This window comes from Lacipirellulaceae bacterium, assembly GCA_040218535.1.
GTDB lineage: Bacteria > Planctomycetota > Planctomycetia > Pirellulales > Lacipirellulaceae > Adhaeretor.
In genome coordinates this window covers 287,128-344,798 of the sequence record JAVJRG010000010.1, presented here as the reverse complement: position 1 = coordinate 344,798, position 57,671 = coordinate 287,128, and the positions used below count along the sequence as shown (strand labels likewise).

Here is a 57,671-nt window from a genome sequence, read left to right as displayed (position 1 = left end):
ATTGCTCCGGAAATCCTGGGGCAAAAAGAACAAACCGAGGTTCGTTTGAGGTTCGATACTGTTCCGAATCATGACTCAATCTCATACTTGTTCTCAAGCAATAGCGTGACGCTAAACTACGGATCCTTCGACAACCAAAAGGCTTACTTCGGCCAGCAACGTCCGAGTTCGGTTCCTTTCCCAGAGGCACTCCCACATATACCGACTCAGTATGTAGGGCTAACAAATCAGCAGCTGAGCGATCAGTTTGGTCTTCGCATCGCCGGAGAGTTTGCTCCTGAGAATACGACTGAAATGCCAATGATTGGTGGGTTGGTTGGACTGCCCGGAGCTTAAGACGGCGCATTGCTAAATCTACAATCCCGCTTCGCTCAGCCTTCGCAGGTGGGAATGCTGTCTTACCTGCGTGCTGTCAACGGGTCGATCAGTTCTGCGAAATTCTCTCTTTTCGTGAGAATTCACGGAACGCCCTCGAAAGCAGCGGGTTAGAATTCGGGTGGTCACACACATAGCCACGGCCAACTCCCCTTTCCTGCTTCTTCGGAGCAAAATCATGCATCGTATCACCGTCGCTGTCGTAGCCGGTCTGTCAATTCTGGTCCTCACTGTCGACAACTCGCTTGCCCAGCCTGAAAGACGCGGCGGATTTGAACGCTCGTCAGGTGACGCTGACGTGGCGGGTCGTGAGGTGCAAGGCCGGCGTGGGGGGCCTGGCAGTTTCCGCGATCGGGGGCGACCACAGAATCTGCTGTTCGAGGCAATTGATCTCAACAACGACGGTGAGATATCCGCCGTCGAACTTCGGAAAGCAGCAGCTGCACTGAAGAAGCTTGACGCCGATAAAGACGGCAAGATCACCCTTGCGGAAGCGACTCCGCCGCGTGGTCCTGGAAGTCCTGGCGAAGAGGGGCCGGGCGGTGAGCGACGCGGCGGTGGCCCCGAGGCATTTGTCGCTCGACTCATGGAGAACGATGCGAATGGTGACAAGAAGCTCACGCCTAACGAAGTTCCCGAACAACTGATGCCCATGCTGCAGGGTGGCGACACCAACGGCGACAAAGCCATCGACGAAGAGGAACTACTAGCCATTGCCGAAGCTCAAGGTGGACGCCGGGGGCGTGGATTCCGCGGTGGTCCTGGTGGGGAGCGCGGCGGTCCGCAGATGGTCGAGCAAATGATGCAGCGGACCGACGCCAACGGCGACGGGCAGTTGACCCCGGACGAAGTTCCCGAGCGAATGCGCCAGATGCTCCAAGGCAAAGACACTAACGGCGACGGTGCGATCAGTGCTGAAGAACTTAGCGCAGCCATGCAAGACATGCGTGGACGCCGTCGCGGTCCTGGGGGCGAACGCGGGGCTGGTGGGCGAGAGCGGCCTGAGGGACGAGCTCGGGGCGAATAGGCCTCGCTAGCTATCGAGAAACGAGGATTGCATCCGAAGCGACTTGGATTGCTGCCCGAAAAGCCAGCAATCCAAGTTGTAAACCTTTGTGATTAAGCGACTTGCGTCACGTGCGCGAATCCGTCGCTCGACAATCCTGTGATCGGTGAATATCATTGCACCTCGACTGAATTGAACGAATTCAGCCCAGTTCACCTCACCCCGGAGCCTTTTGGCTCGTATGAGTTCTACCACGGTTGGCTTCTCCGCCGCATCCTCCGATGCTCAGCGGATTGACGCCGCCCTTCAAACGGCCAGACAAACGCTGCTGGCTGCTCGCAATTCACGCGGTGTGTTCGAAGGCCGCCTCTCGAGTTCACCGTTGGCTACGGCAACGGCTGTCAGTGCGCTTGCGCTCGCAGAACAGCACGTAGATGACGACCAGCGCCTGGAAGGGAAGACCGATCAGGGCTGGCTAACTGGCGTGATGATGCGGAACGAGTTGAGCGAACTACTCACGCAAAGTCTTAGTTATCTGGCGAAGCACCAGAACGAGGATGGTGGCTGGGGCGATACGGACGAGGGACCCTCGAATATTTCCGCCACGATGCTTGTCGAGGCAGCGTTCCAGTTGACTGGTGTTCCTGCGAAATATTCGGACTTAATGGAACGGGCCGAACAGTACATCAAGAAGCAGGGAGGCATTCGTGGCTTGCGCGAGCGTTACGGTCGCGATAAGACGTTTGCCGTGCCGATCCTTACCAACTGTGCGTTAGCCGGACTGATTCCCTGGAAGAAAGTCCCGCAATTGCCCTTCGAGTTTGCCGCTCTGCCCCAAAGCTGGTACCACAAACTCGGCTTGCCGGTGGTGAGCTATGCGATTCCTGCCTTGGTAGCAATTGGCCAAGCCCGGCATCATCACCGACCTTCATGGAATCCTCTTGCTCGATGGATACGTAACCGCACGAAGCAGAAAACGCTGGAAGTCTTAGAGAAAATGCAGCCTCGTAGCGGCGGCTTCTTGGAGGCGACCCCATTGACTAGCTTCGTGGTGATGAGTCTCGCCAGCATTGGGCAGGCAGATTCCGAAGTGGTCCGGATGGGAGTCGAGTTTCTGCTCTCTTCGATCCGCAGCGATGGCAGTTGGCCGATCGATACCAATCTGGCCACATGGAACACGTCCCAAGCGATTAGTGCGCTCGGCTGGGAGTTCGACACCAATGTCGACGACGGCGATCTTTACCACGACTCTCACGACGCGGCTCCCAGCGACGCGGAGTTGGCCACGCTCGATTGGTTGTTCGATTGCCAACTGAAAGAGAGGCATCCCTACACGGGCGCAGCCCCCGGCGGCTGGGCCTGGACAGATTTGTCTGGCGGTGTGCCCGATGCGGATGACACTTCGGCTGCCTTGTTGGCATTGGCGGCCTTTCATCAGAAGCACCCCGAAGTTCGTCGGGCAGAGATACAAAAAGCAGCGTCCGCGGGCGTCGACTGGTTACTTGACCTGCAGAATACCGACGGCGGGATGCCTACCTTCTGCCGCGGTTGGGGTAAGTTGCCTTTCGACCGTAGCAGCACGGATATTACTGCTCACGCGGTTCGAGCTTTCGTTAGCTGGCAACCGTTGCTTCAAACCAGCGTTAGGATTGAGCGAGTCGAGGCTGCTTTGAAGTCGGCAACGGCTTTTCTGATCAATCAGCAGCAGGAAGACGGTCGTTGGAACCCTTTGTGGTTTGGCAACCAACTGCAGCCCGACGAATCGAACCCCGTCTACGGCACCTCTAAAGCACTCATAGCCCTAGAATCGCTCAAGCTCGACGCTTGCGGTTTCGCCGGCGAGGGCGTGGACTTGAAGGCGGCATACCTCAAAGGCGTCAATTGGCTTGCGAAGGTCCAGCACGCCTGTGGCGGATGGGGCGTAGCGGATGTCGAGCAGAAGCGTGTTACCAAGTCGCACCCTAAGGAAGATGGCCAAGCAGTTTGTAGCGTCGAGGAAACCGCTTTAGCAGTCGAGGCTTTGCTGCCTTGGGCTGAGCAGGACGCGAAAATCGCTCAGAGTGTGCAGCAGGGCGTCCAGTGGCTGTGCGATGCAGTGGAGTCAGGACGGCACACGGAACCTGCGACCATCGGTTTCTATTTCGCCAAGCTTTGGTACCATGAAGAGTTGTACCCGCAGATATTCGCAACGCAAGCACTACGTCGAGCTCGGCAGTTGTTGGACAAGGCAGCAACATCCGCATTAGTTGCCGCTGTCTAGTTGACTACAAAGTTGTGAAGTGCTGATGGTGCCCAGCGGCGAAATCAACAAAGCTAGAAGTCACTTGCGCTCGGAAAGCTAATAGCCCGTGTCGACTGAAACTGTGCCATCGGATGCGTCATCGGCAGTCGACGCTGCACCACGCAAGAAGCGTCGTCGCACGAGCCATCTCAAAGACGTTCCACCTACGCTAGAACTTCGCGAGCAGCTCCGCGAGGTCTGCCAGCAGACGGCTGCGAAGCTCGAGAAGAGTACGCCGCTCACCAAAGATGAGATGGAGCAGATTGCCCGCGAGCTGCTCAAGGATCAAGGTCAGCCCGAAGGCTATCTTGGTTGGACGATGGTGATGCTCTCTAGCGAATTCTGGCGGGACCAAGTCGCCGCAGTGCCGCCGTCTCGTCGTCTGTTTCTCCTTCCGCACTGCCTCAAGCATGCTGAAGGTTGCCCCGCGGATTACGACGAGTTTGGTCTCGCTTGCAAAACGTGTGGCGCGTGTAGCATTGCAGACTTTCGTACTCAGGCTGAAGATTTGGGCTACAAAGTTCTGGTGGCCGAAGGTTCGCCGATCGTAATGAAGATCATCGTCAGCGGTTATGTTGATGCGATTGTTGGTGTCGCCTGTTTGAATGTGCTTGAGAAAGCGATCGATAAGGTATTGCTGGCCGGCATTCCCTGCATGGCAGTGCCGCTACTCTCCAGCGACTGCCGAAACACGTCGGTTGATGAGCCATGGGTGACCGAACTAATTGGACTTCAGAAAGAATCTTCAACGGCACAGACGAACACTTACTTGCACTTGTTGCGCGCTGCGAGCGGAATGTTCGAGCAGGACGCATTGAAGACGCTCGTGCCACGAGTTCGTAGTGGACCCTCATTGGCAGAGATGAACGGCGAGGGCGTCGGAGGGCTCGATCCGGTGGCAGCGACTGAGGCCATTGCGCAAGACTTTCTCGCCCGTGGTGGCAAGTATGCTCGGCCCTTTATCACTCTAGCCGCCTACGATGCTTTGACCGGAGGTAGGGCGACAACCGCCGAGGGAGCTGAGGCGGTCGCGGAAATTCCCAAGTTCGTTAAGAGCGTCGCACTTTCAATCGAAACCTTCCACAAGGCTTCGCTTGTTCATGACGATATTCAGGACAACGACGCCCACCGCTACGGTGAACCAACACTGCACCGCCAATATGGCGACGCTACTGCGATCAACGTGGGCGATTATCTGATCGGGCTTGGCTACCGGCTTGTCAGTCGTGAAGCAGCGGACCTCGGTGGGGAGAAGTGTGCCGATCTGCTCGACCGACTAGCGGATGCACACCTCAGGCTAAGTGAAGGGCAAGGCGCCGAACTTCTGTGGCGTGACAATTCCAAGAAACAGCTCACACCGTTGGACGCCTTGAAGATCTATGCCTTAAAGACCGCCCCGGCGTTCGAAGCGGCATTGCTGTGCGGGGTTCGCTGTGCACAACCGCTGGACAATCTGGAACAACCACTCAAGCAGTTGGCAAAGCACTTGGGCGTGGCGTTCCAGATCTTGAACGACTTGAAGGATTGGCGTGGTGACGACGACAACAAATTGGCTGCCGGGTTGGACGCCCTAGGAGGGCGGCCAACTTTATTGTGGGCGTTGGCCTGCGAAACTCTGAGTCCAGAAAAACAAACCGAGCTGACGCGATACGCAGAAGACGCTTCACTTGAGGAGCGTACCCGAGTCCAGGAAATCCGCCGACTTTATTCCGAAGCCGGTGTTTTCGAGAAAGCCAACCAGCTTGTCGATAAGTATCAGGTTCGAGCCGAACAATTGGCTGACGAGATTGAGCCGGAACCATTACGGCGGTTGCTCTATTACTTGATCGACACGGTCTTGGAACGCCCCGCTGACCCGGAACCAACGATCGTCCAGCCTACGATGATTGTCTCGTAGTGCCCTTCCTACTTTCGTCGAGTTCAAGAAGAAATGGCAGCCGACTTCGCCTCACTGGTAGAACTGTTTTACGATTCTCCTGATGCACTGGGAGAGTTCAGCCCAAGTACCGGCGAAGAGATGCCGGCTCCGTTTCCGTCGTTGCTCGACCATGACGACCATATGACGGTAACGGTCGAAGCATGGCACAATAGCCTGGTTGACGTGCGTGTCCTACGTGAGCACCGCGACGGCAATATCTACGCAAGAGAAATCCTCCTGGCACGCCAGCGCGATGGCGGGATCGTTCAGTACGGTATCATGCGAATCGATCTGGCAGGGCTCCCTGAGATCGTTCGTATGGAAATCGAATCGCAAGCCTTGCCGCTAGGCCGGATTCTTATTCGCCATCACGTCTTGCGCGAGGTTGAGCTCTGTGCACTTTGGAAAGTGAAACCGTCGGCGACATTGCGGTTAAAGCTCCAGAATCCCGAGCTATCGACCGTTTACGGGCGTTCGGCACGCATCCTGGTCGATGGCATCCCTGCCGTTGAACTTCTGGAGATTGTGACACAGTGAGTTTCGACTCCCAATACGACTGCCTTGTCATGGGTGGTGGGCCGGCTGGTTCAACTGCCGCAACCTTGATTGCCCAAGCTGGGTTCAAAACACTCCTCGTGGAGCGAGAGAAATTTCCACGACCCCACGTGGGCGAATCTCTCATGCCGGAGACGTATTGGACCTTTGAACGGTTAGGAATGCTGGAAAAGCTCAAGCGTTCAGGCTACGCCAAGAAAGTGGGCGTCCAGTTCGTCAATAACACCGGCAAAGAGTCGGCCCCCTTCTTCTTTCGATCACATGATGATCACGAATCAAGCGAAACCTGGCATGTCGATCGTGCTGAATTCGACCAAATGCTTTTTGAGAACGCCGCGGAGAACGGTGCCGAAGTCCAGCAAGAGGTCCGAGTCGTAGAAGTTCTGCTCGAAGAAACCTCCTCGGGCAATAAGCGTGCCGTCGGTGCCAAGCTTCAGTTTAAGGATCTGGACGGCAGCTTGAAGTCCCAAGAGGTCAAAGCCAAGGTAGTTGTCGATGCCACCGGACAGCAGGCAATTCTCGGTTCTCGTATCGGCGGTCGAACGATCAATCCAAAGCTGAAGAAGGCATCGCTCTGGAAGCACTATCGCGGCGGCGAGCGGGATGAGTCGGGTGGCGGAGTGAAAACAATCATCTTGCAGAATGAAGACCAGACTGCTTGGTTCTGGTACATTCCGCAGGCCAACGACATCGTCAGCGTTGGAGTGGTCGGTGATCGAGAGTACCTTCTCAAAGGACGTGGCGATTTCGAGAAAACATGGCAGGAGGAATTGGCGAAGTGCCCCGGCGTCGTAGAACGGCTACGCGATGCTGAGCCTACCGACGAACTGGTTGCCGCGAAGGAATTTTCTTACACCACAGAGCAGTCTGCGGGCGATGGCTGGGTCTTGGTAGGAGATGCCTGGGGGTTTATTGATCCTGTGTACTCCTCAGGCGTTTACTTTGCGTTGAAATCTGCCGAACAAGCCGCCGATTGTGTCATCGAAGCATTGCAAACGGGCGATATATCAGGGGAAGCTCTGGGGCGTTGGGTTGGGCAATTCAATCAGCAGACCGCATTGATTCGCAAGTTGGTCTACGCCTTCTACTCACCTGAATTTCGCGTCGGGAAGTTCATCGCTGAGCATCCTCAACATCAGGAAGAGCTGGTTGATCTATTAATCGGTCGAGTCTTTGATGGGCGTGAAGGCAAGATCTTCGACGACCTCGAGCCCTGGCTGGCAGCACAACGCGCTTAAGGTTTGCGGTTCTCTTTTGAAACTGAGCTAGCTAAAATCAAGCCTTCGTCGACTGACCGACTCTCTACCCAGGCTTGCTATGCTTCGTTTCATCTGGCCATTAGTCCTCCTGCTGATTGTTCTGCATCAAGACGATTGGAACTGGGAGGACGGCACCCTTGTGTTTGGTTTTATCCCAAAGGGGCTCTTCTACCACGCCTGCATCTCGGTCGCGGCTGCGACGACTTGGCTGCTCGTGGTACTTTTTTGTTGGCCAAAGCAGCTCGATGAAGAGAACGGTAACGAGGGGGGGAGCCCCTCATGAACTTGCCTTTGTTGATAGCGGCAGAAGCTGCCAAGACTCCGCCCTCAGGGCTGACACAATTCTGGATCATTCTCGGTTATCTCTGCCTGCTTGTGGGCCTTGGCTTCTTTGCCAGTCGCATGTTCACGGGCACGAAGAGTGACTACCAGTTGGCAAGCCACTCGATTGGGCCGTTCTTGCTGCTGATGAGCATCTTCGGCACAACGATGACCGCCTTCGCTCTACTTGGTTCGACGGGCGAAGCGTTTAAGGAAGGCGTCGGCGTGTACGGAATGTTGGCTTCCTCCAGCGGCATTATCCATTCGCTTTGCTTCTTCGTGGTCGGCATTCGGCTCTGGTCGTTTGGGAAGAGATATGGTTACGCGACTCAAATTCAGTTTTTCCGTGACCGACTGGATAGCGACTTAATTGGATTGCTCCTATTTCCGATCCTTGTTTCCTTGGTGATTCCTTATTTGCTGATCGGCGTCATGGGCAGTGGAACGGTGATTCAGACAATGACCGCCGGTGCTTTTCCTGATGTTGAGGCTTTCAAGACCGATTCTCCGGCAACCAGTTTTGGCGTGCCGAAGTACCTCGGCTCTCTAGTCGTCTGCTGTGTCGTGCTTAGTTATGTGTTTTTCGGCGGGATGCGCGGCACTGCCTGGGCGAATGCGTTTCAAACGATCGTGTTTATGGTGCTTGGAGTAGTCACGTTTTGTGTGATTGCTAATCGGCTCGGTGGCGAGGAGTCGCTGCTGGCGAACCTCCGCAAGCTGGGCGAAGCGATTCCGCCCGAGAAGGCCACGCGGATGGAAATGTCGAAGACCAAGTTCTTTAGCTATCTCTTGATTCCGCTCTCTGTAGGGATGTTCCCGCACTTATTCCAGCATTGGTTGACTGCCAAGAGCGCCAAGAGTTTCCGCCTTTCAGTCGTCGCGCATCCGCTGTTCATCATGATCGTTTGGGTGCCTTGCGTGCTGATTGGTGTCTGGGCGACCACGGACTTGATTCCTGCCAATGTGCCGATCCCCAAGAATCCCAATGCGGTGCTCACGGTACTGGTGAAGAGCCTCACCTCGCCTCTGCTTGGCGGATTATTAACCGCTGGGATTTTAGCGGCGATCATGTCTTCGCTCGACAGTCAGTTTCTTTGCATTGGCACCATGTTCACTAACGACATTGCGACCCACTATGGAGGCAAAGGCCGCTTCACCGACCGTCAGGAAGTGATGCTCACTCGCGGGTTTATCATCGCCATTGTTGCATTGACCTACTGGTTCAGCCTCTACGAAGCGAAAAGCGTCTTTACGCTGGGCGTGTGGTGCTTCAGCGGATTTGCAAGCCTGTTTCCCCTCGTCCTGGCGGCTGTCTACTGGCGTGGGCTAACCAAACCGGGGGCGTACGCTTGCGTTATCGCCACCATCGCGGCTTGGTTTTACCTGTTCCGCGAGTCAGGCTATGGAAAGAACCGCAGCTACGCGATCGATCTGTTTGGCTATGAAGTGATGCCAGTGGCAGGCATCTTCCTAGCCTCCGCAGCAGCCCTCGTGGGCGTTTCGCTGATTACGTCGCCGCCGAAAGAAGAGACGCTGCGGAAGTTCTTCGCCGAACGAGCTTAGGCTGCTGTGTGACAAGGACGTTTGTTGTCGCGTTTCGGCATCATCGTGTTTGGTTTCTCACACTAATCAGGCAAGGGCCCGCTCCTTGCTTGCCTGTTTCGACCGCTTTCTGCGGGAAAACTGTGAACTGGCATGGGCCTTGCGGTAAACCCTGCCAGTACCGACCGCGACGGGTAGCATTCGTACCCTTTCGCGGCGACTTTATCTTTCTCCTGTGAGGACCGCCCATGTCGACCCCATCGAACAATCAATCGCTACTTGAAAACTGGACACAGAAAACTTTCGACACGGTTGAAGAGGGCGTGTTGGTCGCTCGGCACAAGCTGGAAGAAACAGGTTTGTTTTCCGACGAAGCATTGGCGGAAATAATCGACTCGCATCCCCCCGAACATCTTGGTGTCAGCACGATGGGCGTTGACCCGAACGTCTTTGATTGGCGTGAGGGACATCGTGATGGTGAGTCTGGGGCAGAGTTGGTAGAACTCCTCAAGAGCGGCCAGCTCTGGGTGAACATTCGTCGGCTGTTGGATTTCCATCCTGAGCACGCTGCAGCCATTCATTCGATGTACGACGAGATCGAACAGAACAAGTCAGGCTTCAAAGCGGAGAATCGCACAGCGAATCTCTTGCTTTCCTCGCCAACGGCTTGGGTTCCCTACCACGTCGATATGCCAGTAAACATGCTCTGGCATATCCGTGGTTCGAAGCGTGTTTGGGTCTATCCTCCGTTTGATACGCGATTTGCCTCCATCGAAGTGCTAGAGAAGGTTTGCTCAGGCGAATGGTCTGAGGATGTCCCTTACAGTACGGACTACGATCGCTACGCTTTGGTTTTCGATGCCAAGCCTGGCGAACTGATCACGTGGCCTCAACTGACGCCGCATCGTGTGAGGAACTTGGAGGGGTTGAACGTTTCGCTCTCGACTGAGCATAAGAATGCCCGTGCCCGTCGTCGATTGAACGTTCACAACGCGAACTATCACCTTCGCAAGAGCTTTGGCGTGACGCCGAGGAGTATCGAAGTCGACGGACCGATCGCCCACAGCAAGCAGTGGTTAGCGCGTGCCTTCCGCTACGCGGACAAATTCGCTGGCAAAGAAAAGGAACAATTCGTTTATCCGAAGAGCTTCGTGGTCGATGCGAACGCTCCGCACGGGTACCGGATTCTCGAAGGTCAAGAGCATGCTGTGGTTGCTCCTCACGAAGAGTTGGAGCCAGTGGCCAGCTGAGATGACGCTCGGCGTTTGGTTTTCTCAAGTTTCTCGCAGGGAACGCCCTGAAAGCGTTCCCTGCGGTCTTTTCAGCCGGTCGGACTTTAAGCGATGCTGCCGCCTCCACAGCCAATATCTCTTCTCTACAAGAGCTTGCAAAAGTTTGTCACGCTTGACATTACTTGGTTGATGACCCTGGAGGCGAAGGATCTCAGAGCCAAGCGAACGCCTGGCGACGTTGCTCTGCGACGACTCTCGGAACAAGACGTTCGCTCGCATAGCCTGTTGCCCGACTACCAACTTGCCGCAGAAGATGCTGACCGTCTGCGGAGGGCCAGTCATGAATGCTTAGCTGCATTCGTCGATAATCAGCTCGCCGCTTATGCTTGGTATGCTTTTGAAGGAGTGGCCGCGAAACTCAACCGCGGAGCGGATGATGCTTCAGGCGTAGCGCTGACTTATCCAAGAAGCATGGTTTTTCTCTATAAAGGCTTCACCCACCCGAAATTTCAAGCTCGTGGACTCATTGGGTTGATTCAGCAGCATGCTTTGCGAACATTCAACAGCCGAGGAATCAATACGCTGCTTTCGACGGCGGAATGGAATGACAAAAAGGAATTAGAGAATCACCAACGCGTTGGCTTTCGGCCTGTTGGGCGAATCTTTGTTGCGGGAGCAGCCGGCGAAACCGTCCTGAAGGTCACCGCAGACGCCAAAGCAATTGATGTTCGTGCAGGGAAGAGCATTTCGGAGCTTCGGGCTAGAAGTTCGAAGCGTTGCGACCCTATTGCTCAAACCCGTTCGGATGGTCGCGATGCCACTCCCAGGCGGACTGCACAATCGGCTTGATGCCGACATACTTGGGCTCCCAGTCGAGGGTCTTACGAGCGAGACGTGCGTCGGCGACAAGCCTGTCAGGGTCCCCTGGGCGGCGATCGACCGTTGTAGCGGGGATCTCATGTCCTGTTACTTCGCGGCAGGCGTCGATCACTTCCTTCACGCTGGCTCCTTCTCCAGTGCCCAGGTTCAAGCAAAGCCCTTTACCAGGTTCTAGCCGCTGGAGCGCGGCGATGTGTGCGGTCGCCAGATCGTCCACGTGAATGTAATCGCGGATGCAAGTCCCGTCGGGCGTGTCGTAGTCGTCGCCGAAGATCTTGATCTCCTCGCGTTTCCCCAGGGCAACATCGAGGACCAGTGGAATCAAATGCGTCTCGGGCGAATGATCTTCACCAATCGATCCATCATCGGCAGCACCCGAGGCATTGAAGTAGCGGAGCGCGGCATAGCCGAAACCGTAAGCGGCTGCGTAGTCCTTCAGGGCGTGCTCGATGACGAGTTTGGTAAAACCGTAAGGGTTGATTGGCGCTTGTTTTTCAGCCTCGGTGATTGGGACAATCTCAGGGATTCCGTAAGTCGCACATGTGCTGGAGAAGACGATTTTCTTGACGTTGGTCGCCCGCATTGCTTCTAGCAGTGAGAGCGTCCCAACAACATTGTTCTGGTAATACTTCGCGGGGTCGGAAACTGACTCGCCGACATAAGCAAAGGCCGCGAAGTGCATGACGGCATCGATCTGGTGGTCGCGAAAAGCAGCCGCTAGCTGGGCACCATTCATGAGGTCGCCTTCGATGAAGCGGTCCGCAGGGACCGCTTGACGATGGCCGTAGCTGAGATTGTCGTAGACCCAAGCCTCGTGCCCTGCCAGGCGAAGCATTCTGGCTGCGTGCGATCCTACATATCCTGCGCCGCCGGTTAAAAGCACATTCATACTTAGATTGATCTCTTTCGTTGGATAGTCTCAGGCTTGTCGAGTGCGTAGTATAGCAAATTACGTTTCGCAGCTAGGCCTGCACAATTCAGAGATGAATTTGATGAAATATCAGCGGTTTTGGGAGTTACCTGGTGCAGACAATCTGTCCAATTTTGCCGTTGTATGACACTTACACTAGAACGCGAACTCACATTCCACTGCCACCCAGAGCATTCCTGTTAGAATGAGAGTTTGTAGCTGCGCTCGCCTTGAGATCGCAGCTTCCTAGCAGACGACTCCAATCTAAGCGTTTGCCTATCTCCTAAAGCTACCGATGAATTCTGTTTCCCACAGGCTTGCTATCCTACTTGCTCTCTTCAGTGGTCTCGACTTGTCGAGGACCCAGGCGGAGAGTGACTCGAGCGAAGGTTTTCCGCGAGAGGTCAGCTTCAACGAACATATCCGACCCATCTTCGCGAAGCACTGCGTTGCCTGCCACGGTGGTGTGAAGGAGGCGAGCGGCGTCTCTTTCATCTATCGAGAATCAGCAATCGGTGAAGGAGACTCCGGCGAACGTGCCATCGTCCCTGGCGACGTCGATTCCTCGTACTTGATCGAGCGCGTTTCCGATCCCGACCCTGACTTCCGCATGCCACCCGCGGAACACGGACCGGCACTCGCGCCGCACGACGTCGCTCTATTGAAGCGGTGGATTGAGCAAGGAGCCAAATGGCAGGAACATTGGGCTTTCGTATTACCAGAAACCACAGAGCCACCGAGAGTCAGCGACAAGAATTGGCCGAGAAACGCCATGGACCATTTCATCCTTGCCCGTCTGGACGAGGAAGGGTTGAAGCCCGCCGGGGAGGGAAACCGTGCCTCATGGTTGCGACGCGCGACTCTCGACCTGACAGGGCTTCCGCCAACTGCGGAGGAGTACGAGTCGTTTAAGAGTGACGATTCAGTCGATGCTTACGAGAAGGTGGTCGATCGACTGCTCGCCTCGTCCGCTTATGGCGAGCGTTGGGCTTCGATGTGGCTCGACCTGGCCCGGTACGCTGACACGATGGGGTATGAGAAGGACCCGCACCGCAACATCTGGCCTTATCGCGATTGGCTCATTCGTGCTTTCAACGACGACATGCCGTTCGACGAGTTTACAATTAAACAACTCGCCGGCGATTTACTCTCCGAGGCGACGCTTGAAGATCGCATCGCCACCGCGTTCCATCGCAATACGCAAACGAATACCGAAGGGGGCACCGACGACGAGGAATTTCGCACCGCGGCAGTGATTGATCGGGTGAATACCACGTGGCAGGTCTGGGGAGCCACAACTTTCCGCTGCGTGCAATGTCACTCGCATCCGTACGATCCGATTCGCCATGACGAGTACTACAAGTTCCTGTCATTGTTCAACACGAGCCGCGACATGGATCAGCCAGATGAGTTCCCTGTCGCAAACGTACCCGCGAAGCAAGAGGACTGGCAGCGTGCTGACGAACTCGATGCCAAAGCTGCCGGATTACGCGAGGCGATTTTCCAGCAGACTGACGCGATTGCTCAAGACGCCAATGTTTGGAATCCGGCTGAAATCAGCAAAGCCGATTCGACAGGTCAGACGCAACTAAAGATAGCAACGGATTCGTCCCAAAAGATCAGCGAGGTGATAGCCGAGGGCACGATCACCGCGAACTCTACATACACAATTGATACGAAGCTGCCCGAAGGGATCCGCGAACTGACCGCTCTGAGAATCGACGCGTTGCCGAAAGACTTAGAAGCTGCGATCCGCACCCCTGAGATGGGATTCGTGCTGAGCATCCTCCGGGTGCATTTGATTGACGAGAACGGAAAGGAGATCAGCGAAGTCAAATTCGCCGATGCTTTCTGCGACGAGCCGCACCCGAAGTTCGACCCAAAGAAAAGCCTCGAACACAACGGCGAAGGTTGGGCGGACCACACGAAGATTTCATTCCCACGCTACGGAGTGTTTGTTACCAGCCAACCTGTGCCCGTTCCTCCGGGCAGCGGACTTCGTCTTTCGATGCGTTTTAGTATGTCCGCAACTGGGGCGATCGCGCTCTGTATCCAGCGGGGACAGTTTTCCGTCTCGGACAGCAAGCGTTGGACGGAGCTGCTTTCTGACGACGGGTTTCGAGAACTCCAAAGCGAACTCGCGGAGGTGAAGAAGCAGCGCAATGCCATTGAAGGCATCAAGTTGCCAGTCATGGCGGAGCTTCCCGATGAGCTGCAGCGGCGCAGCTTCGTATTCACCCGTGGTAATTGGCTCGACAAGGGCGAAGAGGTTGAGTCCGACATTCCGGCCTTATTCGGTAGCTTGCCCGAGGAATCAGCAGACCGCTTGGCGATGGCACGCTGGCTTGTTTCCAAAGAGAATCCGCTGACCGCTCGTGTCATGGTCAACCGACTATGGGAGCAACTGTTTGGGATGGGAATTGTTGAGACGGTCGAAGACTTCGGCACCTCCGGTACCCTGCCCTCTCATCCCGAGTTGCTTGATCACCTCGCGCTAAGATTCCAGAACGACCATCAGTGGAGTGTGAAGAAACTGCTGCGCAGCATCGTTCTCTCAGCAACCTACCGCCAATCGAGCCACGCCACCCCAGAGAAAGTCGAGCGAGACCGCCAGAACCGCTTGCTCGCCCGCGGTCCGCGGCAACGTCTCACGGCAGAGATGGTGCGTGATCAGGCGTTGCTTTTCTCTGGCAAGCTCTCCCGCAAAATGTACGGTAAGCCAGTGATGCCGCCGCAACCGGACGGCATTTGGCGATCAGTTTATAGCGGTGCCAAGTGGGAAGTCTCCGAAGGAGAGAACCGCTACCGCCGTGCGATTTATACCTATTGGAAACGAACCAGCGGCTATCCCAGCTTTATCACCTTCGACATGCCCAGCCGCGAGGTTTGCTCGCTGCGACGCATAACAACCAACACTCCGCTGCAAGCCTTAGTGACGCTGAACGACGAAGCGTTTGTCGAGTTGGCTCAAGAGTTTGCGAAACGGATAACCGAAATCGAGCAGTCACCCCAGGATAGCATTGCCGCGGGTTACGCCCTAGCCGTTGGGCAAGAGATTGGAGCGGACAAGCTTGGTCGACTGGTTGAACTTTATGAAACGGCTCTCGCGAAATTCGATGACGATCCCGACGCTGCCAGGCAACTGGCGGAAACACGCGAAGAATTCGCGATGACGATCGTCGCCAACGCGATGTTGAATTTGGATGAGGTCCTATCTCGATGAATCATCAGGAACATTTGGCCAAGCTGACGGTCGAACAAGCCACGCGACGGCACTTCCTCAGAGATTGTGTTGCCGGTTTGGGTGGTTTTGGTCTGGCAGGTCTTTTGGCAGAAAACTCGCTCGGCTCTGCTTCTCCCATCCAGCGAAATCCAGCAAAGCCGTTGGCGCCACTCGATCCGCATTTCAAACCGCGTGCGAAGCGAGTGATTTTCCTGCATATGGCGGGAGCTCCGAGCCAGTTGGACCTTTTCGAGCACAAGCCGGAGTTGGCCCGACTCGATGGGGAGGATTGCCCCGCTTCGTTGATGGAGGGGCAGCGGTTTGCGTTCATCCGCGGCGTGCCGAAGCTGCTTGGACCTCAGTTTAAGTTTGCCCAGCATGGCGAATCGGGCACTTGGCTGTCGGACCGCTTGCCGCACTTCGCGAAAGTAGTCGACAAGGTCTGCTTTGTGAGAAACATGCAGACCGACCAATTCAATCACGGCCCGGCACAGTTGTTGATCCACACTGGGAACCAGAATCTGGGTTACGGTTCGATTGGCTCCTGGGTCACTTATGGCCTGGGGTCGGAAAACCAAAACCTTCCCGGCTACGTGGTGCTGCTCTCCGGCGGTAAGTTTCCCAGCGCGGGCAAAAGCACTTGGGGATCAGGCTTCTTGCCCTCGGTCTATCAGGGCGTGCAATGCCGTTCGCAGGGCGACCCGGTGTTGTTCTTGTCGAACCCCAAGGGCATCGACACTGACTTGCGTGGCAGTATCGTTGATGCGATTAATGATGTGAATCGACAGACTTATCAGGAGTTCAACGACCCTGAAACCGTCACACGGATTGCGCAGTACGAAATGGCGTATCGCATGCAAATGAGCGCTACCGATGCGATGGACTTGAACGACGAGCCACAGCACATCAAAGATCTCTACGGCTCCGAGCCGGGCAAGGAGAGCTTCGCCAACAATTGCCTTTTGGCGCGTCGTTTAGTGGAACGCGGCGTGAGATACGTGCAACTGTTTGATTGGGGTTGGGACGCTCACGGGGCTGCCGAGAGCGAAGCGATTAATCACGGCTTCAAACGCAAGTGTAAGGACATCGATCAGCCCATGTCTGCCCTGCTTCTCGATCTCGAACAACGGGGCCTGCTCGAAGATACACTCGTTGTCTGGTCGGGTGAGTTCGGTCGGACACCGATGCGTGAAAACCGTGGTGGAGCGGAAATGAAGTTCGTGGGCCGTGACCATCATCCGAATGCCTTTACGCTCTGGATGGCAGGTGGAGGAGTCAAGCCCGGATTTAGCTACGGCGAGACAGACCCGGTTGGGTATGCGACGGTCGGCGAGTCGGTCCATGTCCGTGACATGCACGCGACGCTGATGCACCTCTTGGGCATCAACCACGAAAAGCTCATTTTCCCGTCGCAGGGTCTCGACCAGAAACTCACGGGTGTGATCAAAGCTCGCGTGGTCAATGAGATCGTCGCGTAAGGTTTCTGTCAACGAATTGAACGAATCGCACAAATGGTTGTTGCGTTGATCCTCTTCAAGTAGCTACAACTTGTCGTGCCTCGTTGAGTTGTCAGCATCTGACAGGCGTCTGATGCGTTAGGGCTATTCGTGAGATTCGTGCAATTCGTTGACAAAGATTCCTTATGGCCTCGCCCAAAAAGCCTGCCCCTATCGAAGTTGTGGCTCACGGTGAGTTCCTGGAATGGCTCGAATCAACCGGCGGCACGCTCTTGGTGACGACCTATAATTCGGGGAAACTTGCATCGTTTTCTGTCGGCAAGGGCGGCCTGCACGTCAAAGTCTGGAAGTTTCCGCGGCCAATGGGCATGGCCATTCGTGGTAACAAGATCGCGTTGGCTGCACGTGAGTACCTGCGTGTTTTTTCTAAAGCTGAGTCGAATCTATTCACTCTCGAAACGAAATACGCAACGGGCAGACTCGACATGCACGACGTGGCATTCGGACGCCGTGGGATCTATTTCATGAACACGAAGTTCAACTGTTTGGCACGTCCCAGTTCGCGAGTTAATTTTTTGCGAAGCTGGCAACCTAGTTTCATTGAGGAGATGCGCCCGAAGGATTGCTGCCATCTCAACGGACTGGGAATGTGCGAAGGCCGACCCACGATGGTGACCGCGTTTGGGGAAACGAGCGAGCCAAAAGGCTGGCGCAGTCTTGACCGTTTAACCAGCGGTGTGGTGATCGATGTCGCGAAGAATGAGACCGTGGTCAGCGGCCTCTGCATGCCTCACTCACCACGTTGGCATGACAGTCAGTGGTGGCTTTGCAACTCAGGCATCGGTGGCTTGGAAAAGTTCGACCCATTGACCGGCACCCGCACGACCGTTAGCGAATTGCCTGGCTTCACCCGTGGGCTTTCTTTTGTTGGGAAGGTGGCGCTCGTGGGATTGTCGAAGATCCGCGAGAAGCACATTCTTGATACGCCACTGCTGCGCAAAGCTGAGTCCACGGTCCAAGCTGGCGTGGCTGCCGTGGAAGCCGATACGGGACGATTGATCGGCAGGCTCGAATTCACCAAGGGGGGGAGCGAAGTCTATGAAGTCACCTTCGTGCCAGGGGTGAAGCGAGTCGAGTTTCACGATGAGTCTGAGTAAATCCAGAATAGCCCTGAACTCAAGGGTGGCTGGGGACGAGCGTAGCGAGCCCCCAGCCACCCAATACAATGTTCTTACACGTTTGGCTTCCAACTAGTGATCACCGCCAGCACAATGAGCCCTCGCAGGCTCCAAGCAATCGTGCGGATCCAATTCGTGCTGACCAGTCGCTCGTAGACGTCTTGGTCGAAGCCTTCCAGCAGCTTCGTATGCAATGGCACTTGCAAGAAAGCTGTCGAAGCCCAATTCACGACGACAAGCCCCGCACCAGTCCAGAGAAGCCAGCTGGGCACGCCAGCAGGTCGAAACCAGAGTAATAGTCCGGCAGAGATCAGCTCGGCGAACATCAAAGGGGCGACGACCCAGGTGGTGGCCCGTTGGTGGATTTGTTCATAGGCCCCGAATCCGGCCTCGCCGACGCGATCGAAGAGCGGATAGTGGACGATCTGCACGAACCAGATCAAGCCTACCATCGCCCAGGTCGAGGCTAGCTGCGTAAGCACCAGGAATCGGATCATTCAGTCGTCCTATCAACTGCCTCTGCTCGGCAGTGGAACTGGTAGGCACGCCACAGAATCACTGTGAAGGGCACCCACCAAATGAGATCATTCGTGAGGATCGTCCAGCCCATCGTGGCGGGAAAACGACCACTGCTCACAGCCCCAATGAAACCGATCGGACCAAAAATCTTGCCCAAGAGTCCGACGAGGACAATCGGCCAATGGCGATAGGGCCTAAGCCCGGCGATTGCGTAGCCGATTCCGTAAACGCCGACAATCATTCCAATGCATTGCCAAAGTTCCAGATAGTTCGGCAACGGATCGAAACCTGCCCAGCGAAAGATGGACTCCGGCATGAAGATCGCCCAAGCTCCCCACGCTAGATTGTAGGCTCCAGCGAGATAGAGAGTCCATCGCATCCAGGGCTGGCCGGTTTCTTCAGTCATGCCGTTTCAAGATTGTTGCGGTAGGTTTTGGCCACGGATTGCACGGATGACACGGATAAATCACAGAAGGCAACGAGGGTAATTAAGAAACCCAAGATAGAGTTTGAGAAATAGTAGCCATCGCGCGTTTTAGCAGTGTGATCCTTGCTCGAGTAATCATGAGGTCGATCCGTGTCATCCGTGCAATCCGTGGCCAAATTCAGGATTGACTCATATTCGAATTTGGGACTATCGCGGGATCAAACTTCCCAAACCGCCATCAACTCCAAGAACTTGTCCGGTGACCCAACTGTTCTTTGGATCAACAAGCCACGCCAACGCGGAAGCGATATCTTCAGGCTCGCCCAACCGACCTAAAGCGTGCATTCCTTCACTGTGCTTGGCGGTGGCTTCACTCTCCCAAAGTTTACGTGTCATCTCCGATTTCACCAGGCCGGGTGAGACGGCGTTCACTCGTATACCGCGATTGCCATAAGTGGCAGCAGCCGAACGGACTAGTCCCGCGATTCCCGCCTTCGCTGCTGCGATCGCTTCATGATTCGGTAATCCAATCTGGGCAGCGGCAGAAGAAACAAGGGCGATCGAGCCACCTTCGCTACGCATCGCTTTTGCAGCGGCTCGGACCGCGGCGAACGAGCTGAAGAGATTTGTCGTCAGGACGTCGTTCCATTCCTCGTCACTGGTGGTGTGAGCAGGCTTCAGTAGCACAGAACCAATGCAGTTGACTACGCCATCAACCCGACCATGTTCCTTCTTCGCCAATTCGATGGCGGCTGTAATGCTCTCGCCATCGCTCGCTTCGACATTGCTGGTGCGGCAGTCGAATTGCTCTCCCAGACGGTCGATAGCGTCTCGATCTCGGCCTCCAAGGAGCAATTTCGTCCCCTGGGCGGCAAGGTGACTGGCGAGAGCGGTGCCGACACTTCCCGTGGCCCCCAGAATTACAATTACACCAACGTCAGTAGTTTGCTCTGGCATAAGCCTCAATCCTGGGGTCTGACAAGATTCGCGGCGTACCGAACAATTCGGCGTGCGGGAACTTGCGAATAAGTGAAATCGCCGCTGGAAAGTGAGGCCCCTAGCGACTGGTCGTGGAGCCTTCCAAACGGTAGACTATAAGACCGTGGAGAGGAGCGGATTTTAACGTTATCCGGCAATCCACGGCATTGTTACCTAAGCTTGAAACCGAAATCAGAGTCAGCGAGGAATTTCGTGGACCAATCAACCGCCGAAACGTTTAGCGACGAACAAATAGCTGAAGAAATCCTTCGCCTCGTGAATCTACGTGGCCCCAAGAAGAGCATCTGCCCTTCCGAGGCTGCTCGCCACTTGGGTGGTGGAGACTATCGCGACATCATGCAGCAGGTCCGTGATGTGGCCGCTGAACTGATCACCAAGGGTGAGCTCCGCGCCACGCAGAAGGGTGAGACCGTCGATCCAGATACGGCCCGTGGCCCAATCCGCTTGGCATTGCCTGAGACTGACGAAGCCTAGAGCGGCGATTACGCTCTTCTTGCTTTCTCGGTTTGCTTCGTGCTTGGCTCAGCTTGGTGCTGAGCTATTCTATTGTGTCTATGCAGCGGACTGAGCCGTGGATAAGCCGACGTCAATTGTTTGGTTTCGACAAGATCTTCGAATCGCAGATCACCCTGCCCTCTTGAAAGCCGCTGAGCGTGGTGTTGTCCTGCCGGTCTTTATCTGGGCCCCAGATGAAGAAGGCGACTGGCCGTTAGGCGGGGCCTCGAAGTGGTGGCTGCATCACTCGCTGCAGAGTCTCAATTCCCAACTTGAGAAGTTGGGTTCTCGCTTAGTCATTCGCGAAGGCGATTCTCTAAAGTCCCTTCGCGATCTCATCGAGCAGAGTGGCGCATCGGCCGTTTATTGGAGTCGCCGCTACGAGCCGGCTGCCATCGACCGTGATCAGGAAGTGAAGTCCGCGCTCAAGTCAGACGGCATTGAAGTTGAAAGTTTCAACGGCAGCCTCCTCTACGAACCTTGGGAGATCGAAACCAAAAGTGGCGACCCTTACAAGGTATTCACTCCGTTTTGGAAGGCGTGCCGGTCACAGCACACCGATCACGATCCCCTAGAGGCACCTAGCGAGCTGGAGTCGCCTTCAAGCTGGCCAAAATCAATGAAGCTTGATGACTTGGGGTTGCTGCCCAAAATCGACTGGGACGAAACTTTCTACGACGTCTGGCAGGTGGGGGCTAAGGCGGCAGAGGAGTGCTTGGAAGAGTTCATCTCAGAGGGCCGACTGGGTGACTACAAAGAGGATCGCAATCGGCTCGACATCAAAGGCTGGTCGCAACTCTCGCCACGGCTGCATTTTGGAGAGGTCAGCCCGCGGCAAGTTTGGGCGTCGGTGAAAGCCGCATTCAATGGGGCTGAGTCTTTGAAGAAAAGCTCAGATACGTTTCTTAGCGAAATCGGTTGGCGGGAGTTCGCTTATCATCTGCTCTATTATTTCCCCTCGACCACGAATAAGCCGTTACGCGAGAAGTTCGCGGACTTCCCTTGGGATGAGGATGCAGAAAACCTGAAACGCTGGCAACGCGGACAGACCGGCTATCCCGTAGTCGACGCCGCCATGCGGGATCTGTGGGCGACCGGCTTTATGCCGAATCGTGCCCGCATGATTGTCGCTTCGTTTCTGACCAAACATTTGCGGATTCCTTGGCAACGTGGGGCGGAGTGGTTTTGGGATACGCTGTGCGACGCGGATCTGGCGAGCAACACGCTCGGTTGGCAGTGGACCGCCGGGTGTGGGGCGGACGCCGCGCCATACTTTCGCATCTTCAATCCCATGACTCAGGGAGAGAAATTCGACCCCCAGGGCGACTACGTGCGCAAGTGGGTTCCGGAGATTGCCGATCTGCCCGACAAGTACCTGAACAAGCCCTGGGAAGCCGAGGACGAGGTGCTTGAAGCAGCAGGCGTCGAACTTGGCAAAGATTACCCCGAGCCGATCGTTGATCATTTTGAGGCCCGCGACGAGGCGTTAGTCGCCTACAATGAGATCAAGTGATGCTCAGGTGGCCGGCGGCAGGAAATGGATACTCTTCACGAAGCAACTCGAACCTGGCTCGCGGAAGCGTTCGAGTCGCCGACGAAGATCCAACAACAGGCTTGGCCCCAACTCGCCGTCGGGAAAAATGCACTGCTTCTCGCGCCCACGGGTTCAGGCAAAACACTAGCCGCGTTTCTGGCGGCTATTGATCGACTGATGTTTGGCGAACCGCCAAACGAGGATAACCCTGGGATTCGCGTTCTATATGTCTCTCCGCTGAAAGCCCTCGGCGTGGACGTTGATCGCAACCTGCGTGCACCTCTGGCGGGCATCCGTACCGTGGCTGGGCGGTTGGGCTTTGATTTCCACGAACCAACCGTGGCCGTCCGATCAGGAGATACGAGTTCGCGCGAGCGGCAACAGATTACCCGTCATCCGCCGGATATTCTCATCACAACGCCTGAGTCGCTGTACTTGATGCTCACTTCGCAAGCGCGCGAAGTGCTGCGTTCGGTCGAAACGGTGATCGTCGATGAGATTCACGCGGTTGCCGCGACGAAGCGAGGGTCGCACTTGTTCTTAACGTTGGAGCGATTAGAACGCCTCCGACGCGGCGGAACCGCAAGCGTCACGGACAAGGCAAGCCAACCGCTTGCGGTTTCGCCGGAGAAAACTCCGCCACTCCAGCGCATCGGCCTCTCTGCCACGCAACGCCCCTTAGAAGAAATCGCCAGACTTCTCGGCGGTGGCGAGGCAACGTCCGATCCCGATAAGCCCCCCGCCCCCCGGCCCGTGGAAATCATCGACGCGGGTAGCCGGAAGCAACTGGAGATCACCGTCGAGGTGCCTGTCGAAGATATGGCGGCAATGGGCAAACCGGCTGAGGTGCAAACGGGTCCTACCTCTGCCGGGCCTTCCCTGCCCTCCATCTGGCCGGCAATCCACCCGCGGCTGGTGGAACTGATCCGCGCGCACCGATCAACAATGATCTTTGTGAACAGTCGCCGTTTAGCGGAACGACTTTCTGCGTCGATCAACGAATTGGCAGAGGAAGAAATCGCGTTGGCACACCACGGTTCGCTCGCACGCGAGCAACGCGTGGAAATTGAAGACCGTCTCAAACGCGGTGACTTGCCGGCGATTGTTGCGACGTCTTCCTTAGAGCTTGGCATCGACATGGGAGCGGTGGATCTGGTGATCCAGATCGAAGCTCCACCGTCAGTGGCGTCGGGCCTGCAACGGATCGGACGTGCCGGACACCATATTGGGGCGGCGAGCGAGGGGGTGATCTTTCCCAAGTATCGCGGTGACCTGCTGGCCTGTAGCGCTGCGGTGGCGAACATGCTTGGCGGAAAAGTTGAATCAACGCGCTACCCGCGAAATCCGCTCGATGTCTTAGCTCAACAGATCGTTGCGATTGTTTCGCAAGAGCCCTACTCCGTCGATGATCTCTACGGACTCGTTCGCGGTGCTGCTCCATTTCACGAGTTGCCGAAGAGCCTCTTCGAGGGTGTTCTCGATCTCCTTTCGGGCCTTTATCCCTCTGACGAGTTTTCCGAGCTACGTCCACGCATCAATTGGGATCGCCTCACGGGCGTGATTTCCCCGCGCAAGGGTTCGCAACGGATCGCGGTGCTCAACGGAGGGACGATCCCCGACCGTGGGCTCTATGGAGTTTATCTTGCTGCTGGAGATGAGGGCGGAGCGCGAGTTGGCGAGCTCGACGAGGAGATGGTTTTCGAAACTCGCCCTGGAGATGTCTTTCTGCTGGGGGCTTCCTCTTGGCGGGTGATGGACATCACGCGAGACCGGGTGCTCGTCACGCCAGCGCCTGGAGAACCGGGACGGATGCCTTTCTGGCGTGGTGATGGTCCGGGCAGACCGCTCGATTTTGGTCGGGCCATCGGCGAAACCACACGGCAACTGGCTGCCTTGCCGTATACCGCGGCAGAGGAAAAGCTTCGAGCTGAAAGCGGGCTCGACGAGCAAGCGGCAGAGAATCTCGTCCGCTACCTGCGCGATCAGGCGGAAGCGACCGCCGAGTTGCCTACGGATAAAACGATTGTCGTCGAATCGTTTCTCGACGAGATCGGCGACTGGCGTGTCGTCATCCTCTCGCCCTTCGGTTCGCGTGTTCATGCTCCTTGGGCATTGGCGATGATAGGACGAATTCGCGAACAGACGGGCGAGGATATCGATTTCACGTGGGGCGACGATGGCATCGTGCTGCGTCTGCCAGAGAGCGAGAGTCTGCCGAGCTTGGAGACGCTCTTTCCCGCCCCCGAGCTTGTCGAGGACGAGCTTGTTAAGCATCTTGGCAGTTCCTCGCTGTTCGCCGCTCGCTTTCGCGAAAACGCAGCCCGTGCGTTGCTGTTGCCACGACGGCAGCCCAATAAGCGCACGCCGTTATGGCTACAACGCAGGAAGTCTGCCGACCTCTTGAAAGTAGCCTCGCGATATGAACGGTTCCCCATTCTCTTAGAGACCTACCGCGAGTGCCTGCGCGACGTGTTCGATCTCGGTGGCCTCAAGCAAATCCTTAGCGAAGTGCAGAGCCAAGCGATTCGCGTCCACCAAGTCGAGAATGCAAACCCTTCGCCCTTTGCCTCTGCGCTGCTCTTCAACTACACGGCAAACTTTCTCTACAACGGTGATGCACCACTAGCTGAACGAAAGGCACAGGCGCTGGCGCTCGATCAGGTGCAACTTCGCGAGCTGCTCGGAGCGGCGGACTTCCGCGAATTACTCGACGCTGATGCAATCGACGGTGTGTCGCTCGCTTTGCAACGGCTCGATGAGCCGCGCGTCAAAGACCCTGATTCGCTGCATGGTTTGCTTTTGCACTTGGGGGACTTGAGCGAGGAAGAAGTCGCTTGTCGGCTTAGCCCCGGTAGCTCCACCAATGATGCAACTGGATGGGTCGAAGAGCTACTCGCTTCACGCCGAATCATCAAAGTCAAAATAGCCGGCGAGCTACGCCTCGCCGCGGCTGAAGATGCTTCGCGCCTCCGCGATGGGTTAGGCGTTGTCCCGCCACCGGGGCTCCCGGAAGCATTTCTCGCCTCAGGCGAAGACCCGCTCACGGACCTGGTTTCGCGCTATGCTCGAACACACGGCCCATTCCGGCTGCCCGACGTTGCCGCCCGACTGGGAATCAGTGAAGCAGCCGCCAAGCTTGCCTTGGAGAAGCTGGCCGAGCGCGATCGCGTCGTCTCCGGCGAGTTCCTGCCCGGCGGCACGGGTCGCGAATGGTGCGACACCGGCGTGCTGCGGCAAATCAAGCGGAAGTCACTGGCTAAGCTGCGCAAGCAGGTCGAGCCGGTTGCCGCGGAGCAACTCGCGCGGTTCTTACCTGTCTGGCAGGGGGTGACACGTCCGCGGAAAGGACTGGATGGTTTGCTCGACGTGATTGAGCAGTTGCAAGCCGCTCCCCTGCCCGCCTCGGAGCTGGAAACGACCATCCTGCCAGCACGAATCGCCGAGTATCAACCGAGCGACTTGGATGAGCTGTTCAACGCCGGAGAGATCGTCTGGCGTGGGCTGGAAAGCGTCGGCCCGCGCGATGGGCGGATTGCACTTTACTTAGCAGACAATGTTCCATTGCTCGCTCCCCGCCCAACCGTTCTTGATGAAGAAGAGGAAGCGACCAAGCAGATTCTCGAGTTGCTCACACAGCGAGGCGCCTTATTCTTCGATGAAATCGCCCGCCATCTCGGCGGTTTCCGCAATGATGTCTTGGCTTCGCTGTGGACGCTCGTGTGGGCTGGGTATTTGACGAATGATACGATGGCTCCGCTTCGTTCTCTCTGCCGTGGAAAGAAAGAGAAGCAAGGCGGTCGCCGACGGGAGCGCAGCCGGAATCGGTTCCGTTCGCGGCGCCAGTCGCAATTGCCAGGATCGGAAGGTCGCTGGTCGCTGCTACGCTATGTCGAAGGCGAGTCATCGCCAAGCCCCACCGAGCGTCAGACGGCACTGACCGAACTGCTGATCCGCCGTCACGGAATTCTCACGCGACCCTCGATTGATCGCGAGTCAGTCGATGGCGGGTTTTCGGCACTCTATCCGATCCTCCGCGCGATGGAAGATTCGGGTCGGGTCCGCCGGGGCTACTTCGTTGAAGGGCTCGGCGGGGCACAGTTCGCCTCACCGGGGGCTGACGATCTGATTCGACAGAAGAAAGCCGACACTCGCGGCGAAGACGCGAGCGACGGGCAACTTCTTCCCTTCGTTCTCTCTGCAGTGGACCCGGCTAACGCTTACGGAGCGATGCTCAAGTGGCCGGAGACCACCTCGGCTGAGACCCAGCCTCAACGCACAACCGGCTCGCAAGTCGTGCTTGACGGTGGACAGATCTTGAGTGTTTTGAATCTGCGGGCGGGAAGCATCATCACCTTCGCGGTCGACGATCCGAACATCAGGGAAAGTCGGCATCAACGGCTTGCCCAAACGCTGGAACACTTGGCAGCAGAACGGCCGATCTTGATTGCCAAGATTGACGGAGATGCACCGAGTGATTCGTCACTCGCGAAGGTCCTGTTGAAGCACGGCTTTCACGCCACCCATAGCGGCTTGCAGCATCGGGGTCCGGACCCGAGGGTGACCGGGCGTTCGGAACCGAAGCGTCGCTTGCGTGGCCGTCTGCTTGATGAGACCGCGGAAATTTATGAGACTCGCGATGCCTGAAGGGGATACGATTTACCGATCGGCGGCGAACCTCCGCAAGGCGATGGAGGGCGAAACCATCGACGCCGCACTCTGTCATAATTCCAGATTTGAGCAGCCGCTCTCTCCAGCAAGATTGGTTGGCCAATCTTGCGAACGCGTCGAAGCCCGCGGTAAGCATCTGTTAATGCATCTATCTAGCAGAGATGTCATCCACTCGCACATGGGAATGACCGGCTCGTGGCACGTCTATCGCATTGGCGAGCCGTGGCAAAAGGGCCGCCCGTTCGCTTCTTTAGAACTGCAGATGGCGGACTGGTCGGTCGTTTGTTTCACACCAAAGTTACTGGAGTTGCTGACGACGGATGAGCTGCGCAGACATCGCCACTTGAGCCGCTTGGGGTCTGATTTGTTGGACCCAGGTTTTGAGCTAGAAAAGGCGATTCAACGCCTTCGCAAACGTGACGATCTCACCATTGGCGAAGCCGTGATGGATCAGACGCTGGTGAGCGGTATCGGTAACGTTTATAAGTCGGAGACCCTCTTCCTAGAGCGTCTGAATCCGTTCCAGCGGGTCGGGGAAATCCCTGATTCGCGACTACAGCAATTGCTCACACGGGCTCAGAAACTCATGCTGAGAAATCTTGAAGGGCATCCTCGTAAGACACGCTTCGAGGGGGGCGACCGCCAGTGGGTTTATAACCGTAGCGGTAACCCCTGCCCGAAGTGCGGAGCAACGATTCAAATGCAAAGGCAAGGCGACCTGGGAAGGTCGACCTATTGGTGTCCTGAATGTCAGGCATGAGATAGTCGAGATTCGCTTCGCGAATCGCGACGATAGCTACCCCGGAGGCATCATCACCGGATAGCCTTCGGTGGGACCCGCTGGCAATACGGTTCCGGAATAGGGTTGGCCATACGAGGCACCGCCGCTACAGGCGTCGCAGCTATTACACGAGGGAGCACAGACGGGACCTGCTGGGGCCATGATTGGTCTCGCAGCAGTCGTTCGTGAGCCGAACAGGTTTGAGCAACAGCCGCAGCCGCTGGTCACAGCGAGGCCGACAGCCACCATCATGGCAAAGAGGATTCTAATCATACGCACGTTCCTTTCGGACCTCGGGAGGGGGGAAGGTTGCCGCTGAGGCTTCAGTGGCACGGTAAGAGGCTTGAGGGTGTGTCCAGTCCGTTTTCAAGCCGTGTAAGAGTGCGCTATAGAACTGAAAAAGCAAACGTAACTCTTTACCAACGCAAGACTTTTAACTTGCTGAGCGTTTGCCATGCTTCGCTGAGACTCACAGCCTGAAAACATTTCCCAGCCCGCCATCTCCATCGCACCCTCACTTTTCCTACATATTTGGTGAGCAAGTTATTGCGTGGCTTAAGTAGGCTCCGGTAGACTTCTCCAGAATACCTAAATTAACAATCTGCCGGTAAACAGGTGCCCGTCGGCTGGGGAGACAGATTTTCGAGGAGTTGCCATGACTTTACATAATCACACAAGGCGTAAGCTCCGGTTTGAAACCCTCGAGAGCCGCAAAATGCTAGCGGCGACGACCATCGAGGTTCTTTTGGCGGGGACTACCGGAACTGAAACGGCTCAGTTGCAGATCGATAACGTCCCGGTAGCGACTTGGACGAATGTCGGTGGCGACGCCAATGCGGGGACGTTTGCCACCTTCTCTTACACGCATCCAACCGATGTCGAAATTGGACAGGTCAGGGTTGATTTCCTCAACGACGGAGTTGAGGGAGGCGTCGACAAAGACCTGCGAGTCGATGGAGTCATCATCGAAGGGCAGAAGTTCGAGACCGAAGCCTGGAACGTTTGGTCCACAGGTTCCTGGGATGGCACGGGCTGCAATCCTGGTCACCAGCGAAGCGAATTCCTCAACTGCAACGGTTACTTTCAGTTCGGAACCTTTGGTTCGATTATCGAAGTCCGCGCGGCAGGTGAGACCGGCAACGAAGACCTTCGCCTACGCATTGATGGCAACGTCGTGGCCAGTTTTGATGATATCGGAGGAGACTACTTCGCTGCAGGCTATAACAGCTTCTTCTACCAACATTCCGAGGCGGTTTCCGTTTCGCAAATCCAAGTGGAGTTGGTCGATGGTGACATTGATCAGTTTGGGAACGACTTGAACGCAAGGATCGACGGCATTCGCCTGGACGGAAACTTCTTCGAAAGTGAAGCGAGTGACGTGTTTTCGACCGGCTCGTTCGTCGAGGGGATCGGCTGTCAGCCGGGGGTATGGCAAAGCGAGTTCTTGCAGTGCGGCGGGTTTTTGCAATTCGGAACAAGCCTCAATCAGGGCACTCTGGGTCTGGGTGGGTCACTGTTCTCATTTGACGAAGCCGCCGGGACTGCTTTTATTCCTGTGGTGAGGACAGGCGGTTCCGAAGGAACTGTTGCTTTGCAGTATTCCACAGAGAATCGAACCGCTACGGCTGGCGGCGATTACGTAGCCACCTCGGGACTAGCGATTCTTTATCCTGGGCAGACCTCGACCACTATCGAGGTGCCCCTCATCAACGATGTGCAAGATGAGGAGAACGAGTTCTTTGCGATTACCGCTATCGCAACACGCGGAGAAGCGAGCCTCGGCGAGCCACGTACGGCAACGGTTACCATCCTCGACGATGACGGCGGCCCCAGCATTGGTACGGGGAACGGCCTGCTGGGTAGCTACTATAACAATACCAATTTCACGGCGTTGGTCTTTCAACGTACCGATGCAACGGTCAATTACGATTGGGGGAGCGGGTCGCCTGGCCCAGGGATCGGCTCAGATACTTTTTCTGTGCGTTGGGAAGGAGAGATCCAGCCGCTCTACAGCGAAGACTATACGTTCCGCGTCGCCACTGATGACGGCACTCGTTTATGGATCAACGGTCAGCAAATCATCAATGAGTGGCGGGACCAGCGCACCGTCTTTGACTCGGCACCGATTAGCTTGCAAGCCGGGCAGCGTTACGATGTTCGCTTGGAGATGTACGACAACCAGGGGCAAGCATTGCAGAACCTACAATGGAGCAGCGCTAGCCAACCGCGCGAGATCGTGCCTCAAAGTCAACTCTATAGCGATGAGCCAGACCCAAGCGAAACAGGCTTCTTTTCTTCACAAACGGTCATCACGGGGCTCACCGATCCAACTGCATTGGACTTTGATGATTCCGGGAAGATGTTCATCGCCTTACAAGAAGGCGTCGTGCGGGTCGCACAGAACAATACACTACTGCCAACGCCGTTCCTCGATTTTTCCTCTCGAGTGAATAACATTCAAGATCGTGGGCTGATCGGAATTGCGCTGCACCCAAATTTCCCACAGACACCCTATGTCTATCTCTCATACACGTATGATCCGCCAGAGACACTTACAAGGAGCGGTTTAGCGGGGCCCGACGGGGGTGGGAATCGTGTCGCTCGCTTGACCCGTGTTACGGCCGACGCTTCCAATGGTTTCAATACCGTGGTACCCGGTAGCGAAACGGTTCTCTTGGGGACCAACAGTACCTGGGACAACATCAATCGACCAGATGTCGACGGAACTATCAATCTGGGCGTCGGTCACTCGTGCGGTAGCAATGGCACGCTCGATGATTGTCTTCCTGCTGACTCGCGTTCCCATACGATTGGTAACATTGCCTTCGGATTGGATGGCAGCCTTTACGTTACTAACGGTGATGGAACCTCGTTCAACCAGGTCGATGGTCGCACGCGTCGTGTTCAAGATCTCAATAGCTTGGCTGGTAAGCTGATCCGGATCGACCCCATCACGGGTGCAGGCTTACCCGATAATCCTTTCTTCAACGGCGATCCCAACGCCAACGTGTCGAAAGTAGTGAATCTGGGATACCGCAATCCGTTCCGTTTAGCGATTCACCCTGTCACAGGAATCCCGTATGTCGGGGACGTCGGTTGGACCGCCTGGGAGGAAATCAATGCTGGTTTCGGTGAGAACTTCGGCTGGCCTTGGTACGAGGGGGGCGATGGCGTCAACCTGCGCACGGGCGGTTACGAAAATATCTCCGGTGCCAGTGAGTTCTACGCCAACAACAACGCGGTTCCGCCAATCCTCGGGCGTACCCACTCCAGTGGTGGTATTGCGATGGTTGTGGGAGATTTTTACACCGGCGATGTTTACCCTTCGCGGTTCCAGAACCAACTGTTCTATACCGATTACGGCGAGCCAACCTTCCGCTCGCTAGAGATTTTCGCCGATGGTAGCGTGCAGCGCTCTAATCTGGGGGCCCAGATGCCTGGGGCGGTAGAAATGTCTTTGGCGCCTGATGGGCTCATCTATTACGCGGACAATCGCAACGGCACCATCGGGCGTATGCAGTTCACGCCTACCAATCAAGCTGCCGCGGCACAAGCTGCGACAGGCGACTTCAACTTTGATGGCAGTATTGAAGGCTCCGACTTCTTGGAATTCCAGACTATCGCCGGCCAATCGAATGTCGGCGTCGGGGACCTTGGTGAAGATGCAGTCGTGGGTGATGATGAATTGCTCACCTTCGCCAGTAACTACGGTAGCGAGAACGTCGCAATCGGAGTCGCTGCGATCCAAAGCGAAACCCCTGTGGATTCGTCGGCTAGCGAGGGGGACGAGTTTGCCAGCGAACTTTTCTGGTTGGCGTATGAAGAACCGAAAGAGGCCGAAGGCGAGTTGGTGCCAGCGATGCCTAGCTTAGGCGACTACCAGCTTCCGGCAGCCGACGCGTCGAATGATTTGCCTCTGGCATTTGGGGTGAATTGTGAGTTTGATGCACCCGTAGCGAATCAGGAAGAAGTGGTTGACGATGCGTTTGATGATTGGAGCTCGCTGCCGTCAGAATGGATTGGGCGGCTGGTTTAGCTTCGTAGGTTCTTATAAGTTGGGCCGATATCTACGGACTAATCGACGGTTATCGTCTCCAACGCCTCCAAATCCAGCCCGATTTGGCTCTCCAGCCAAAACATTGCTGCGAGTCCCACGAGCCCCACTCCACTTGCGACGATCAGCGCCCACGATTGTTGAGTGCCGGTCAAAGCCAGTAGCAACAGGGCCAGGAGAGGTACCAAGCCTGCGAGCGCTAGGTACACTCGATTCAGTTTCTTGAGTCGCTCCAGGTCGCTTTGAGCAGGACCTTCAACGATTTCGTTCCGCACCAGCGCTGGAACACCGTAACGCGTTGCCAAAGCGGTGATGATGAAATAGGGGTAAACGATCGCTCCCAGTCCGCAGATGGCTAGCGACGTGAAGAAATGGAGGTGAAATCCCCAACCCTCCTTTAGTGGGCTACCCCAAGCAATCGCCAACGGGAAAGCAGCTCCCGAAGCCGACCACAGGAAGAGGAGCACCATCGCAACGAAGTTGCCGAATAACAGCACGCGATGCACGGCCTTCTCGCGTAAGGGGGGCTCCTTTAATTGCCGGGAGACTCTCAGGCCTGCCCAAACCATGATGCCGATTCCCAACGGGAAAGCGACCGAGTTGATTATCAACTGAACGTGATCGAATCGCTGATAGAGTTCCGGCCAGTCCCCACTCATCCGCAAACGGTTATAGAGATAGTTGAATACGGCAATGAAGATGTTCGGAATTAGTCCTGCCAGCATCATCGACATCACGGGCCAGCCGAGAGCGAACTTTCCGATTGCGCTGGTCGGAGGCTCCAGCAACTTCCAAGCTCTTGGGTTGAGACAAACTCTGAGCGCTTGGGCGAGTTGTCCTGCTGTGCGGTAACGCTCTTTTTTATCGGGGTTCAGGCAACGCTCGAGCGTGCGGCGTAAGGGTGGCGGGCAGTCGTCGGGGAGAACTCGTGAAAGTTCTTGGAAGTCGGTATTGAGACGCATCTCGATCATGCGTTGCAGGCGGGCTAGCTGACCCCCCTGTGAGCCGGCCAGCTCGTCGCGAAAGGGACGCTTTCCGGTGAGCATCTCCCACATCATCACGCCAAAAGCAAAAATGTCTGCCGATTCACGGACCAGTTGAGGCGAACCGCCCAGCAGTGGGTGGCAAGCTTCGAGCTGCTCCGGCGACATGTACGCAAGCGATCCCCCGAAAGCGTCCTTCGGGTCCTCCTCAGCATGTCCACCGTTGTAACTGACGTTGAAGTCAGCTAGCTTCGGAGTCGCCTCAGCGGTAAGCAGCACGTTGGCTGGCTTGATGTCGCGATGCAGTACGCCGCGCTTGTGGGCGTAGGCGAGGCCCTCGGCGATTTCAGAACCCAACAGACAAGCTACCTCTACCCATGGAGCATTTTCAATTCGTTCTCGTCGCGACGAATCAGCAGGCCGACTCATCCCGAGTGTGGCCAATCGTGAGTCGATGGAATCCAGCAACGCCTGCCCTGCCGAGTTGATGCCTCCCACAGATTTGCGTTTTTGAGCGAGCAATTTCAGCAGGTCGTGCAGCGTCCCCCCAGGGGCGACTTCCATGTAGAGGAGCCGTGCGGGCGGCGATTGGCACTCGCGCTGATCGAAGACCCGTATGATGTTCGGATGATCGAGCTGAGCGAGCGTCTGTGGCTCGCGTCCAGATGTGGCTGAAATTTTGAGCGCTACGAGCCGTTCCATCGAGACTTGTCGGGCGAGAAACACACGCGCGAACGCACCGCTGCCCAACGAAGCGACGAGTTGAAAGTCCTCAATCGAATCGCCCGGTTGGAGATCTGCCAGTTGCTGCTGGATGCTCTTGGGGGCTTGGCTCCCCGAGTGATTGCCTTTGAGCGTATCCGGCAGTTGTCCGGCCAGTCGCGTGTCCGCGAAATAAGTGCAGGTTGGCGAACCCGAGATCGCCATTCCGCCCAACAATTCCAGTAACGCGTCGGCCTTGTCTGGAAAACGCTCGCGAATCTCTTCCTCGTAGACGGGTTGCCCGGCCTGGATTTTCGCCTGAAACTCTTCGTACAAGAGTTCCAAAGGAAGTTGCTCGACGAGCCCGAGTTCAGGGTAGTCTCGGACGTAGTGTTCGATCTCTAGCGGCTCGAAATCACGCTGCCAGCGGAATTCCAAGTCAGTTTTTACGAGTTCGATGAGTAACAGGCGTGTTTCATCTACGCTTAAGCCTGTAGTGAACGATCGAAGATGGGGTGGCGAGAACTTAACCGACGAGACGACGACATCGGAGAGTTCGTCCCACGCAGCGGCTAGAGCGTCAATTCTTTCGGCAACGAGTTCCCAAAAGGCATCTTCGTCCCGCGCTGCGGAACCGCTCTGGGAACCAGCCGATTCAGGGTTAGAATGTGACGAAGTCGCCATACTGTGTGTTCAGCGTGGGCCGTTTATTGACCAGGGCCTGTATTTATTGGAGAACGGGCGATTATGAGCGAATCTAACGATCCCGATCTTACCGCACTTGTCGAGCGAATTCGATCCGGTGATTCAACAGCGATGGCTGAGTTTGCTGAGGCGAAGCGTGTGCCCCTGCTAGCCTTCATAACCAGTCGCATCGGCGGCCCGCTGAAGAAGAAGATCGAGCCGGAGGATATTCTCCAAGAAGCGAGCCTGGAAGCAGTTAAATCGTTGAATAAGGTCGATCTGTCCGATCGCGACCCGATTACTTGGCTTTTCCAGATTTGCGAGCGGAAGATCATTGATGCCCATCGGCGTCACTTTGCTAGTCAAAAACGCGATGCATCCCGCGAGGCCGCACTCCCCGAGGGGAGCCAAGGGGCTGGGGGCATCGCCAATCTGCTTGCTGCCAGCATGACGACGCCCAGCGAAGCGTTCTCCCGCGATCAGAGGCAGCTTCGGATGCTTGCCGCCCTCGATACACTTCCAGAGGAACAGCGCGAAGCGCTCAGACTGCGTTACCTTGTTGGATTACCCTCAAAAGAAATCGCAGAGAAAATGGGCAAGAGCGATGGAGCGATGCGGGTGATGCTCTCGCGTTCGCTGGCCAAGCTGCAGGGGATGCTGACGGAGTAAAGCCCAACGTGCTTCTAGACTTCCTCGAGGCTTTTCGACATAAGGTACTTCACGATGCCTTGCGGAAAGCCTGCACGCTGATAGTCAACGGAGTAACCCAAAGTCTTATAAAACTCAGGCGACTGGAAGCTGAAAGTTTCCAGAAAGAATTGCTTGCAGCCGTGCTGTTTGGCTTTGGTCTCGAAGGCGTCCATCAATTGCTTGCCAATTCCCTGTTGGCGATGCGGCTCGGCGACCCACAGTTGTTGCAGTTCGCAGCAGTCTCCCCACCAACGACCAATGGCTCCGCCAACGACAGTCCCTGCTTCATCCTTGGCGAAGCAGGAGATCATGCGCACTTCATGTAGCGGCGCCGCAGTAGAGTTTGCCTCCCCGATTCCACGATCGATGATCGCCAATTCCTCTTTTGGCAGTTCGTCATGAACCGTTATTGCAATCACCGGCAGTCTTACCCCACATCACCTAGCTCAAGCGCCTTCTCATACCGTCGCATCATTTGCTCGCGGAGCGATGCGTGTTTCGCATGCTTGATTCCAGGATCGGCCGCTTCCAAGAGTTGGGCTTCACGACGAGCTTCTTCTAGTGTTTCACGATCACGATTCAAGTCGGCGATCCTTAGCGGAGGCATGCCATGTTGACGGGTGCCGAACAGATCGCCGGGGCCACGGATTTCGAAGTCGAGTTCGGCCAGCTCAAAACCGTCCGTGCTCTGGGAAAACTTTTCGAGGCGCTGGCGCCGTTTATCAGATGAATCGGCCTCAGGAAGCCCCGCGACCAATACGCCGCAGAAGCCCGGATGATTGCCTCGTCCGATGCGACCACGCAGTTGGTGAAGCTGTGCTAGACCAAATCGCTCTGCTCCGGCAATCGTCATGACCGTGGCGTTGGGCACATCGACGCCCACCTCAACGACGGTCGTGCTGACCAGTACCTGGATTTCCCCTGTGTTAAACTCCTCCATGACGGATTGTTTCTCATCAGGATTCATTCTGCCATGCAGTAATCCCAATCGAAACGCTTCAAGCTCGCCGTTGGTAAGCTGCTCGAACGCTTGGGCAACGCTTGGGGCGTCGATGTTCTCTGATTCTTCGACGAGTGGCGCGACAACGAACGCTTGCCTTCCTTCGCGTAGACGGTCTCTGACAAAAGACCACCAGCGAGCTTCCAGGCCTTCTTCAACTAAATATGTGCTAACAGGCTGACGGCCCGACGGAAGTTGGCGGAGTGTGGAAATATCCAGGTCGCCGAACATGGTCATCGTCGTCGTGCGAGGAATCGGCGTGGCCGTCATCACAAGATAGTGGGGTGACTGGTCGTCCTGCCGCATCGCGGCCCGCTGTTTCACGCCAAACTTATGCTGCTCGTCAACGACAACGAGGCCAAGGTTCTTGAACTGGACGCCTTCTTGGATAATCGCCTGCGTGCCGATCACCACATCGACTTCCCCGGCAAGGATGCGGCCCAGCAGTTCGCCGCGTTCCTTCTGGGTAAGACTTCCCGAGAGCAGCTCATAGCTGACTCGGCTTTCGTCCAGTAGTTTGCTGAGCGTAGCGATGTGCTGTCGAGCGAGAATCTCCGTCGGTGCCATGAGTGCCGCCTGTTGTCCGTGAGCTAGACAGACAAGTATCGCGTACAAGGCAACCATTGTCTTACCGCTTCCGACTTCACCTTGCAGAAGGCGGTTCATGGGACGGTCGAGAGCCAAGTCGGCCGTTATCTCTGCAATCGCCTGATTCTGGCTCTCTGTGAGTTCAAACGGAAGTAATCGCCTGATGCGTGCGTCGATCTGTGTCGTCGTCGGTAGAGCAAACGCTTTTAGGTCGTGTTGTTCTCGACGCCGCACGGCCAGGGCTAGCTGCAATACGAACAACTCCTGAAAGATAAAACGATGCTGAGCCCGTTGTTGCTGTTCATGGTCTTCGGGAAAGTGAATCGTACGCACCGCTTCGACCAGCGGCATCAGATCGTATTGTTGCAGCAGCCCCGGGGGAAAGACTTCGGGCAGGAGCGGGGAGAAGTCCTCGACTGCAGCTTCGGTGATCTTGCGAAAGTAATACTGCGAAAGCCCTTCGGTGGTGGAGTAGACGGGCAACAAAGGCCTCTCAATGGTGGCTTCCTCCTCGTCCAGGTGCGTCACTTGCGGATGCGACATCTGCCACATCAGGCCCTTCATCCGCGGCTTCGCCGTAAGGACCACGTGTTGACCCTTTTGCAGCCGCTTGGACATGAACGGTTGATTGAACCACGTCGCCCGTAACGACCCGCCTGTTGCATCTGAAAGCAAGACCGAGAAGCGATTCTTGCCAAAGCCGGAGGAACTACTTCCCGTTTCAACAAGTACTCCTCGCACACTCTGCGTGAGATCCTCCTCCAGATCGTCAATCTTCCGCTCGTTGGTAAGATCTTCATACCGGTGAGGAAAATGAAACAGCAGACTTGCCGCGGTTGGCAAGCCAAGCTTCACAAGCAGCTTCGCTCGCTCAGGACCGACACCCGAGACGAACTCGACGGGCGTATTCAGCTTACGCTTGATCTCTTCGGCGGAAAGTTCCTTGGGCGACTCCATACTCGAATTGTAGCGTACCTCGGGCTTGTTCCCACGCGCTGCGTAGCAAGAAGCGGCTACAGGTATTTCTGGTACGCCGCCACCGCAAGTTCATCAACGCGGTCGTTCTCCGGATGCCCGCTGTGACCAGCCACGCGGGTATACTTAACCTTGTGAGTGCCGAGTAGCTCATCGAGCCTACGCCAAAGGTCCTCGTTCTTCACGGGGACGAGCTTCTTTCCTTCTTTGCGTTGCCAGTTGTTCTTCTTCCACTTCGGCATCCATTCGCTCATCCCTTTGCCAACGTAAACACTATCGGTGAATAGCTCGACCTCCGAAGGGCGTTTCAACACAGACAAGCCTTCGATTACGGCGCTCAGCTCCATGCGGTTGTTCGTCGTTTCGGGCTCGCCGCCCGAACCTTCCAACTCTTTCCCACTCTCCGGGTGACGCATCAAATAAGCCCATCCGCCGGGGCCAGGGTTGCCGCTGCAACCTCCATCGGTGTAAAGAAGAACTTCAGGCATATCGATTAACGTTTCTACTTTTGACTAGAGAATGACATGAACGTCGCTTGCGGTTTCGCAGTTACAACTCTGCAGAGCTGCCGACTGCCGACTCATACCGCGGCTTCGTAAGCTGCTTTAGTTCAGCGGCCAGCGGTGACTCCATTCGGGTATGCTCAGTGACGCTCCAAGGTAAAATCACCGTGAACTCGCTGCCGTTGCCAAGCTCGCTTTCGAGCGTGATGTCTCCGCCCAAAAGTCGACAAAGCTCACGCACGATCGAGAGGCCCAACCCTGTGCCGGAGTACTCACGCGTCATCGCGTTGCCATCGGGTAGAACCGTCGTGCCCTGCCGGAACTTATCGAAAATGGTCACCTGATCCGATTCGCTGATGCCAATCCCCGTATCGATGACTGTCAGCCGCAGGTCGCCGCGGCTATCTTGTCGTACCGAAACATGAATGCGGCCTCCGTCAGGAGTGAATTTAATGGCGTTGGAAAGCAGGTTGTTGAGGATCTGTTCGAGTTTGCCCCGATCTTGGTGCATCTGTGGCAAGCCGGGTGCGATCTCGCAGTCGAGCTCGATCCGTTTCTTCTCGCTCAAGGGACGAGCCATGTCGCATTGCGTGAGGACGACCGACCCAATGTCGAATTCACTTAGCCGCAGCTCCATCCGCCCGCTCTCAATTTTCGCCAAATCGAGAATGTCGTTGATCATTTCCAGCAACGACTTGCCTGAAGTTTGAATGTTCGAAGCGTAGCGTTGGTACTTCTCTTCGAGTTGCGGATTACTCTTCAGCAAATCACTAAAGCCAATGATGCTGTTGAGCGGCGTACGCAGCTCGTGACTGACTGTGGCGAGGAAGTCGCTCTTGAGTTGGTTCATCTCATGCAATCGCATGTTGGCCTGAGCGAGTTCATCAAGCTTCCCGTCGAGTTCGGAGTTGATGTCCTTGAGCTCATCCTGCTGACGAAGTAGCTGACGCAACATGCGGTTGAAAGCGGCACCGAGTTCTTCAAACTCATCTCCCGTGTGAATGTCCGCACGCTGCTCAACGTCACCGCGGCGGACGGCGTTCGACACATCGCGAAGGTGTTCGAGCGGTTTGACAATGACGTAGCGGACGATGATGTACAATGCGGCCATCGAAAAGAACATGGTCGCGATGCCGAGGAACAAGAGCCAAGCATTATTGCGGTCTCGGGCAGCCTTTGTGTCTTTGGCATCGAGGTCGACGCGAACCACAGCCAGCAGGTCTCCCACTTCCAAGTCCGGCCAGTAGGGAAGCTTTTCGGGTAGTTTGAGAGTCTTATGGCAGGTCATGCAACTTGATTTGGCATGGATCGCTTGATAGTAGCGATAGGTTTCGCCGTCGTCGCTTGAGTTCTCGCGACTGAAAACAGTCTCCGGGTCTGCCAGCGCTTTCTTGATATTCTCATCGGTGTCCTTCACATCATTCTCTGACTTGAGTGCCTCGCTGGCAGCAGCCCAATCGTCCATTAGCTCCCATTCAAATGCATCAGCCGGTTTTCCGATGTTGCCAGGGTTTTTGGGGTGAAGAATCTGCCACTTGAACGACCCACTGCGTAACGTCTCACTGATTTCCGTGTTGATGGCCTGCTCGTCAACATCTGCGATATAAGCACCGTTGTTCGAGACATAAACACTTCGATGAGCGTCGGTCATGATCGAATCAACGACCGCTTTACCGACGAAGCGATTCATGCCATAGACGATTTCATTCGTCTTTAAGGCGTAGAAGTAGAAGGAACTGGTGATCAGCAGCAATAAGAAAACACCAAACAGCAGTCGGCATTTCCTCTCCAGGCTCGTTTCGCCGAGGGCTCGTTTGAAGGTGCGGTAGCTCATGGCGAAGGCAAGGAGGGTGAAGGCGTTCTACCGATGATTGTAGAGGGCAGCGTGGCCTCCGTCCAAGTGCAAGCTCCAATGAATGACCAATGACCAAGCCTAAATGACCAATCGCAAGCGGCTCCTCAAGGTGCCTTGGTCATTTTGACTTGGCCATTGCGACTTCTTGCTATTGCATATCCCAGGGATCGATATCCACAATCCAACGAACCTTCGCAGGCGAACGGAATCCCTTGCCCGCCGCACGCACGGCTTCTTGAATCGGTCCGATCTCCTTCGCCTGCAACTGCATGTGGAAACGGAACTCATTCCGCAACTTGAGAATCGGCGCCGGACAGGGACCGAGGACTCGGACATCGTTGGTTTCAGTCGCCGTCTTGCTTGCTGCTTCGCGGATTCTTTGGGCGAGTTGCTCTGCGCTTTCTCGCGTGACGACTTCATCCGGCCCGCGTACGACGATCCGCGCCATTGAACCGAACGGGGGATAACCCACGGATTCGCGAACTTCGAGTTCCGCTTTCGCGAAGTTCAGGTAATCGTGCCTCGCTGCCGCAGCGATGGCCGGATGTTCGGGGTCGAGTGTCTGCACGAGCACCCTGCCCCCTTTGGAGCCCCGCCCGGTCCGCCCGGCGACTTGGGCCACTAGTTGGAAGGTGCGCTCGGCAGCACGAAAGTCGGCAAGGTGCAAAGCCGTGTCCGCGTTCACGACGCCCACCAGTGTGACATTGGGAAAGTCCAAACCTTTGGCAATCATTTGAGTGCCGAGCAGGATGTCGATTTCCCCGGCGCGAAACTCGGAGAGAACCCGTTCATGGCTTCCCGCCTTTCGCATGCTGTCGGTATCCATTCGCACGACTTTGCTGTTTGGAAAACGGGAACGCACTTCATCCTCGAGCTTCTGCGTGCCCAGTCCGCCGTAGCGAATCGCCGGTGATTTGCAATCAGGGCAGACTTTCGGCGGTGGTTCTTCGTGGTCGCAGTAGTGGCACAGGGCGGAGTTGTGCTGTCGGTGATACGTGAGTGAAAGCTCGCAGTCCTTGCATTTCAAAGCGAACCCGCACCCGGGGCATTGGATGTGGGTGGAATAGCCGCGACGATTCAAGAGCAAGATCACTTGCCCCTTGTCGCGCAGCGCCACCTGCATCGCCTGATGCAACTGGCGGCTGATCCCTCCGCTACTGAAACGCGACTGGGCTGGGTCGCGGAGGTTAACGTTCAGCACGTCTGGCAACGGGCGATTCATCACTCGCTTGGGTAACGAAAGCAACTCAAACTGTGAATCGTTGTGAGCGCGCTGCCACGCTTCTAGTGAGGGTGTTGCGCTACCAAGTAGGAGTGGAATGTCTTCAGCAGAAGCTCGTTGCCAAGCGACATCTCTCGCTTGATAGCGTGGAGCGGTATCTTGCTTGAAGGTGCTCTCGTGTTCTTCATCAATCACGATGAGCCCCAGGTGTGGGCAGGGTGCGAAAACTGCACTGCGAGCGCCGACAACGACCTGGACTTCGCCTTTTGCAATTCGTTGCCAATGCAGGTGACGTTCGACATTGGTGAGGTGACTGTGTAGGACTGCGATTGAATCAAACCGGGCACGGAAGCGGCGGACCGTTTGCGGGGTCAGGCTGATTTCGGGCACCAAGACAATTGCCTGTCGTCCGAAGCTGACCACTTTTTCGATTGCTTGCAGGTAAACCTCCGTCTTGCCGCTACCGGTCACTCCGTGGAGTAACAGCCCGCGGCTTTCACCTGAGTCGAGGGCGTTGTGAATCGTCGTCAGTGCTTGCTGCTGGTCATCGTTGAGTTTGAGCGGTAGTTCCCGCTCTGGCACTTCGATGTCGAGGGGGTTGCTGACGACGCGTGCAGACGTCGCTTCGACAAGACCCTGCTTCAGCAGTTGTTGAACCGGCCCGGTCGTGCAGCGGGCCGCCTTTGCCAGCTCGGTAGCAGTCAGCGGTCGGTCACTTGCGGCCAGTTTTTTCAGCGCTGCGGTCTGTTGTTTTGAGCGGAGTTTAATCTCAGCGAGCCGTGCTTTGACATCCGGCGGAACGTGCAGCAGCTTCACCGCACGGGTGCCGGCTTGTGAACGTACCCCAGCAGGAACCACCGCTTCGAGAACTTGTCCCCAGGGACAGAGGTAATACTCGCTCATCCATTTGGTGAGTCTCAACATCGAAGGCGAAACTAGCGTCTCTTTGTCGAGAACTCGTGACACAGGCTTGAGTCGGCTTGGATCGACCGACTTCGTTTCGATCCCAATGCAATACCCCTCCGCTTGACGATTGCCACGCCCGAAGGGGACGCTAACCCGTTTTCCTGGCACAAGCAGTCTCTCAGGCCGCTCCGGATCCGCGAATCCGTCGGGCACTTCGTAATCGAACACTCCATCGGGCCCACTGGCAATCGCTACGGTCGCTACGCGCCGCTGCTCCTGAGCATCGAGTTCCCACTCTGCTAGCTCTTCGTCGAAAAGTGAGGGTTGCTTTTGTGCCATTTCGAAGTCTGGTTCCCGAATACTCCTGAATCTTTAGGGTACTGCCAAGCTGCGGGAAGTCCTACCATGCTGTTTAGCTGCCGAGCGTGCTTGGCACTCGGAATAAAGACAGACCTCACGCCGACCAAGGTCGGCGGCTAACTTTCTTATCTCGGATTCCCATGAAACTAGGCATCTTCGGTGGAAGTTTCGACCCTGTGCACAACGGACATCTGCTTCTGGCGGGGAGTGCGCGGGATCAACTGACGCTCGAGGAAGTTTGGTTTCTGCCCGCCGCCTCGCAACCGCTGAAGCCGCAGGGGCTAGTGGCCAGCGAAAGGGACCGCCTGGCAATGTTGGAGCTTGCACTTGTCGGACAGGATGGATTTAAGGCAGACCCGATCGAGTACGAACGAGGTGGCGTAAGCTACACCGTTGACACACTTCGAGAGATCCGCCAGCTTCATCCGGAGGCAGAACTTTTTTTTCTTATGGGAGCCGACTCGCTCGCAGATATTGCGAAATGGAAGTCCCCTGAGGAAATTCTTGCGCTGGCTACCCTGGCGGTCGTCCATCGCCCCGACGCGGCTAAGCTTGATTATTCGGTTCTCGAAGAATTCACCACGAGCGAGAGAATCGGACAATGCCGGGCGGTTCAAATCGAGATGCCTCCGATGGCCGTGAGCAGTTCCGAGATTCGTCGACGGATCTTGAGCGATGAATCGGGTTGGGAAGATAGTGTTCCCGAGGAAGTGGCCGAGTACATCACAATGAAACGACTATACCAATCAGATGTTTAGCCGCCGAGTTTGATCGGCGCTTAGCACCTAATGGCAGGTTCACGGCGGTGCGTAGCACCGCGGCTATGGGGCATGTGACTAAGCCGCGCGAGTGAGTTGAATCATCTCGGCCAGCTCTCCACTCACAGTACGTTTCCAAACGCCGCTCTCAGTACGCAGTGCATCGCAGATATCGCTGAGTTGTTCTTCCAGCGACTGCGTCACGTCCAGCAGGAGCCATTTCTTTCCCTGCACGAGACAATGGCCGCCGCCGGCACCATCGAGATGGTCCTCACGAATCTCGTAGCCGCTCTCACGAGCAAGTTCCGCAGCTTCTGCTAGCAAGCGAACGATCGGCGTGGGAATTGTTGACATGAGAGACCTCGTGACAGTGAATCTGTGCTAGAAAACAAAGTGAACAAGCACCCGTGTTTATCTGTGGCTACTTTTTTCAGCGGCGGGGATTGTACGGGGTTGGGTTCCAGTCGCCCACCCCTGTTCGACGATAGGAACCAAAGGGTCGCAGTTTGTCGTAAGTCATGGCATCAAAGTGAGTTAAGCCGTGTTGACTGCCCAGGCAAGCCGGATTGGTGAAGCTGCGTCTCCCAGGCAAGGACTAACGACTAGGTTCCACAGAGAAGCAAGTATGAGTGAGCCCGTAGGATCCCAAGCAGAAATGATCGCCGGTTTGCAAGAGCAGCTAGCAGCGCGCGAACAGGAACTGGTCGAGACACAACGCCTAGCCGCTTTGGGGGAACTCGTCGGCACGACGACTCATGAGTTTAACAATGTGCTGATGACGGTTCTGAACTATGCAAAGCTAGGCCTTCGCAACAAGGATGATGCGACACGCGAGAAATCGCTGACCAAGATTCTTGCCGCCGCTCAACGTGCCGAGAAAATCTGCAATTCCGTGCTAGGCATGGCTCGTAATCGCAAGGAAGAATTCGCTCCGACCAGCCTGGAGCAACTCGTTGAAGAGTCGCTAGTGCTGCTCGAGCGGGAGATGCAGAAGTACCGTATCTCCGTGCAGTTAGACTTTTCAGAAACGCCTGCCGTGCGAGCGATTGGCAATCAGATCCAGCAAGTCCTTTTGAACTTCATGACGAACGCTCGTCAGGCGATGCCAGAGGGAGGGACGTTGTTGATCAAGATTTCCCACGACGCGCAAGCAGACCTCGTGGACTTAACGGTACAAGATTCTGGTTCGGGGATTCCTAAGGAACAGTTGCCGAAGATCTTTGATCGTGGCTTCAGCACCAAGACCGGCCCTGACGAGACGGGTAAAGGTGGGGCTGGTGTGGGGCTGGCCGCCTGTCGCGACATTATTGAGAAGCACAACGGCCGCGTTCGGGTGGAAAGCACCGTCGGAAAGGGGACCGCGTTTACCGTGCGACTGCCGGTGTTCAATGAGCCTGTAAGCCAAGCGGCAGCGATCACTCAGTTGGGTGTGCCTGTGGCGGATCCGACATCTGCGGTTTAATTGGTCGCGTCCAGGCAAGCCTTGATGTCCGCCGCCAGCTGTCGTTCAAGCTCGACATCCCTCCCAAGCGGTATCCAATACTGAGAAAGCTCGGTCCGACTTACTGGCTCGCGGATTTGTTCTGGGAGCGAAGAGTCGTTTCGGAAGGCAGCGGCCCCAGCGGTTGAATGTTCCGGTCTGGGGAGGTCTTCCAGTTCCTTCTGCACTTCAACGTCAATCAGATAGCCGGTCGTGTCAGGAATCACACGTATAATCGCCCGCCGTCGGATCGTCTGGAAGGTGCTTTCCCAACGGTTGTAGCTGCCTACCGAATCGATCCGGTGCGGTTCGGCCAGGGTGGCACCGATCTGTGGATAGGTGTCGATGCGGCCTTCGGTCAAAATGTCTCCCACAAGCTGCACCTGCTGTTCACGCTCGATGCGGAAGTAGTCGTCCACTTTATCAACGATCGCCTCCCATGCCCACTCGCGGTTGGTCACGTTGGCATGAACGGCACTGGACGCCGATTGAGTTCCAGGAAGTGGAACGGGAGCGCCGGTAGGACCTACCGGAATCGCAACACCGGGTGCCTGCCCGGCCCCAATCACTGGAGGGGCAGCAAATAGCTCCGGCCCGCTTGGCTGCAAGGCCGTTTGCTGGCAACCCGAGAGCGCACCGATAGCTGCAGCTAGAAAGCATAAGCACGTTGGAAGGACACTGTCTTGCAAAGAAATCTGCCGGTTGAGCCAATTGAAAAAACGATTCCGGAGGGATTCTGCGAAAACTATGGATAAGGCACAAGACCGACCGTGCTAGCACTAGCTCGGTGGCTTCCGTGGACCAATAAAAACAGGCCGGCCACTTCATGGAAGTGACCGGCCTGAGCGGTTGCAAGCCGCGGCCAAGTGGAAGGGGGGGCTCGCTGGAAAGCTCTAGCCCTCGGAATCCATTCCCAAGTGCATTTTGAGTTCTTCAAAGCGTTCTTGGTACTCGTCCCGAGTTGAATGAACGTGTTCTGCTTCGGTGATGAATTGCATCTCTTCGCGACACGGAAGATCACAGCGCTGGAACGCTTGTTCGTACTCGCTAAGGTCCTTGCCGTAGACGATTAGCAGTTTGTGCTCGTCGAACTGCACTTCTTGAGGCCGTTGCGGATTGAGCACCGCAATGCCTGTGCAGCCGTCGTTCGTGAGCAGGTCTTCAAAGTCCCACAGAATGCTCTGCAGGATCGGCATGTCGATATGCTCGCGGTAGAGATCACTGTGCCCCGCGCTGCCGTAGTCGTGACTCGTTTCGAGAACGACGTCGACGACGGGGCCGAGCGGCTCGATCACTTCCATGAAAGTCTCAAACAGCTCCTCGCGAGAGACCGCTGCCATCAGCACGGGGACATCCTGCTGGGCGGCTTCGTCGCGGTACGTGTCGTGACGAAAACCGGCTGAAGGAACGACTTCTAGGTCGTAAGAGGGCCGCACCGCATCGGTCAGTGTGAACTGGCCGTAATTGCGGACGCTGAGGTGAGCTTCGAGTTCTTCGTCGGTGAGAGTCTCAAAGCTGCTATTCAGCGGCGGAATGGCGTCTTCGTGAAAGACGTTACGAAAAAACTTTTTCAGAAAGCCCATCGAGATGCTCGCTACTGGCTGGTTCTTGGACGGTTGGGTTCGATCGATAGAGCGACAGGACCTTATCGATCAACGTTGGGGATTGGTGCCGGGAGCTTGCGGGGGCGTTATTTCTGCATTCCAAGGAAGCCAGCCAGCCCAGGGGCGGCAACTTCCTCCTCCTCTACAGAAAACTTAGGTCACCCTCAAAGGAGGTCGAGCGAAGAGGGGCTGAATTGCGGCGGCCTGGGGTCGGACAACCGGCACAGCCGGACCCGTGAGAAAAAAGCAGCCGTCACGTCACTCGGGTGGCTGGGTTCGAGCTTGGTGAGCCCCCAGTTACTTAGAGTTTTGGAGGCAGCCTCAAGCTGTCCCCAGCAACCCATTCGCAGCAACTGGACTCATTCAGCCGTCTTTTGACACCGCAGCAGCGAGGAAACAGCCATGCCTGTCCCCGCGGCGTAGTGATAGTCGTAAAGAGGGTAATCCCACCAGCTACCATCCTTTTCCTGGAGAGGAAGGAGGATGTGAGCAAGATGTGACTGGTAGTGCGGACGCTCTTCCAGCGGAAGCTCATCAATGCACATCGCAGCATAGAAGTGGCCGTAGTAGTAGAAGTAACCGGCCACGCCAAAGTGCGATTCGTGCGGCACGGGATACTTGCGGCCGATGCTCAACCAACCGTTACGCGCGTACAGCCGATCAAGCCATGTTTTCAAGACCTCGTCGGTAATCTCTTCTCGGCCATACTTGCGGAGTGCCAAGTTGCAAACCTGTGAGCGGCCCAAGCTACCCGCCGGACGGTTGATCCCGTAGCGAGGCATCATCATCAGGTACTCGCCGTAAGCGTAGGAGAAATCAGGCAAGCGCTGACGAAGGATCGAGTCGATCGCTTTCTGCGCGAGTTTCTCAGGGTACTTCACCCCCAACTTCTCAGCCTCCTTCAGACCGAGCAAGCAAGTCCCCGTCGTGAAACTCGTGGGACTGCCGGCGGGAACCCGGGTGTGGTGATCGAAATCGTAATAGCCCCAGCCGCCGTTGATGAAGGTGTAGCGTTCGAGACGATCAACTTGATACTCGACCAGTTTCTTGATCTTTGCTTGAAGCTCTTCGTCACCCACGGCCCGATCATGCAGTTTGACCAAAGCATAGCATCCGTACGCATGGCCCCAGACATTGTAGATGGCCGTGCCATCGGCTCGCCGGAGATCGTCGCCCTGGTCGAGATACCAAGCGAGCGCTTTGTCCAAAGCGGCTTCGATCTGCTGACGACGCTCCCCGGTGTACAGCTCGCGAGCTTCCAGTAGCGAATTGGCGGCCAACGAAGTGGCCCCCATGCGAAATGCCAAATGGGCGCCAGGCACCGGCGCGTAGATGTTCAGGCTTTTCGTCCGCTGCGGTCCGCCCCAGGCGCCGTTTTTCCGTTGGTTGTTTAACAGGTAGTCAACGCCACGAGTGATTCCTTCGAGGATCTCCTCTTCGGACGGTGGGTCGATCGGTTTGGGTTTGGGACCGGTTACCGCGAGGGGATAGGGGTGTTTGGAGTTCTCGGAATTCTCTTCTACCGTCTTCTTTGCTTCTTTGGCGTGGGCATCGAGGTTCGTGATTCCCACGAGAGCAACGAGCGTAAAGCAGACAGATAGGCGGTAACGATTCCAACACATAGCTCGTGTCGCCCCTTGGGGGCTATGGGTTTTGGGAGGTTGCTACCAGGGGCTTACGCCCCTGGCTATCCCGGCGCGCCGGGATCGGCTCTTCGGGCCTTGTTTGCCAAGGCAAGGTAGTTTATTACTTCTTCTCATCCTCTTTCTTGACGATCTCGTCGCCTTCTTCAAGGCCTTTGAGGATTTCGACTTCCTTGTCTTTCTTCTTGCCAAGCTTCACTTCGCGGCGAACGGGCTCTTCATCCTCGTCTTCCAGGACCAAGACGTACTTTTCTTTCGAGTCGTCCTCGTCGGTGTTGACGTAGTCTTGTGGGACGACCACCGCGTCGTCTGCCTCGTAAGTCGTTAGTTTTACCTTACAGGTCAAGCCAGGAAGCAGCCAATCGGGGGCTTCTTCCAAGTCGACGTCTAGCTCCACTTCAAATTTATTACTGCCCGCGGGAGCGCTGGCAATCGTCTCCAGTTCGCCTTCGAATTCCAATTCGCTATCACCTACCGGCGAGATGACTGCCTCCATTCCCTTTTCGAGCTTCGGGTAATCCTTTTCGCCAACGCTGCTCAACACGTAAAGGGGACGGGGCTGCACAATGGTCATCACCACGCTGTTGGCCGAGACACTTCCGTAGGGGACAAGTTTGTTCTTGAGGCTGTTCACTGAGCCCCAGCGACCGTTCACGCAAGCGCCATAGTAGACGATGCCATCGGTTGGTGCCTTGAGCGTCATGAGCGCTTTATCGGAAAGCAACTTGGCGTGGGCCTCGACACTGCGAGCGCGTGCCTCTCGTTTCTTTTCCATCTCGTAGCGTTTTTTGGTAAGCCCATTCGCTTTGAGCATCTTTGCTCGCTCGAAGGAGAGTTCAGCAAACTTCATGGAGCTTTCTAAGCTTTCATCTCGTCGCGGCATGGAGACTTCGAGCGTGTAATCGTGCTGTAGCTTGGAATACTCGAGATAGAATTCTGCCATTTCCAAAGCATGCCGTTGACGCTTGAGGACAATCTCTTCAGTTTCCTCAGTGATCTCATCTGCGTCGTACATCTTTTCGAGTTGTTCGAGCTCTTCCTTGGCGTTGGCGTAGTATTGCTCGGCACTCTTGAGATTGTTGCGTGCCATTTTTTCGGTCATCGGACGCATCGTTTTTTTATAGCGATCAAGCTCGAATTTCTGCTCTTCGTAATCACGTTTCGCCTGAGCGAAGCTAAGTTCCATTGCTTTCTCAAGGCGGGGGAACTCTTCCTCAGCTTCCATCATTGCAAGTTCACCCAACCGTTGATCGAGCGCCTTGTCTGCCAGTTGTTCCTCGAACTTGCGATCGTCGAATTCGACGAGTACGTCTCCCTTGCGAACGCGAGTTCCATGCTCAACCGCTTCAACAACCTTGAAGGAGGACCAGGTCTCTGGTCGCAGAATGACTTCCTCGGCTTCCTCAGCGACGAACACTCCGTCGATCGTGACGACAATCTTCAGGTCTTTGGTTTCTACTTTGTGCGTCTTGGGCTTCTTTTTCGCTTCCTCTTCCTTCTTCTCTTCTTTGCTGTCCGATTTGCTGTCGTCCTCTTCTGATTTCGCGTCAGACTTCTTGTCCGCTTTCGCTTCGCCCTTATCCTTTTCTTGAGACTCAGCTTTCTCTTCAGCAGATTCGTCTGCCTTCTCGTCTTTCGATTCGGCTTCCTCCTGTTTCTCCTCGGCCTTCTTCTCCGAGTCGTGGTCCTTAGACTCGTGAGTCCGCTCCGCTGGGGAGTCTTCCGAGTAGGCGATTCGCTCGCCGACTTGATTGAAGGAAGTTACTAGGGCGAAACAGAACAGGAAGGTAAACCACCGAGCCATCATCAAACTCCTGGGAAAAAGCTGTGGGGCGAGCCCCATGCAAAATCGAAATTGGGTCAACTTCAGACAGAGGGGAGCGATCCATGCTACGCCGGGAACGTGTTAGTCGTTCGCAGCAAGGGAAGCACGCGGTAATGTCTCGCGAAAGCTGTTTATTCGCCTTGACTGTCCTCGTAAGCCTACATTCTCTCGTTTGCGCCAGCGGCAGGCAACCAGAAAAACCCCCTGTTTTGCCCAGTCGTTAGGTGCAATTGCGACGGTTGATTGAGGCGACAGTCGCCAGTACGCCCAGCCTAGTTACCCTCAGCATGAGGAACTCGGAGTCATAACCGGAAGAACTGGCACTATCGTTTTGCAAGAGTTTGCTCCTGTAAATCGCGTTGATCCTGCCTGATAATCAGCGATTCAAATCACGAAGACGGAGCAAATAACGGAGACGAAGCAATGAAGATCTACACACGCACTGGCGACGACGGCACCACAGGTCTCTTTGGAGGACCGCGTGTCCCGAAAAACGATGAGCGCATCGTCGCCTACGGATCAATCGATGAGCTGAATTCGCTCTTGGGACTGACCCGCTCGCATGGCATGCCACCCGAGATTGATTCTGCCGTAGAGCGAATCCAGCACGAACTTTTCGGCGTAGGTGCGGAGCTGGCAACTCCCGAGCCAGAAGAGCACAATACCGACTTCATTGGCGAGCCCCAGGTCCGCCGTCTTGAACTGGAAATCGATCGGTTTGAATTGCAGTTAGAGCCGCTCTCCAACTTTATCTTGCCGGGAGGAGGCCAAGCCGGAGCGACACTCCATGTGGCCCGTTGTGCCTGCCGTCGAGCGGAGCGAGAAATGGTCACTCTCGGCGAGTCGTCCCCAGTGCGGGCGACCCTCCTCCAGTACGTCAATCGCCTGAGCGATTTGCTTTTTGTCCTTGCTAGGGCGACCAATGCGGACAGTAATTCCCCAGAACAGCCTTGGGAGAAATAAGCCTGCGAAAAAAGCTCCCCAGAGCCCTCTGCTGACACTTTACTGTACCACGATCTCCATCTATTCTATTTCCGAAGCTAGCATCTGGCGGTGATCTAGCGCTTTTCACCATGATTTGGTTTCTTCTTTCACCCATGTCGGATGGCGGTTTCGCATGAATGGTCTGTGGTTGCGTAGTTTCTTTTTACTTCTTCTCCTTGGCGTCGTTTTCTCAGCCGCTCCCGTTTCCTTTGGCCAAGATCCGCCGGAAGATAGCAACGGCGCTGAGAGTATAGAAGCTGATTCACAAGGGGAATCTGGCGATGATGAAGAAGAGCCCACAGATCGAGAGGTAGCCGAAGCGGCAGCCCTGGCCGGTCACAACGCTTGGATGCTTACAAGCACGGCCCTTGTTCTTTTCATGACAGCGCCGGGCCTCGCCATGTTCTATGGCGGTCTGGTCCGTAGCAAAAACGTCCTCAGTGTGCTTATGCAGTGCATCTTTCTGATGGGCCTAATGACGGTCGTCTGGGCACTCTACGGATATAGTCTGGCATTTGGTGGCGACGGTGCCTACATCGGCGACGGCGAGTACCTATTCATGCAGAACGTACAGCGGATTTGGAATGAAGCGGCAGGCGGACCTGAAACCCCGATGTCGGATGCGATTCCAACACTGACTCACATGTTGTTCCAAGGCATGTTCTTCATCATTACACCTGCACTTATATGCGGTGCTTTTGCAGAGCGAATGAAATTTACCTCGATGGCTTTGTTCTCGCTTCTTTGGGGAACTTTCGTTTACTGTCCGCTCTGTCATTGGGTTTGGGACGGAGGCATTCTAGCTTTTGCTGAGACAGCCGATTATGAAAGCGGAGAGACCGTAAGCATCGCTGGCGGGGCCCTTGATTTTGCTGGCGGCACTGTTGTGCATATTAGCTCAGGAATTTCCGCCCTGGTTTGTGCTTTGGTGCTCGGACGCCGGAGAGGTTTCGGTACGGAAGACATGCGGCCTCACAATCTGACGTACACGGTAATTGGCGCCGGCATGTTGTGGGTGGGGTGGTTTGGGTTCAACGCAGGCAGCGAGCTTGCCTCGGATGGCCTCGCTTCGAGCGCCTTCGCCGTTACCCATTTCTCAGCGGCGGCAGGCGTGCTTGGCTGGGTGATTTACGAATGGTTCACAAGTGGAAAACCCAGTGTCCTGGGAGCCGCTTCGGGGGCTGTGGCAGGCTTGGTGTGCATCACTCCGGCTGCCGGATTCGTCCAGCCGATGCCAGCTCTCATCATGGGTGCCTTAGCGGGCGTTGTTTGCGCGTTTGCTTGCGGGACGGTCAAAAAGAAGTTTGGCTATGACGACTCGCTAGATGCCTTTGGTGTTCATGGTGTCGGTGGGACACTCGGGGCTGTGTTGACCGGCATTTTCGCGACGCGAGTTTGCTGGGATATCGACGGAGTGAATAAGCTCGGCCTAATTGAGGGAGGCGGGACGCGGATACTTATTGGCCAGATCGTGGCTGTGATCGTGACTTGGGTCTTTAGCATCGTCGCCACGTTCATCCTTCTCAAAGTCGTTGCCGCTTTGACTGGCGGGCTTCGAGTGAGCGAAGAAGGCGAAATCCGTGGCCTCGATGAGACGGACCACAGTGAGGAAGGTTACATCTTTGCGTAAGATGGATGCTCATAGCGAGTTTCTAATGTTTTCACTATGATATCGGGTATGATGTGGCGGTCAGCCTGAAATAAGCGCCCTTTAGATGAGAGAGTAACGAAGATGAAGAAAATCGAAGCCATTGTCCGCCACTTCAAACTTGAAGACGTGAAGAATGCTCTCAGCGAGCAAGGCATCGCGGGAATGACCATCACCGAGGTCCGCGGCTTTGGCCGTCAAAAGGGACACACGGAGACTTACCGCGGGACGGAATACGCTGTCGATTTCGTTCCTAAGGTCAAAATCGAAGTTGCCGTCGACGAAGACCGAGCCCAGCTCGTCATAGATACGGTTCTCAAGGCAGCCCAGACGGGTCAGATCGGCGACGGAAAAATCTTTGTCTCCGACCTTAGCGACACCATCCGCATCCGCACTGGCGAAACCGGCGGCGAAGCGCTCTGAGTTCGTAGAGGTTCTTTTTGAACCGCTGAGGACGCCAAGAGCGCTAAGGTCGTTCGCTGGATAAATGACGAGTTTGCGGGGCTCTTGTACCCTCCGCGAATCACAGTTACTGAATTCCTAGCTCCAATAAAGAGGCTAGGATTGAACCCTCCTGAGTAGCTTGTTTGGTAGCAATCTCTTCGCGCTTTTGGCGTCTTTGGCGGTTCAAAAAACAACCGAGAAGAGTTTACCGTTATGAGTAAGGTCGTCGAGTCCTGCAAAGCGGATCTCCAAGAGGGGCGCAACCGCATCCGTGAGATGCATGACCGCGGCGTCGAAGGACTGCGAGTTTGCAGCAGCCTCACCTCGCTAGTTGACGGCATTGTGATTCGCTTGTTCGACGCCGCATGTGCCGAGCTTGCCGCGTCCTCATCGCAAGTGAGTGACCTGCGAGAAAACGTCGCGATCGTTGCGTTAGGCAGCTATGGACGTCGTCAGATGGCGCCCTTCTCAGATGTTGATATATGTCTGCTTCACGATTTGAAAGAGGGTGAGCAGCTCAAATCTGCGGTGCGACCCTTCACGCAGTCACTCTATGACGTTGGTTTCGACGTAGGATACAGCGTTCGAACTGTGTCAGAGGCAGCTGCTCTTGCAAAAGAGGATGCGGTGATCGCTACCTCGCAGATCGGAGCCCGTCTGATCGCCGGTGCCCAACGACTCCACGAAGATTTTCGCACAGGGTTCGAGAAAGTTATCCGAAAACGCCCGCGAGCTAGCAGCGAAGCTTTTCTGGAAGCCCGGCGTGAAGAACGGAAACAGTATGGTGAGACGGTGTATCTCTTGGAGCCAAATGTGAAGCGTTCCAAAGGCGGATTGCGGGATTTACATTTGCTTCAATGGATGGGCTTCGCGGAACATGGTGAGTTCGATCTCGACCGACTGAGACTCCTTGGGGCGATGACCAAGGTTGAGCATCGGCGAATCCTCAACGCAAGGACGTATCTGTTGCGATTGCGGAACGAGATGCATTTTCATGCCGGCCGATCTTACGAAACGCTCAATCGATCGGAACAGGTACGCATCGCGGAAGTGTTCGGTCATACGAATCGCGGCGGCTTGTTGCCCGTTGAGCACTTCATGCGTGATTACTTTCGCCACACCAAACAGGTTTGGGAAATGATTCGCCGCCGCGTCGCCGCTATGGAGAAGCCGACCCGCGTCGAAAGGCTGCTTGACCCTGTCATCGGTCGCAACACGAACGAGGACTGCCGAGTCGGTGTGAAAAACGTTTCACTGACGACGCTCGGCAAAGAGAAAATACAATCAAGTCTCGCGACGGTACTGGATGTTGTCAGTATCTCTTTGAAAGCGGGTAAGCACCTCGACCATGCTGCGTGGTCCGCCCTTTTGCTGGCGGCTCCGGATTGTCCCGACGAAGTAACTAGCGAAGTGTCTGAAAAGTTCCTCCGCATGCTTGACGAGCCGGAGACGGCCGGCGACGCGGTTCGGGTGCTCAATGAGTTAGGCTATCTGGAGAAGCTCGTTCCCGCGATGAAGCATGTTCGTTGTTTGCTGCAGTTTAACCAGTATCACAAGTACACTGTTGATGAGCATAGCCTGTTGGCCGTCCGTAAGGCCACTGAGTTTGCAGAGCGACAAGACGCTCTGGGACAGGCCTATCGCGATACCAAAGAGAAACGACTCCTCCACCTCGCTCTCTTGCTGCATGATCTTGGCAAAGGCCATGAAGAAGATCACAGCGAAGTCGGCAGGCGAATCGCTGAGGAGACTTGCCAGCGGCTGGGCATCCTGGATCGCGATGCGGACGTTGTGATGCAACTCGTACACAAGCATCTCACGATGTCGCACCTCACTTTCAGGCGTGATACGAGCGATCCGGAGGTGCTCAGTCGTTTTGCGGAAGAGATTGGCAGCAGTCGTCGACTAAGAATGCTCTTCGTCCTAACTTGTGCCGACTTAGCTGCGGTCGGGCCCGATGTTCTAAACGATTGGAAAGTAGAGGTCCTAACCGACGTCTACATCCGCACGCGTCAATGCATGGAGACCGACGACATTACGCATGATGGTGTGCAGATTGCGGAACATCGTCGTCGAGTCTTCGGCAGCCTCACGAAGCAAGAACAGGAAGACCCATGGTTCGAGCGTCAGGTCGAGCTCCTTCCCACCTCCTACTTGGCAGGGCGAGAGATAAAGGACGTAGTTAACACGCTTCGCAGTTTAAGGACGCTCAAAGAAAGCGAAGCAATCGCTTGGGGGCGTCATCTGCCTGAGACTCAAACTCTGGAATTCGTCACCGGAGTGAGCAAGGGAGTCGGTCAAGGGATGTTTTCTCGTACGGCCGGCGCACTGACGGCGGCCGGTTTGAAGATTCTCGCAGCTGATGTCGAAGTCCTCGCCGATGAATTGTTGCTGCTACGGTTCGTTGCCGTTGACCCCAGCGATCCGACGCTCGTCGATACGACGAGGATCGACCGCGTGAGTAAGGCTCTAGTGGCAGCGGCGAATTCTGATGACCCGCCGAAGTTTTCAAAGGTCTGGGGGCAAGAAGACGCTGAAGCAGCGATCCAACTTTCGGGATTACCTAATGCGGTCCGTATCGACAACGAATCTTCTCAGAGGGGGACCGTCGTTGAGGTTTTTACCTTCGATCGAGCAGGCTTACTATACCAGTTAGCACGGCAACTGCACGAATTAGGGCTGACGATCCGCCACGCCAAAATCGGTACTTACCTCGACCAAGTCGTTGATGTCTTCTACGTAACCGACCGCTCTGGAGAAAAAATCTTCGAGGAAGGCCGACTTTCGGAAATTCGCGATTCAATGCTCTCGATTGTCGAGCTTGCGAAAGCGTAGAATGGAGCCATGTTCTAGAGCCGGTTTCTTCCAACGATTCCCCGGAACATGCTACTACACAGCCGTGGGCGGAAATTAGCGCGAAGGTTACGTTATGAGCAAAGACGAACAAGACGAACTCCGCTTGCCCGTGAAAGATCTTGCCGCTGGTTCGCAGAATATTACCGTCAAAGACACCGACGCTCGTTTTCCAAAACATCAGACCACGGGTTTTGGTCGGTACAGCGATTTCAAGCCGCTCTCGAAAGGTGGCTCTGCCGTTCTGCGGACGTGTCGTGACAACAATCTGGGTCGCACCGTCGTGATGAAGACCCTCCACACGCATCTCGCGGACAACGAACACCAACGGGCACGCTTCTTGCGTGAGGCGCGTGTCACTGCACAACTGCAGCACCCTGCTACCGTCGCCGTATACGATCTGGGTCGTGACATTGACGGCCAACTCTATTTCACGATGAAGAAAGTTGCCGGCGATACCCTCCGTGAAGTGTTCGAAAGACAAATCGCTGGCGAAGCGGAAGCAATCGAAACCTACGACCTGGAACGCCTGCTTGGCGTCTTCATCCAAGTCTGCAACGCCTTGGCATCTGCTCATGCCAACGGCGTGGTTCATCGCGACGTGAAGCCAGAGAATGTCATCATCGGATCGTTCGGCGAGGTCATTCTTCTCGATTGGGGCGTTGCCAAAGTTTGGGCAGAAGACGACGACCAAGCTAGCGAGCATGAACATCAAGTCCTCACCACGATGAACCAACGTCCCGGCACACCTCTTTATATGGCTCCCGAGCAGGTCCGCGGCGGAAGTGACGAGATTGACGCACGTACCGACATTTACAGCATTGGCGTGGTCCTTTACGAAGCCCTTACCTTGAAAGAGCCTCTGCGCGGGGAAAAAGTCGGCGAAACGTTTGAGAAGATTGTTAAGGAGAAGCCCGTTCCCCCGAGAGAACGTGCCCCCGATCGCCGCATTCCTCCGCAACTCGCGGCCATTTGCATGAAGGCATTGGAAAAACGGCGCGAGGATCGCTTTCAAGACATGGAAGAGTTGATTGCTGCGCTTCGCGACTTCCGCGGTCGAGCCTTGCAGACGCTTACTGGGGTGTAGTGCGCAGCTTCTACTCGACCTGAGCTACGAGAATAGCTCCGCGTTTGGTTTGGCACCGATTACAGAAAAACGTGGAACGCTGGGTATGGACCTTCCGTAAGATTTCCCCACCACATCGAGGGCAAGCCTGTCCTGCCCTGTTGTAGACGCGGTGTTCGTTTTGATAGCCGCCCTGTTTGTTCAACGCATTGCGGTACGTTCCATCGTTGAGTGTTGACCCTTCGTACTTGATGGCTTCCGCAAGCACTGCATGAGTTGCGGCAGTGAGCGCTTCCCACTGCTTCGTTGACATGCGGTGGCATTGTCGCTCTGGGTGAATTCCCGCGACATGCAAGATCTCTGCGGCATAGAGGTTGCCGATTCCCGCTACCGCTTTCTGATCGAGCAGAGCAACCTTAATCATCCGGCTTGAGTTCCCGAGACGCTCCGCGAACTCCTCAGCGGAGATGTCAAGTGCATCAGGCCCAAGCTTTTGCAAGCCATAGGCCTGTTGAAATGCTTTCGCAGAAAGTAGGTGAACATTGCCCAGTCCGCGACGGTCCCAATAGAGTAACTCTTTGGGATTACGGGGCTTGGTCTTGCCGCCAGATAAGCGAAGCCGCAGGCGGAGGTGCTCTTCGGTGGGAGGATCCACGAGCAAGACGAGCCCCGTCATCCGAGGTTCGAATAGCAGGGCATCGCCACTTTCCAGCCACAACACCACGCGTTTACCCGCACGACCGGTTCGCTCAATGCGCTGCCCCACGATTCGCCTACGTAGCTTGCCGAATGCGGGTTTGATGGAAATAGGCTTGCGGGGGCAAGGCGGTCGCTCGATGGAGTCGATTCGGGAACCGACGACGCAATCCACGCCCCGACGCATCGTTTCAACTTCAGGCAATTCAGGCATAGATCAGTATCATGAGAGGTCGGTGACTCGGCCTCAGCGTTAGGAAATTCCCGCTTGAATCAACTCACAGCAGCATCGACAATAGCTTTACAGCCACATAAGAGAGGTTTACCAATTGAGTATCGATACCGATAACGAGACCGCAAGTGCTACCGTCCCTGACGCCCAAGGTCGCTTTGGCGACTTTGGCGGCCGTTACGTTCCAGAGACGCTCGTCAAGGCGCTTGACCAGCTGGCAGTCGAGTACGAAAAGGCCAAAAGCGACGATGATTTTCAAGCAGAGCTAACCACGCTGCTCCGCGATTTCGTAGGCCGTCCTTCTCCGCTTTACCACGCTCGGCGGCTCAGCGAGCAATGCGGCGGCGCTCAGATCTA

The 57,671-nt window shown here is 55.8% G+C and carries 44 protein-coding genes (2 of these 44 only partly in view); 27 read left to right on the top strand and 17 right to left on the bottom strand.

The genetic code is table 11. The annotated features are described in order from the left end of the window. The 10 genes from RIB44_13465 to RIB44_13420 all read left to right on the top strand — a co-directional run. Positions 1-336, top strand: partial view of a G8 domain-containing protein gene (locus RIB44_13465; protein ID MEQ8617577.1) — the final stretch only. Its footprint begins 4,386 nt before the window's first position; 336 of the gene's 4,722 nt are visible here — the last part of the coding sequence; the start codon falls outside the window, past its left edge; its stop codon occupies positions 334-336. 217 nt (positions 337-553) lie between these two features. Then, the gene (locus RIB44_13460; GenBank protein MEQ8617576.1) at positions 554-1,402 is read left to right on the top strand and encodes a hypothetical protein; all 849 of its coding nucleotides are present in this window, start codon (positions 554-556) and stop codon (positions 1,400-1,402) included. A 220-nt stretch (positions 1,403-1,622) separates the two neighbouring features. Then, positions 1,623-3,641: a prenyltransferase/squalene oxidase repeat-containing protein gene (locus RIB44_13455; protein MEQ8617575.1), complete on the top strand. Its 2,019-nt coding sequence runs from the start codon at positions 1,623-1,625 to the stop codon at positions 3,639-3,641. 88 nt (positions 3,642-3,729) lie between these two features. Beyond that, on the top strand, positions 3,730-5,559 hold the full coding sequence (locus RIB44_13450) for a polyprenyl synthetase family protein (protein MEQ8617574.1): 1,830 nt from the start codon (positions 3,730-3,732) through the stop codon (positions 5,557-5,559). Between the two features lie 33 nt (positions 5,560-5,592). Beyond that, the gene (locus RIB44_13445) at positions 5,593-6,117 is read left to right on the top strand and encodes a hypothetical protein (protein ID MEQ8617573.1); all 525 of its coding nucleotides are present in this window, start codon (positions 5,593-5,595) and stop codon (positions 6,115-6,117) included. Next, complete coding sequence (locus RIB44_13440) at positions 6,114-7,373, top strand: NAD(P)/FAD-dependent oxidoreductase (GenBank protein MEQ8617572.1); 1,260 nt, start codon at positions 6,114-6,116, stop codon at positions 7,371-7,373. Before RIB44_13445 ends, RIB44_13440 begins: the two co-directional genes overlap by 4 nt. A gap of 79 nt (positions 7,374-7,452) precedes the next feature. Further along, the gene (locus RIB44_13435) at positions 7,453-7,677 is read left to right on the top strand and encodes a DUF3311 domain-containing protein (protein ID MEQ8617571.1); all 225 of its coding nucleotides are present in this window, start codon (positions 7,453-7,455) and stop codon (positions 7,675-7,677) included. Next, the gene (locus tag RIB44_13430; GenBank protein ID MEQ8617570.1) at positions 7,674-9,278 is read left to right on the top strand and encodes a sodium:solute symporter family protein; all 1,605 of its coding nucleotides are present in this window, start codon (positions 7,674-7,676) and stop codon (positions 9,276-9,278) included. Before RIB44_13435 ends, RIB44_13430 begins: the two co-directional genes overlap by 4 nt. Positions 9,279-9,505: 227 nt before the next feature. Then, entirely contained in the window at positions 9,506-10,507 is a 1,002-nt protein-coding gene (locus tag RIB44_13425) for a cupin-like domain-containing protein (protein MEQ8617569.1), read from the top strand. Between the two features lie 93 nt (positions 10,508-10,600). Next, on the top strand, positions 10,601-11,338 hold the full coding sequence (locus RIB44_13420; GenBank protein MEQ8617568.1) for a hypothetical protein: 738 nt from the start codon (positions 10,601-10,603) through the stop codon (positions 11,336-11,338). Here the strand turns inward: RIB44_13420 and galE are convergent. Continuing rightward, the gene (galE, locus tag RIB44_13415; GenBank protein MEQ8617567.1) at positions 11,274-12,257 is read right to left on the bottom strand and encodes a UDP-glucose 4-epimerase GalE; all 984 of its coding nucleotides are present in this window, start codon (positions 12,255-12,257) and stop codon (positions 11,274-11,276) included. The two genes, RIB44_13420 and galE, sit on opposite strands and share 65 nt — an antisense overlap. A 316-nt stretch (positions 12,258-12,573) precedes the next feature. On the opposite strand from galE, the gene RIB44_13410 reads away from it, so the two are divergent. The 3 genes from RIB44_13410 to RIB44_13400 all read left to right on the top strand — a co-directional run bounded on the left by RIB44_13410 (position 12,574) and on the right by RIB44_13400 (position 18,115). Further along, positions 12,574-15,501, top strand: coding sequence for a PSD1 and planctomycete cytochrome C domain-containing protein (locus RIB44_13410; GenBank protein ID MEQ8617566.1), 2,928 nt, complete (start codon positions 12,574-12,576; stop codon positions 15,499-15,501). Then, positions 15,498-16,979, top strand: coding sequence for a DUF1501 domain-containing protein (locus tag RIB44_13405; protein MEQ8617565.1), 1,482 nt, complete (start codon positions 15,498-15,500; stop codon positions 16,977-16,979). The genes RIB44_13410 and RIB44_13405 overlap by 4 nt, the downstream gene beginning before the upstream one ends. Before the next feature lie 164 nt (positions 16,980-17,143). After that, positions 17,144-18,115 (top strand): TIGR03032 family protein, encoded by a 972-nt coding sequence (locus RIB44_13400; protein MEQ8617564.1) that lies wholly within the window; start codon positions 17,144-17,146, stop codon positions 18,113-18,115. Between the two features lie 74 nt (positions 18,116-18,189). On the opposite strand, the gene RIB44_13395 is transcribed toward RIB44_13400, so the two are convergent. From RIB44_13395 to RIB44_13385, 3 genes are all read right to left on the bottom strand, one after another. Continuing rightward, positions 18,190-18,633 (bottom strand): hypothetical protein, encoded by a 444-nt coding sequence (locus tag RIB44_13395; protein MEQ8617563.1) that lies wholly within the window; start codon positions 18,631-18,633, stop codon positions 18,190-18,192. Next, a complete protein-coding gene (locus tag RIB44_13390; GenBank protein MEQ8617562.1) occupies positions 18,630-19,061 on the bottom strand; it encodes a hypothetical protein in 432 nt (143 codons plus the stop codon). The genes RIB44_13395 and RIB44_13390 overlap by 4 nt, the downstream gene beginning before the upstream one ends. Before the next feature lie 228 nt (positions 19,062-19,289). Continuing rightward, on the bottom strand, positions 19,290-20,039 hold the full coding sequence (locus RIB44_13385) for an SDR family oxidoreductase (GenBank protein ID MEQ8617561.1): 750 nt from the start codon (positions 20,037-20,039) through the stop codon (positions 19,290-19,292). 234 nt (positions 20,040-20,273) lie between these two features. Between RIB44_13385 and RIB44_13380 the strand changes: the two genes are divergently transcribed. From RIB44_13380 to RIB44_13365, 4 genes are all read left to right on the top strand, one after another. Beyond that, positions 20,274-20,555, top strand: a complete 282-nt coding sequence (locus RIB44_13380) for a DUF3253 domain-containing protein (protein ID MEQ8617560.1) — start codon at positions 20,274-20,276, stop codon at positions 20,553-20,555. A 97-nt stretch (positions 20,556-20,652) separates the two neighbouring features. Further along, entirely contained in the window at positions 20,653-22,089 is a 1,437-nt protein-coding gene (locus RIB44_13375; protein ID MEQ8617559.1) for a deoxyribodipyrimidine photo-lyase, read from the top strand. Between the two features lie 24 nt (positions 22,090-22,113). Then, positions 22,114-26,754, top strand: a complete 4,641-nt coding sequence (locus RIB44_13370) for a DEAD/DEAH box helicase (GenBank protein MEQ8617558.1) — start codon at positions 22,114-22,116, stop codon at positions 26,752-26,754. After that, positions 26,735-27,538: a DNA-formamidopyrimidine glycosylase family protein gene (locus tag RIB44_13365; protein ID MEQ8617557.1), complete on the top strand. Its 804-nt coding sequence runs from the start codon at positions 26,735-26,737 to the stop codon at positions 27,536-27,538. The genes RIB44_13370 and RIB44_13365 overlap by 20 nt, the downstream gene beginning before the upstream one ends. A 36-nt stretch (positions 27,539-27,574) precedes the next feature. Here the strand turns inward: RIB44_13365 and RIB44_13360 are convergent, their stop codons facing one another. Then, the gene (locus RIB44_13360) at positions 27,575-27,832 is read right to left on the bottom strand and encodes a hypothetical protein (GenBank protein ID MEQ8617556.1); all 258 of its coding nucleotides are present in this window, start codon (positions 27,830-27,832) and stop codon (positions 27,575-27,577) included. Positions 27,833-28,214: 382 nt separating this feature from the next. Here RIB44_13360 and RIB44_13355 point away from each other — a divergent pair, with 382 nt between their 5' ends. Beyond that, positions 28,215-31,595: a PQQ-dependent sugar dehydrogenase gene (locus tag RIB44_13355; protein ID MEQ8617555.1), complete on the top strand. Its 3,381-nt coding sequence runs from the start codon at positions 28,215-28,217 to the stop codon at positions 31,593-31,595. A 38-nt stretch (positions 31,596-31,633) separates the two neighbouring features. On the opposite strand, the gene RIB44_13350 is transcribed toward RIB44_13355, so the two are convergent. After that, a complete protein-coding gene (locus RIB44_13350; GenBank protein MEQ8617554.1) occupies positions 31,634-33,982 on the bottom strand; it encodes a serine/threonine-protein kinase in 2,349 nt (782 codons plus the stop codon). A gap of 63 nt (positions 33,983-34,045) precedes the next feature. Here RIB44_13350 and RIB44_13345 point away from each other — a divergent pair, with 63 nt between their 5' ends. Continuing rightward, a complete protein-coding gene (locus RIB44_13345; GenBank protein ID MEQ8617553.1) occupies positions 34,046-34,651 on the top strand; it encodes a sigma-70 family RNA polymerase sigma factor in 606 nt (201 codons plus the stop codon). A gap of 14 nt (positions 34,652-34,665) precedes the next feature. Here the strand turns inward: RIB44_13345 and RIB44_13340 are convergent, their stop codons facing one another. The 5 genes from RIB44_13340 to priA all read right to left on the bottom strand — a co-directional run bounded on the left by RIB44_13340 (position 34,666) and on the right by priA (position 42,060). Beyond that, positions 34,666-34,983 (bottom strand): GNAT family N-acetyltransferase, encoded by a 318-nt coding sequence (locus RIB44_13340; protein MEQ8617552.1) that lies wholly within the window; start codon positions 34,981-34,983, stop codon positions 34,666-34,668. Between the two features lie 116 nt (positions 34,984-35,099). Then, positions 35,100-37,217, bottom strand: a complete 2,118-nt coding sequence (recG, locus tag RIB44_13335) for an ATP-dependent DNA helicase RecG (protein MEQ8617551.1) — start codon at positions 37,215-37,217, stop codon at positions 35,100-35,102. 56 nt (positions 37,218-37,273) lie between these two features. Further along, positions 37,274-37,723, bottom strand: a complete 450-nt coding sequence (gene rnhA / locus RIB44_13330; GenBank protein MEQ8617550.1) for a ribonuclease HI — start codon at positions 37,721-37,723, stop codon at positions 37,274-37,276. A gap of 61 nt (positions 37,724-37,784) precedes the next feature. Beyond that, entirely contained in the window at positions 37,785-39,572 is a 1,788-nt protein-coding gene (locus RIB44_13325) for an ATP-binding protein (GenBank protein ID MEQ8617549.1), read from the bottom strand. A 169-nt stretch (positions 39,573-39,741) separates the two neighbouring features. Continuing rightward, a complete protein-coding gene (priA, locus tag RIB44_13320; GenBank protein ID MEQ8617548.1) occupies positions 39,742-42,060 on the bottom strand; it encodes a primosomal protein N' in 2,319 nt (772 codons plus the stop codon). A 161-nt stretch (positions 42,061-42,221) separates the two neighbouring features. On the opposite strand from priA, the gene nadD reads away from it, so the two are divergent. After that, positions 42,222-42,839: a nicotinate-nucleotide adenylyltransferase gene (gene nadD / locus RIB44_13315; protein MEQ8617547.1), complete on the top strand. Its 618-nt coding sequence runs from the start codon at positions 42,222-42,224 to the stop codon at positions 42,837-42,839. 78 nt (positions 42,840-42,917) lie between these two features. Here the strand turns inward: nadD and RIB44_13310 are convergent, their stop codons facing one another. Further along, on the bottom strand, positions 42,918-43,193 hold the full coding sequence (locus RIB44_13310) for a hypothetical protein (GenBank protein ID MEQ8617546.1): 276 nt from the start codon (positions 43,191-43,193) through the stop codon (positions 42,918-42,920). A 271-nt stretch (positions 43,194-43,464) separates the two neighbouring features. On the opposite strand from RIB44_13310, the gene RIB44_13305 reads away from it, so the two are divergent. Further along, the gene (locus RIB44_13305; GenBank protein ID MEQ8617545.1) at positions 43,465-44,301 is read left to right on the top strand and encodes an ATP-binding protein; all 837 of its coding nucleotides are present in this window, start codon (positions 43,465-43,467) and stop codon (positions 44,299-44,301) included. Here RIB44_13305 and RIB44_13300 read toward each other — a convergent pair. From RIB44_13300 to RIB44_13285, 4 genes are all read right to left on the bottom strand, one after another. Further along, positions 44,298-44,888: a hypothetical protein gene (locus RIB44_13300; protein ID MEQ8617544.1), complete on the bottom strand. Its 591-nt coding sequence runs from the start codon at positions 44,886-44,888 to the stop codon at positions 44,298-44,300. The two genes, RIB44_13305 and RIB44_13300, sit on opposite strands and share 4 nt — an antisense overlap. Before the next feature lie 324 nt (positions 44,889-45,212). Then, the gene (locus RIB44_13295; GenBank protein ID MEQ8617543.1) at positions 45,213-45,902 is read right to left on the bottom strand and encodes a hypothetical protein; all 690 of its coding nucleotides are present in this window, start codon (positions 45,900-45,902) and stop codon (positions 45,213-45,215) included. Positions 45,903-46,282: 380 nt separating this feature from the next. After that, positions 46,283-47,545 (bottom strand): hypothetical protein, encoded by a 1,263-nt coding sequence (locus RIB44_13290; GenBank protein MEQ8617542.1) that lies wholly within the window; start codon positions 47,543-47,545, stop codon positions 46,283-46,285. Positions 47,546-47,669: 124 nt separating this feature from the next. Then, on the bottom strand, positions 47,670-49,370 hold the full coding sequence (locus tag RIB44_13285) for an HlyD family efflux transporter periplasmic adaptor subunit (GenBank protein ID MEQ8617541.1): 1,701 nt from the start codon (positions 49,368-49,370) through the stop codon (positions 47,670-47,672). Between the two features lie 444 nt (positions 49,371-49,814). On the opposite strand from RIB44_13285, the gene RIB44_13280 reads away from it, so the two are divergent. From RIB44_13280 to RIB44_13260, 5 genes are all read left to right on the top strand, one after another. Next, entirely contained in the window at positions 49,815-50,354 is a 540-nt protein-coding gene (locus RIB44_13280; protein MEQ8617540.1) for a cob(I)yrinic acid a,c-diamide adenosyltransferase, read from the top strand. Between the two features lie 370 nt (positions 50,355-50,724). After that, positions 50,725-52,005: an ammonium transporter gene (locus tag RIB44_13275; protein MEQ8617539.1), complete on the top strand. Its 1,281-nt coding sequence runs from the start codon at positions 50,725-50,727 to the stop codon at positions 52,003-52,005. A 102-nt stretch (positions 52,006-52,107) separates the two neighbouring features. Continuing rightward, positions 52,108-52,446 (top strand): P-II family nitrogen regulator, encoded by a 339-nt coding sequence (locus RIB44_13270; protein ID MEQ8617538.1) that lies wholly within the window; start codon positions 52,108-52,110, stop codon positions 52,444-52,446. 234 nt (positions 52,447-52,680) lie between these two features. Further along, complete coding sequence (glnD, locus tag RIB44_13265; protein ID MEQ8617537.1) at positions 52,681-55,302, top strand: [protein-PII] uridylyltransferase; 2,622 nt, start codon at positions 52,681-52,683, stop codon at positions 55,300-55,302. Between the two features lie 94 nt (positions 55,303-55,396). Then, positions 55,397-56,407: a serine/threonine-protein kinase gene (locus RIB44_13260; GenBank protein MEQ8617536.1), complete on the top strand. Its 1,011-nt coding sequence runs from the start codon at positions 55,397-55,399 to the stop codon at positions 56,405-56,407. A gap of 10 nt (positions 56,408-56,417) precedes the next feature. Here RIB44_13260 and mutM read toward each other — a convergent pair whose 3' ends face one another. Further along, positions 56,418-57,296 (bottom strand): bifunctional DNA-formamidopyrimidine glycosylase/DNA-(apurinic or apyrimidinic site) lyase, encoded by an 879-nt coding sequence (mutM, locus tag RIB44_13255; GenBank protein ID MEQ8617535.1) that lies wholly within the window; start codon positions 57,294-57,296, stop codon positions 56,418-56,420. Positions 57,297-57,411: 115 nt separating this feature from the next. Between mutM and trpB the strand changes: the two genes are divergently transcribed. Beyond that, positions 57,412-57,671 carry the 5' portion of a tryptophan synthase subunit beta gene (gene trpB, locus RIB44_13250; GenBank protein MEQ8617534.1) on the top strand. It continues 967 nt past the right edge of the window, so 260 of the gene's 1,227 nt are visible here — the first part of the coding sequence; it begins with the start codon at positions 57,412-57,414; its stop codon lies off the right edge, out of view.

Coding starts and splice junctions, on each gene's coding strand:
- RIB44_13460 (MEQ8617576.1), top strand. CDS start 554: ATGCATCGTATCACCGTCGCTGTCGTAGCCGGTCTGTCAATTCTGGTC.
- RIB44_13455 (MEQ8617575.1), top strand. CDS start 1,623: ATGAGTTCTACCACGGTTGGCTTCTCCGCCGCATCCTCCGATGCTCAG.
- RIB44_13445 (MEQ8617573.1), top strand. CDS start 5,593: ATGGCAGCCGACTTCGCCTCACTGGTAGAACTGTTTTACGATTCTCCT.
- RIB44_13435 (MEQ8617571.1), top strand. CDS start 7,453: ATGCTTCGTTTCATCTGGCCATTAGTCCTCCTGCTGATTGTTCTGCAT.
- RIB44_13430 (MEQ8617570.1), top strand. CDS start 7,674: ATGAACTTGCCTTTGTTGATAGCGGCAGAAGCTGCCAAGACTCCGCCC.
- RIB44_13425 (MEQ8617569.1), top strand. CDS start 9,506: ATGTCGACCCCATCGAACAATCAATCGCTACTTGAAAACTGGACACAG.
- RIB44_13420 (MEQ8617568.1), top strand. CDS start 10,601: ATGCTGCCGCCTCCACAGCCAATATCTCTTCTCTACAAGAGCTTGCAA.
- galE (MEQ8617567.1), bottom strand. CDS start 12,257: ATGAATGTGCTTTTAACCGGCGGCGCAGGATATGTAGGATCGCACGCA.
- RIB44_13410 (MEQ8617566.1), top strand. CDS start 12,574: ATGAATTCTGTTTCCCACAGGCTTGCTATCCTACTTGCTCTCTTCAGT.
- RIB44_13405 (MEQ8617565.1), top strand. CDS start 15,498: ATGAATCATCAGGAACATTTGGCCAAGCTGACGGTCGAACAAGCCACG.
- RIB44_13400 (MEQ8617564.1), top strand. CDS start 17,144: ATGGCCTCGCCCAAAAAGCCTGCCCCTATCGAAGTTGTGGCTCACGGT.
- RIB44_13395 (MEQ8617563.1), bottom strand. CDS start 18,633: ATGATCCGATTCCTGGTGCTTACGCAGCTAGCCTCGACCTGGGCGATG.
- RIB44_13390 (MEQ8617562.1), bottom strand. CDS start 19,061: ATGACTGAAGAAACCGGCCAGCCCTGGATGCGATGGACTCTCTATCTC.
- RIB44_13385 (MEQ8617561.1), bottom strand. CDS start 20,039: ATGCCAGAGCAAACTACTGACGTTGGTGTAATTGTAATTCTGGGGGCC.
- RIB44_13370 (MEQ8617558.1), top strand. CDS start 22,114: ATGGATACTCTTCACGAAGCAACTCGAACCTGGCTCGCGGAAGCGTTC.
- RIB44_13365 (MEQ8617557.1), top strand. CDS start 26,735: ATGAGACTCGCGATGCCTGAAGGGGATACGATTTACCGATCGGCGGCG.
- RIB44_13360 (MEQ8617556.1), bottom strand. CDS start 27,832: ATGATTAGAATCCTCTTTGCCATGATGGTGGCTGTCGGCCTCGCTGTG.
- RIB44_13355 (MEQ8617555.1), top strand. CDS start 28,215: ATGACTTTACATAATCACACAAGGCGTAAGCTCCGGTTTGAAACCCTC.
- RIB44_13350 (MEQ8617554.1), bottom strand. CDS start 33,982: ATGGCGACTTCGTCACATTCTAACCCTGAATCGGCTGGTTCCCAGAGC.
- RIB44_13345 (MEQ8617553.1), top strand. CDS start 34,046: ATGAGCGAATCTAACGATCCCGATCTTACCGCACTTGTCGAGCGAATT.
- RIB44_13340 (MEQ8617552.1), bottom strand. CDS start 34,983: ATGATCTCCTGCTTCGCCAAGGATGAAGCAGGGACTGTCGTTGGCGGA.
- recG (MEQ8617551.1), bottom strand. CDS start 37,217: ATGGAGTCGCCCAAGGAACTTTCCGCCGAAGAGATCAAGCGTAAGCTG.
- rnhA (MEQ8617550.1), bottom strand. CDS start 37,723: ATGCCTGAAGTTCTTCTTTACACCGATGGAGGTTGCAGCGGCAACCCT.
- RIB44_13325 (MEQ8617549.1), bottom strand. CDS start 39,572: ATGAGCTACCGCACCTTCAAACGAGCCCTCGGCGAAACGAGCCTGGAG.
- priA (MEQ8617548.1), bottom strand. CDS start 42,060: ATGGCACAAAAGCAACCCTCACTTTTCGACGAAGAGCTAGCAGAGTGG.
- nadD (MEQ8617547.1), top strand. CDS start 42,222: ATGAAACTAGGCATCTTCGGTGGAAGTTTCGACCCTGTGCACAACGGA.
- RIB44_13310 (MEQ8617546.1), bottom strand. CDS start 43,193: ATGTCAACAATTCCCACGCCGATCGTTCGCTTGCTAGCAGAAGCTGCG.
- RIB44_13305 (MEQ8617545.1), top strand. CDS start 43,465: ATGAGTGAGCCCGTAGGATCCCAAGCAGAAATGATCGCCGGTTTGCAA.
- RIB44_13295 (MEQ8617543.1), bottom strand. CDS start 45,902: ATGGGCTTTCTGAAAAAGTTTTTTCGTAACGTCTTTCACGAAGACGCC.
- RIB44_13290 (MEQ8617542.1), bottom strand. CDS start 47,545: ATGTGTTGGAATCGTTACCGCCTATCTGTCTGCTTTACGCTCGTTGCT.
- RIB44_13285 (MEQ8617541.1), bottom strand. CDS start 49,370: ATGGCTCGGTGGTTTACCTTCCTGTTCTGTTTCGCCCTAGTAACTTCC.
- RIB44_13280 (MEQ8617540.1), top strand. CDS start 49,815: ATGAAGATCTACACACGCACTGGCGACGACGGCACCACAGGTCTCTTT.
- RIB44_13275 (MEQ8617539.1), top strand. CDS start 50,725: ATGCTTACAAGCACGGCCCTTGTTCTTTTCATGACAGCGCCGGGCCTC.
- RIB44_13270 (MEQ8617538.1), top strand. CDS start 52,108: ATGAAGAAAATCGAAGCCATTGTCCGCCACTTCAAACTTGAAGACGTG.
- glnD (MEQ8617537.1), top strand. CDS start 52,681: ATGAGTAAGGTCGTCGAGTCCTGCAAAGCGGATCTCCAAGAGGGGCGC.
- RIB44_13260 (MEQ8617536.1), top strand. CDS start 55,397: ATGAGCAAAGACGAACAAGACGAACTCCGCTTGCCCGTGAAAGATCTT.
- mutM (MEQ8617535.1), bottom strand. CDS start 57,296: ATGCCTGAATTGCCTGAAGTTGAAACGATGCGTCGGGGCGTGGATTGC.